At 30.4% G+C, this 57,671-nt stretch carries 51 protein-coding genes (2 of these 51 only partly in view); 20 read left to right on the top strand and 31 right to left on the bottom strand.

What is annotated here, in order from left to right; translation table 11 throughout:
- Both H0I27_RS07060 and H0I27_RS07055 read left to right on the top strand, forming a co-directional pair.
- On the top strand, positions 1-507 hold the end of the coding sequence (locus tag H0I27_RS07060) for a hypothetical protein (RefSeq protein WP_218733129.1). Its footprint begins 882 nt before the window's first position; the window shows 507 of its 1,389 coding nt (coding positions 883-1,389); the start codon falls outside the window, past its left edge; its stop codon occupies positions 505-507.
- A gap of 135 nt (positions 508-642) precedes the next feature.
- Positions 643-2,481, top strand: coding sequence for a DEAD/DEAH box helicase (locus tag H0I27_RS07055; protein WP_218733128.1), 1,839 nt, complete (start codon positions 643-645; stop codon positions 2,479-2,481).
- A 290-nt stretch (positions 2,482-2,771) separates the two neighbouring features.
- Here H0I27_RS07055 and H0I27_RS07050 read toward each other — a convergent pair whose 3' ends face one another.
- From H0I27_RS07050 to H0I27_RS07040, 3 genes are all read right to left on the bottom strand, one after another.
- The gene (locus H0I27_RS07050) at positions 2,772-4,019 is read right to left on the bottom strand and encodes an aminotransferase class I/II-fold pyridoxal phosphate-dependent enzyme (RefSeq protein WP_218733127.1); all 1,248 of its coding nucleotides are present in this window, start codon (positions 4,017-4,019) and stop codon (positions 2,772-2,774) included.
- An 84-nt stretch (positions 4,020-4,103) separates the two neighbouring features.
- Complete coding sequence (locus tag H0I27_RS07045; protein ID WP_218733126.1) at positions 4,104-5,099, bottom strand: PLP-dependent cysteine synthase family protein; 996 nt, start codon at positions 5,097-5,099, stop codon at positions 4,104-4,106.
- 168 nt (positions 5,100-5,267) lie between these two features.
- Entirely contained in the window at positions 5,268-7,370 is a 2,103-nt protein-coding gene (locus H0I27_RS07040) for a S9 family peptidase (protein ID WP_254713163.1), read from the bottom strand.
- 136 nt (positions 7,371-7,506) lie between these two features.
- Here H0I27_RS07040 and H0I27_RS07035 point away from each other — a divergent pair, with 136 nt between their 5' ends.
- The 4 genes from H0I27_RS07035 to H0I27_RS07020 all read left to right on the top strand — a co-directional run bounded on the left by H0I27_RS07035 (position 7,507) and on the right by H0I27_RS07020 (position 11,263).
- The gene (locus tag H0I27_RS07035; RefSeq protein ID WP_218733124.1) at positions 7,507-7,830 is read left to right on the top strand and encodes a YbaB/EbfC family nucleoid-associated protein; all 324 of its coding nucleotides are present in this window, start codon (positions 7,507-7,509) and stop codon (positions 7,828-7,830) included.
- Between the two features lie 6 nt (positions 7,831-7,836).
- The gene (locus H0I27_RS07030) at positions 7,837-8,136 is read left to right on the top strand and encodes a DUF2752 domain-containing protein (protein WP_218733123.1); all 300 of its coding nucleotides are present in this window, start codon (positions 7,837-7,839) and stop codon (positions 8,134-8,136) included.
- A 9-nt stretch (positions 8,137-8,145) separates the two neighbouring features.
- Complete coding sequence (locus H0I27_RS07025) at positions 8,146-8,478, top strand: CCC motif membrane protein (protein WP_218733122.1); 333 nt, start codon at positions 8,146-8,148, stop codon at positions 8,476-8,478.
- Positions 8,479-8,626: 148 nt separating this feature from the next.
- Positions 8,627-11,263: an AsmA-like C-terminal region-containing protein gene (locus H0I27_RS07020; RefSeq protein WP_218733121.1), complete on the top strand. Its 2,637-nt coding sequence runs from the start codon at positions 8,627-8,629 to the stop codon at positions 11,261-11,263.
- A gap of 623 nt (positions 11,264-11,886) precedes the next feature.
- Here H0I27_RS07020 and H0I27_RS07015 read toward each other — a convergent pair.
- The 10 genes from H0I27_RS07015 to hemA all read right to left on the bottom strand — a co-directional run bounded on the left by H0I27_RS07015 (position 11,887) and on the right by hemA (position 22,884).
- Entirely contained in the window at positions 11,887-13,521 is a 1,635-nt protein-coding gene (locus H0I27_RS07015; RefSeq protein WP_218733120.1) for a tetratricopeptide repeat protein, read from the bottom strand.
- Between the two features lie 136 nt (positions 13,522-13,657).
- Positions 13,658-14,563: an oxygen-dependent coproporphyrinogen oxidase gene (gene hemF, locus H0I27_RS07010; protein ID WP_218733119.1), complete on the bottom strand. Its 906-nt coding sequence runs from the start codon at positions 14,561-14,563 to the stop codon at positions 13,658-13,660.
- Complete coding sequence (locus H0I27_RS07005; protein ID WP_218733118.1) at positions 14,560-15,189, bottom strand: hypothetical protein; 630 nt, start codon at positions 15,187-15,189, stop codon at positions 14,560-14,562. Before H0I27_RS07005 ends, hemF begins: the two co-directional genes overlap by 4 nt.
- Positions 15,186-15,932 carry an EI24 domain-containing protein gene (locus H0I27_RS07000; protein ID WP_218733117.1) on the bottom strand — a complete coding sequence of 249 codons (747 nt, stop codon included), beginning with the start codon at positions 15,930-15,932 and terminating at the stop codon, positions 15,186-15,188. The genes H0I27_RS07005 and H0I27_RS07000 overlap by 4 nt, the downstream gene beginning before the upstream one ends.
- Before the next feature lie 123 nt (positions 15,933-16,055).
- Positions 16,056-16,400 (bottom strand): 5-carboxymethyl-2-hydroxymuconate Delta-isomerase, encoded by a 345-nt coding sequence (locus tag H0I27_RS06995; protein WP_218733116.1) that lies wholly within the window; start codon positions 16,398-16,400, stop codon positions 16,056-16,058.
- A gap of 3 nt (positions 16,401-16,403) precedes the next feature.
- Positions 16,404-17,432, bottom strand: coding sequence for a uroporphyrinogen decarboxylase (gene hemE, locus H0I27_RS06990; RefSeq protein WP_218733115.1), 1,029 nt, complete (start codon positions 17,430-17,432; stop codon positions 16,404-16,406).
- A 137-nt stretch (positions 17,433-17,569) separates the two neighbouring features.
- Complete coding sequence (hemL, locus tag H0I27_RS06985) at positions 17,570-18,859, bottom strand: glutamate-1-semialdehyde 2,1-aminomutase (protein WP_218733114.1); 1,290 nt, start codon at positions 18,857-18,859, stop codon at positions 17,570-17,572.
- A 91-nt stretch (positions 18,860-18,950) separates the two neighbouring features.
- Positions 18,951-19,916 carry a porphobilinogen synthase gene (hemB, locus tag H0I27_RS06980; RefSeq protein ID WP_218733113.1) on the bottom strand — a complete coding sequence of 322 codons (966 nt, stop codon included), beginning with the start codon at positions 19,914-19,916 and terminating at the stop codon, positions 18,951-18,953.
- Positions 19,917-20,045: 129 nt separating this feature from the next.
- Entirely contained in the window at positions 20,046-21,638 is a 1,593-nt protein-coding gene (gene hemC / locus H0I27_RS06975; RefSeq protein WP_218733112.1) for a hydroxymethylbilane synthase, read from the bottom strand.
- A 10-nt stretch (positions 21,639-21,648) separates the two neighbouring features.
- On the bottom strand, positions 21,649-22,884 hold the full coding sequence (gene hemA / locus H0I27_RS06970; RefSeq protein WP_218733111.1) for a glutamyl-tRNA reductase: 1,236 nt from the start codon (positions 22,882-22,884) through the stop codon (positions 21,649-21,651).
- Between the two features lie 204 nt (positions 22,885-23,088).
- Between hemA and H0I27_RS06965 the strand changes: the two genes are divergently transcribed.
- The 5 genes from H0I27_RS06965 (at position 23,089) to H0I27_RS06945 (ending at position 27,197) form a co-directional block, all read left to right on the top strand.
- The gene (locus H0I27_RS06965) at positions 23,089-23,973 is read left to right on the top strand and encodes an AraC family transcriptional regulator (RefSeq protein ID WP_218733110.1); all 885 of its coding nucleotides are present in this window, start codon (positions 23,089-23,091) and stop codon (positions 23,971-23,973) included.
- A gap of 48 nt (positions 23,974-24,021) precedes the next feature.
- The gene (locus H0I27_RS06960) at positions 24,022-24,537 is read left to right on the top strand and encodes a TrmH family RNA methyltransferase (protein WP_218733109.1); all 516 of its coding nucleotides are present in this window, start codon (positions 24,022-24,024) and stop codon (positions 24,535-24,537) included.
- A 203-nt stretch (positions 24,538-24,740) separates the two neighbouring features.
- Positions 24,741-25,757: a ferrochelatase gene (hemH, locus tag H0I27_RS06955; RefSeq protein ID WP_218733108.1), complete on the top strand. Its 1,017-nt coding sequence runs from the start codon at positions 24,741-24,743 to the stop codon at positions 25,755-25,757.
- A 339-nt stretch (positions 25,758-26,096) separates the two neighbouring features.
- Positions 26,097-26,684 (top strand): CopD family protein, encoded by a 588-nt coding sequence (locus H0I27_RS06950; protein ID WP_218733107.1) that lies wholly within the window; start codon positions 26,097-26,099, stop codon positions 26,682-26,684.
- 60 nt (positions 26,685-26,744) lie between these two features.
- Positions 26,745-27,197 carry a hypothetical protein gene (locus H0I27_RS06945; protein ID WP_218733106.1) on the top strand — a complete coding sequence of 151 codons (453 nt, stop codon included), beginning with the start codon at positions 26,745-26,747 and terminating at the stop codon, positions 27,195-27,197.
- A 1-nt stretch (position 27,198) separates the two neighbouring features.
- Here H0I27_RS06945 and recR read toward each other — a convergent pair whose 3' ends face one another.
- On the bottom strand, positions 27,199-27,816 hold the full coding sequence (gene recR / locus H0I27_RS06940; protein ID WP_218733105.1) for a recombination mediator RecR: 618 nt from the start codon (positions 27,814-27,816) through the stop codon (positions 27,199-27,201).
- A 152-nt stretch (positions 27,817-27,968) separates the two neighbouring features.
- Here recR and H0I27_RS06935 point away from each other — a divergent pair, with 152 nt between their 5' ends.
- From H0I27_RS06935 to H0I27_RS06905, 7 genes are all read left to right on the top strand, one after another.
- Entirely contained in the window at positions 27,969-29,399 is a 1,431-nt protein-coding gene (locus H0I27_RS06935; RefSeq protein WP_218733104.1) for a sodium:solute symporter, read from the top strand.
- A 456-nt stretch (positions 29,400-29,855) separates the two neighbouring features.
- Positions 29,856-31,049, top strand: coding sequence for a retropepsin-like aspartic protease (locus H0I27_RS06930; RefSeq protein WP_218733103.1), 1,194 nt, complete (start codon positions 29,856-29,858; stop codon positions 31,047-31,049).
- Positions 31,050-31,184: 135 nt separating this feature from the next.
- A complete protein-coding gene (locus H0I27_RS06925; RefSeq protein ID WP_218733102.1) occupies positions 31,185-32,372 on the top strand; it encodes an NAD(P)-dependent oxidoreductase in 1,188 nt (395 codons plus the stop codon).
- A 68-nt stretch (positions 32,373-32,440) separates the two neighbouring features.
- Positions 32,441-33,088 carry a pyridoxamine 5'-phosphate oxidase gene (pdxH, locus tag H0I27_RS06920; RefSeq protein ID WP_218733101.1) on the top strand — a complete coding sequence of 216 codons (648 nt, stop codon included), beginning with the start codon at positions 32,441-32,443 and terminating at the stop codon, positions 33,086-33,088.
- Between the two features lie 34 nt (positions 33,089-33,122).
- Positions 33,123-33,611 carry a histidine phosphatase family protein gene (locus tag H0I27_RS06915; protein ID WP_218733100.1) on the top strand — a complete coding sequence of 163 codons (489 nt, stop codon included), beginning with the start codon at positions 33,123-33,125 and terminating at the stop codon, positions 33,609-33,611.
- A 6-nt stretch (positions 33,612-33,617) separates the two neighbouring features.
- Positions 33,618-34,514, top strand: a complete 897-nt coding sequence (locus H0I27_RS06910) for a Ppx/GppA phosphatase family protein (RefSeq protein WP_218733099.1) — start codon at positions 33,618-33,620, stop codon at positions 34,512-34,514.
- 110 nt (positions 34,515-34,624) lie between these two features.
- The gene (locus tag H0I27_RS06905; RefSeq protein ID WP_218733098.1) at positions 34,625-35,725 is read left to right on the top strand and encodes an OmpA family protein; all 1,101 of its coding nucleotides are present in this window, start codon (positions 34,625-34,627) and stop codon (positions 35,723-35,725) included.
- Between the two features lie 124 nt (positions 35,726-35,849).
- Here H0I27_RS06905 and H0I27_RS06900 read toward each other — a convergent pair whose 3' ends face one another.
- From H0I27_RS06900 to H0I27_RS06840, 13 genes are all read right to left on the bottom strand, one after another.
- Positions 35,850-36,338, bottom strand: a complete 489-nt coding sequence (locus H0I27_RS06900) for a thioredoxin family protein (RefSeq protein ID WP_218733097.1) — start codon at positions 36,336-36,338, stop codon at positions 35,850-35,852.
- A 486-nt stretch (positions 36,339-36,824) separates the two neighbouring features.
- Positions 36,825-37,916 carry an AMP-binding protein gene (locus H0I27_RS06895; protein WP_218733096.1) on the bottom strand — a complete coding sequence of 364 codons (1,092 nt, stop codon included), beginning with the start codon at positions 37,914-37,916 and terminating at the stop codon, positions 36,825-36,827.
- Positions 37,913-38,878, bottom strand: a complete 966-nt coding sequence (locus tag H0I27_RS06890; RefSeq protein ID WP_218733095.1) for a CPBP family intramembrane glutamic endopeptidase — start codon at positions 38,876-38,878, stop codon at positions 37,913-37,915. The genes H0I27_RS06895 and H0I27_RS06890 overlap by 4 nt, the downstream gene beginning before the upstream one ends.
- A gap of 2 nt (positions 38,879-38,880) precedes the next feature.
- Positions 38,881-39,918 (bottom strand): o-succinylbenzoate synthase, encoded by a 1,038-nt coding sequence (locus H0I27_RS06885; protein WP_218733094.1) that lies wholly within the window; start codon positions 39,916-39,918, stop codon positions 38,881-38,883.
- A 104-nt stretch (positions 39,919-40,022) separates the two neighbouring features.
- Entirely contained in the window at positions 40,023-40,547 is a 525-nt protein-coding gene (locus H0I27_RS06880; protein WP_218733093.1) for an SRPBCC family protein, read from the bottom strand.
- Position 40,548: 1 nt separating this feature from the next.
- Positions 40,549-41,226 (bottom strand): metal-dependent hydrolase, encoded by a 678-nt coding sequence (locus H0I27_RS06875; protein WP_218733092.1) that lies wholly within the window; start codon positions 41,224-41,226, stop codon positions 40,549-40,551.
- Between the two features lie 27 nt (positions 41,227-41,253).
- Positions 41,254-42,165, bottom strand: a complete 912-nt coding sequence (gene menA, locus H0I27_RS06870) for a 1,4-dihydroxy-2-naphthoate octaprenyltransferase (RefSeq protein WP_218733091.1) — start codon at positions 42,163-42,165, stop codon at positions 41,254-41,256.
- Positions 42,156-43,655, bottom strand: coding sequence for a PH domain-containing protein (locus H0I27_RS06865; RefSeq protein ID WP_218733090.1), 1,500 nt, complete (start codon positions 43,653-43,655; stop codon positions 42,156-42,158). Before H0I27_RS06865 ends, menA begins: the two co-directional genes overlap by 10 nt.
- On the bottom strand, positions 43,648-44,151 hold the full coding sequence (locus H0I27_RS06860) for a PH domain-containing protein (RefSeq protein ID WP_254712823.1): 504 nt from the start codon (positions 44,149-44,151) through the stop codon (positions 43,648-43,650). Before H0I27_RS06860 ends, H0I27_RS06865 begins: the two co-directional genes overlap by 8 nt.
- 23 nt (positions 44,152-44,174) lie before the next feature.
- Positions 44,175-44,954, bottom strand: coding sequence for a (Fe-S)-binding protein (locus tag H0I27_RS06855; RefSeq protein WP_218733089.1), 780 nt, complete (start codon positions 44,952-44,954; stop codon positions 44,175-44,177).
- Between the two features lie 177 nt (positions 44,955-45,131).
- Positions 45,132-46,448 (bottom strand): (Fe-S)-binding protein, encoded by a 1,317-nt coding sequence (locus H0I27_RS06850; protein WP_218733088.1) that lies wholly within the window; start codon positions 46,446-46,448, stop codon positions 45,132-45,134.
- Between the two features lie 23 nt (positions 46,449-46,471).
- Positions 46,472-47,443, bottom strand: coding sequence for an MlaD family protein (locus H0I27_RS06845; protein WP_218733087.1), 972 nt, complete (start codon positions 47,441-47,443; stop codon positions 46,472-46,474).
- A 54-nt stretch (positions 47,444-47,497) separates the two neighbouring features.
- Entirely contained in the window at positions 47,498-48,589 is a 1,092-nt protein-coding gene (locus H0I27_RS06840; protein WP_218733086.1) for an N-acetylmuramoyl-L-alanine amidase, read from the bottom strand.
- Positions 48,590-48,682: 93 nt separating this feature from the next.
- Here H0I27_RS06840 and H0I27_RS06835 point away from each other — a divergent pair, with 93 nt between their 5' ends.
- Both H0I27_RS06835 and H0I27_RS06830 read left to right on the top strand, forming a co-directional pair.
- Positions 48,683-51,343, top strand: coding sequence for a putative LPS assembly protein LptD (locus H0I27_RS06835; RefSeq protein ID WP_218733085.1), 2,661 nt, complete (start codon positions 48,683-48,685; stop codon positions 51,341-51,343).
- A gap of 191 nt (positions 51,344-51,534) precedes the next feature.
- Positions 51,535-51,915, top strand: coding sequence for a RidA family protein (locus tag H0I27_RS06830; RefSeq protein WP_218733084.1), 381 nt, complete (start codon positions 51,535-51,537; stop codon positions 51,913-51,915).
- Here H0I27_RS06830 and H0I27_RS06825 read toward each other — a convergent pair.
- The 4 genes from H0I27_RS06825 to H0I27_RS06810 form a co-directional block, all read right to left on the bottom strand.
- Entirely contained in the window at positions 51,908-52,276 is a 369-nt protein-coding gene (locus H0I27_RS06825) for a methylglyoxal synthase (RefSeq protein WP_068449962.1), read from the bottom strand. The genes H0I27_RS06830 and H0I27_RS06825 overlap by 8 nt on opposite strands.
- A 96-nt stretch (positions 52,277-52,372) precedes the next feature.
- Entirely contained in the window at positions 52,373-53,374 is a 1,002-nt protein-coding gene (gene gap / locus H0I27_RS06820) for a type I glyceraldehyde-3-phosphate dehydrogenase (RefSeq protein WP_218733083.1), read from the bottom strand.
- 25 nt (positions 53,375-53,399) lie between these two features.
- The gene (gene pfkA, locus H0I27_RS06815) at positions 53,400-54,383 is read right to left on the bottom strand and encodes a 6-phosphofructokinase (RefSeq protein ID WP_165730296.1); all 984 of its coding nucleotides are present in this window, start codon (positions 54,381-54,383) and stop codon (positions 53,400-53,402) included.
- 225 nt (positions 54,384-54,608) lie between these two features.
- Positions 54,609-57,671, bottom strand: partial view of a translocation/assembly module TamB domain-containing protein gene (locus H0I27_RS06810; protein ID WP_254713153.1) — the 3' portion only. Its footprint extends 1,323 nt past the window's final position; 3,063 of the gene's 4,386 nt are visible here — the last part of the coding sequence; its start codon lies beyond the right edge, outside the window — the gene reads right to left on this strand; it ends in the stop codon at positions 54,609-54,611.

Genomic DNA, 57,671 nt, shown 5'->3' with positions numbered 1-57,671 from the left:
TCTAGTTGCAATGTAAATAAAGAAGCTTTTGGAACTTATTTTAAACTAAGTACAAATACTAAAGACAAAGAACATGTAAAACTATTGCTATTAGACAGTGAAGAATTACGTAAAGGACAAGAATTGGTAAATTTTACCATTACAGATTTAACGAACGGAATTTATTCTATAAAAGACATTACAAAAAACAAAAATACGTTTCTATTATTCTGGAATCCAGAGAATACAACACCAATGTATATCTCTTCTAGAATTAATTATTTAAGCAAACAATTTCCGGATGTACAATTTATTCAAATAAAAATTGACGGAAGTGCACAAGATCGAATTGAGCAATTAGATATAAAGAATCAATTTTTTATTACAGAAGAAAGTGAAGCCAATAAGTTCTTAACCAGTAAAATGACAAGATCTATTATCATTAATAAAGAAGGAATTATTACAAATGGTTTTGCTTCTATTTCTTCTAAAAAATTATATTCTGATTTAAAAAAACTAAGAGATTAGTAATTTATTTCGATAATCTAAAAATTAGTTGTACATTTGCACGATTTTTATTCTGAGTCTAACTCATTAATAATCAGGTCGAATTTATAATCGGGTTTGCAGGTGGGCGTTCTGTGAATCCAAAAAAACACAGTAATGTCAACATTTTTAGAATTAGGTTTAAAAGAACCGATTAACAGAGCATTGACGGATTTAGGTTACGAAAAACCTACCGTAATTCAGGAAAAAGCAATTCCACAAATTATTTCATCTACAGACGATTTAAAAGCATTTGCACAAACAGGTACAGGTAAAACTGCTGCTTTTAGTTTGCCAATATTAGAGCTTTTAGATACAAGCAGTAAAAACGTACAAGCAATTATTTTATCACCAACAAGAGAACTTGCAGTTCAGATTGGTAATAATATTAAAGACTTTTGTAAGTATTTACCGGATGTTAAAGTAGCTACCGTATATGGTGGTTCTAGTATGGAAGATCAAATTAGATCTTTAAAAAGAGGTGCACAAATAGTAGTTGGAACTCCAGGTAGAACTGTAGATTTAATTAACAGAAGAGCTTTAAAATTAGGAAACGTTCAATGGTTAGTCTTAGACGAAGCTGATGAAATGTTAAACATGGGTTTTAAAGACGAGTTAGATAAAGTCTTAGAAGCTACTCCAGAAACAAAACAAACCTTATTGTTTTCTGCAACTTTCCCTAGAGAGGTAGAGTCTATTGCAAAAAACTATATGACAAAACCAGTAGAAATTACTTCTGGTGAAAAAAATACAGGTTCAGATAATGTAACTCATGAGTTTTATGGAGTTACAGAAAGAACACGTTACCCAGCATTAAAAAGAATAGCAGATTTAAACCCTGATATTTATGCAATTATTTTTTGTAGAACTCGTAGAGAAACACAAGAGGTTGCAGACAATTTAATAAAAGACGGTTATAGTGCAGATGCTTTACACGGAGATTTATCTCAAGCACAAAGAGATTCTGTAATGGGTAAATTCCGTAAGAAAACAATTCAGATTTTAGTAGCTACAGATGTTGCTGCTCGTGGATTGGATGTTACTGAATTAACACACGTAATAAACCATAAATTACCAGACCAGATAGAAAACTACACACACAGAAGTGGTAGAACCGGTAGAGCTGGTAACAAAGGTATTTCTATTGTTTTAGTTAACGGTAAAGAAAAAGGGAAATTACGTCAGATTGAAAGAATCATTAAGAAGAAATTCTTAGAAGGTAAAGTTCCTTCTGGAAAAGAAATTGTTCAAAATCAATTAATGAATTTAATTGATAAGGTTCAAAATACGGAAGTAAACGAATCTGAAATGGAGGAGTTTTTACCAAATATTTATGAGAAACTAGAATCTTTAGATAGAGAAGAGTTAATCAAAAAATTTGTTTCTTTAGAATTTAATACCATGTTAAAGTATTATGAGAACTCTAAAGATTTAAACGATCTATCTTCTAGAGACAACTCTAGAGCTAGAATGGAGAATGAAAACATGACCCGTTTCTTTATCAATATTGGTAGAAAAGACAACTTAAACCCAGGTAAATTAATTGGTTTAATTAACGACCAAAATATTGGAGATAAGATTGAAATTGGTTCTATAGATATTTTAGATACTTTCTCTTTCTTTGAACTTGATAAAAATTTCGAAGACCAAACATTAGAAGCTTTTGCTAGCAACCAACCAGATTTTGACGGACGCTCTGTAAACATAGAGATTACTAAGAAAGAACGTTCTGGTGGTGGACGAAGAGGAGGTAAAAAACCTTTCGGTAAAAAAGATGGTGGTTTTGGAAGACGTAGAGGTTCTGAAGGTTCTTCTAGAGGTGGAGATTCTTCTAGTAGAGGAAGATCTGACAGACGTTCTTCTGATAGACCAGACAGAGCTAACAGAAGTTCAGGTAGTGCTTCTGGAGAGAGAAGATCTTCTGGCGGTTTTGGAAGAAAACGTAGAGAAAGCTAAATAGTACTAAACTATATATACAAACCTCATCATTTTAAAATGATGAGGTTTTTTTATGCCTATAAATTAAACATAATTTAAAAATCTCTTCATTCATAAATACTTCTCTAAATGATCGCTTAAATACAATTAATTAGTTTAACATTTTATTTATGTACCAACAAAGCATTTTCCTTAATTTCGAAGTGTATTTAAACTTTAAGAAATATAGAAGTTAAAAAGTGAAAATTATAAACACAAAAACCGAGCTATATAGCTCGGTTTTTTATAATATCTAAAGAGAAAAAAAATTACACCATAGAAGCTGCAATCTTTTTATAAGTACCGTTTTCTAACAATTCTCTAATTGCGGAAAATGCAGTAATTGTTTCGTCTATATCTTCTTGTGTATGTGTTGTAGTTGGAATTAATCTTAAAATAATTAATCCTTTTGGTATTACAGGATATACAACAATAGAACAGAAAATCCCGTGGTTTTCACGTAAATCATTTACCATAGCCATTGCTTCTGGTATATCTCCCTTTAAGAATACTGGTGTAATACATGTTTGTGTAGTTCCTAAATCGAAACCAGCATCACGTAAACCAGATTGTAAAGCATTTGTGTTTCTCCACAAAGTTTCTTTTAACTCAGGCATTGTACGCAACATATCTAAACGTTTTAATGCTCCTTTCACCATTGCCATTGGCAATGATTTAGCAAACATCTGAGAACGCATATTGTATTGTAAATACTGTATTACTTCTTTATTACCTGCAAAGAAAGCTCCTATACCTGCCATAGACTTTGCAAACGTTGCAAAATATACATCTATTTCATCTTGTACTCCTTGCTCTACTCCTGTTCCTTTACCGTCTTTACCTAAGGTACCAAAACCATGAGCATCATCTACTAAAAGTCTAAAATTATATTCTTTTTTAAAAGCAACAATTTCTTTTAAACGCCCCTGCTCTCCACGCATTCCAAAAACACCTTCAGAAATCACTAAGATTCCACCGCCTGTTTTCTCTGCCATTCTTTGAGCACGCTTAATGTTTTTCTCAAAACTTTCCATGTCGTTGTGCTTGTAAACAAAACGTTTACCAGCATGCAAACGAACACCATCTATAATACACGCATGTGTATCCATGTCATAGACAATAATATCGTTTTTAGTTACTAAAGCATCAATAGCAGACACCATACCTTGGTATCCAAAGTTTACCAAATATGCAGCATCTTTTTCAACAAATTCTGCACATTCTTTTTCTAATTGTTCATGAAATTCTGTATGTCCAGACATCATTCTAGCACCCATTGGGTAAGCCATACCATGTTCTGCAGCTGCAGCACCATCTACCTTTAAAACTTCAGGATGATTAGCCAAACCTAAATAATCGTTGATACTCCAAGTAACAACTTTCTTACCATTAAAAGACATCCTGTTAGAGATTGGTCCTTCTAACTTTGGAAAAACATAATAGCCTTCTGCTTGTTTTGCCCATTTACCTAAGGGACCTTTATCTGCTTCTATTCTTTCAAATAAATCTTTCGCCATGTGCTCTATTTTATTATTGTTATTCGAAACGCAAAGAAACTGCTTTTTTTGCAGTTAATCAAATTGCGTTTGTTTCTATTCTTTTTACAAAAAATTATTTTCTTTCATCCAATCATCGCTATAAATTTTATTCATATAACGAGATCCATGATCTGCAAAAATTAACACTACAAAACTATCTTCATTAAACATATCTTTTGCAGCATATTGTTTGGTAGCTTGCATAACAGCTCCACTTGTATATCCTGGAAAAATACCTTCTTTTCGAACAATGTTTCTAGCCTCTAAAGCAGCTTCTTTATCCGATACTTTTTCATAGATATCTATCACATCAAAATCGGTAGCCGTAGGAATTAAGTTTTTACCCAATCCTTCAATCTTATACGGACTTACTTCATTTAAATCTAGCTCTCTAGTTTCATGATATTTCTTTAATACAGAACCTATTGCATCCACTCCGAGTACTTTAATATTCGGATTTTGTTCTTTTAAATATTTACCAGAACCAGATATAGTACCTCCTGTACCACTTGCAACCACTAAATGTGTGATCTTACCTCCCGTTTGTTCCCAAATTTCTGGTCCAGTTGTTCTATAATGTGCCTCTGTATTTAGCTCATTAAAGTATTGATTTATATAAACTGAATTCTTTGTTTGTTTATGTATTGCTTTGGCAACTTCATAATAAGATCTTGGGTCTTCTGGTGCTACATTTGCAGGACAAACATGTACCTCTGCTCCCATCGATTTTAGTAAATCTATTTTATCTTTAGAAGATTTATCACTTACTGCTAATATACATTTATACCCTTTAACAATACTTATCATTGCCAAACTAAAACCAGTATTACCTGAAGTAGTTTCTACAATGGTAGCTCCCTTTTTAAGGATGCCTTTTTTCTCTGCGTTTTGTACAATGTGTAAAGCAATTCTATCTTTTGCTGAATGACCTGGATTAAAAGCTTCGAACTTTGCGTAATAGCCGCCAGGTAGATTTTTTGTAATCTTATGAAGTTTAATTAGCGGGGTTTCACCTACTAAATCTAATATTGAATTGGTAATTCCTTTGTTTCTCGTCATTCTCTCACTATTCTCAAAGTAAATGTCATTACGATTTTGCGCTACGTATTTATCTTTTATTGCTAAAAATAGCTTCGTTACGCTCGCAATGACACTTATTTGATCTTTGATTCTTGCAGCAAAAGTACGGTTAATCCTTAAATACTGAAACTGTTTTTAATACTTAATTTATTTGGTATCTAATTTACCCTCTAATGCTAAAAAGAAAGAATACATTTTAGCAGTTTCTTTTAAAGCATCAAAACGCCCTGAAGCACCTCCGTGTCCTGCTTCCATATTTGTTTCTAATAACAGTAAATTGTTGTCTGTTTTTAACTCACGTAATTTTGCAACCCACTTTGCTGGCTCCCAATATTGTACTTGAGAATCATGAAAACCTGTAGTAACTAAAATATTCGGGTAGTCTTTTGCTTTTACTTGGTCATAAGGTGAATACGATTTTATATAATCGTAATACTCCTTGTCATTTGGGTTACCCCATTCGTCATATTCTCCCGTTGTAAGCGGAATACTATCATCTAACATCGTAGAAATTACATCTACAAAAGGTACAGAAGCAATAATTCCGTTATACAGTTCTGGATTCATATTTACAATAGCTCCCATTAATAAACCTCCTGCAGAACCACCCATAGCGTATAAATGCTCTGGTGATGTGTAGTTGTTATCAATTAAATACTGAGAACAATCGATAAAATCATTAAAGGTATTTTTCTTATTCAACATTTTACCATCTTCATACCATTCTCTTCCTAAATATTCGCTACCTCGGATATGTGCCAACGCATAAACAAAACCTCTATCTAATAAACTTAAACGAGTGGTAGAAAAACTATCTGGAATGGTATATCCGTAAGAACCATAAGCATATTGCAATACCGGTGTGTTATTATTTAGCTCTGTATCTTTATGATAAACCAAAGAAATAGCTACCTTTTTACCATCTCTAGCACTTACCCAAACACGTCTGCTTATGTAATTTTCTTTCTTAAATTTACCTCCTAAAACTTCTTGTTCCTTTTTAACCTCTTTAGATTGATCCTTCATATTGAAATCAATCACAGAACTTGGTGTTGTAAAAGAATTGTATGAATAACGAATAATATCTGTATCGAAATCTGGATTTGCATACACGCCCACAGAATAGGTTTCTTCATTAAAAGGTAAGTAGTAATCCTTGGTTTCATCCCAACGCTTAATACGTATTTTATTTAAGCCATTAGTACGCTCTTCTAAAACTAAATAGTCTTTAAATATTGAAAAATCTTCTAATAAAGTATCATCTCTATGCGGAATTACATCTACCCAATTCTCTTTTGTAGTATTTGTAATTGGAGTTTTCATCAACTTAAAGTTAATGGCATTATCTTTATTCGTTAACAAGTAAAAATAATCTCCAAAATGCGCAACACTATATTCTAAATCTCTTTCTCTAGGTTGTAGCATTGTAAATGCTCCTGTTGGATTATCTGCATCTAAATACTGTGCTTCTGTAGAGATTGTATTATAAGACCCAATAATAATATATTTATCAGATTTAGATTTGGTTACATACGTACCAAATGTATCGTCGTTTTCATGAAAAACTTCTACATCTTCAGAGGTTGGTGTACCTAGAACATGTCTAAAAACCTTTTCACTTCTTAACGTTTCTGGGTTCTTTTTGGTGTAAAAAATAGTTTTATTATCGTTTGCCCAAACAGATCCTCCTGTTGTGTTTTCTATAATATCTTTATAAATTTCACCAGTTTCTAAGTTTTTAATTCTTAAAAAATACTGTCTTCTACTTACAGTATCTGTTGCAAAAACAGCTAATTTATTATCCGAAGAAATATTTAAACCTCCTAATTGATAATAATCGAAATCTTTAGCCATTTCGTTTACATTAAAAAGAACTTCTTCGTCTGCCTCTAAATTTTCTTTTTTACGGCTATATATTGGGTATTGATTCCCTATTTCATAACGCGTAATATAAAAGTAACCGTTGTCTTTATAAGGTACAGAAGAATCGTCTTCTTTTATTCTACCTTTCATTTCTTCGAATAATTCTCCTTGAAACGGTTTTGTATATGCAGTTACCTCATTATAATAGGTGTTTTCCTCTTCTAAATAGTTTACTACTTTTTCAGTTTGAGTGTCTTTATCTATGGCATTTTTTTGCTCATCAGACAAACGCATCCAAAAATAATTATCTATTCTAACATCTCCGTGTTTTTCTAACTTTGTAGGCTGTTTTTCTGCTACTGGAGTTTTTGCATCTGTACTTTTCATGGTCTCATTTTTACAAGCGGTTGCAAATGTAAGACTTAATACAACGAAAGGAATAACTATTTTTCTCATTTTTGGTTGATTTAAATTCTTATAAAAATACTAAATTTGTAACAAACTTAAATTTTAATAAAAAAATATGTTAGGAGACTTATCAGGAATGATGAATAAGCTTAAAGAAGCTCAGCAAAAAGTAGAAGAAACAAAAACAAGATTAAACACTGTTTTAGTAGATGAAGTAGCCGCAGATGGTAAACTAAAAATAATATTAACAGCAAACAGAGAAATTAAATCTATTTCTATAGATAATTCTTTGCTTGAAGATGCCGAAGAATTAGAAGACTATTTAATTCTTTCTTTAAATAAAGCTATCGAAAAAGCAACTAAAATTAATGATGCAGAAATGGCTGTTGCCGCTAAAAGCGGAATGCCAAACATACCAGGAATGGACATGTTTAAATAATTAAATATGTTTTTAATTACAAATGATTATTTGCTGCCTTGTTTAAATAAATCTCTTTTCGGGATAGATTGTCCAGGTTGCGGAATTCAAAGAGCATTTATGCTGCTTATAAAAGGAGACTTTGTAGCTGCTTTTAAAATGTATCCTGCAATTTACACATTACTATTATTTGGTCTATTTATATTGATAACCTTTAAATCGAGATTTAAGAACAAGCAGAAAATAATTATATCATTTGCAACGATAAACGTGCTAGTTATCGTAATTAGTTACTGTATTAAAATGAAACCTTTATTTACACTTTAAAAAAAATTAATGGAAAAACAAAATTTACCCAATGCAACCACTTCTTTAGTACTTGGTATTTTATCTTTAGTAACTTGTATTTGTTATGGAATTATAGGGCTGCCTTTAGGTATTATCGCTTTAGTTTTAGGTAACAAAGCTATAAAAGAATACAATTTAAACCCAGAAAACTACAATAGCGTTGGTAACGCTACTGCTGGGAAAATAACAGGAATTATTGGTATACTCTTAAACGCAATTTTTTTATTGGTAATTGTATGGTTCTTTTACCAAATAGGTCTAGCAACTTTAGAAGACCCAGCCTTATTAGAACAAAGAATAAATGAAATATTTGGGCAATAACACCAATATATACTAAACTACCAATACTGTAATTCTTACCAAGAGTTACAGTATTTTTTTTCAATTCATTTATATTTAACGTTATATAAACACATTAAAGAGTGTCTAAATTGTATTTTTGCTGTTGATATTTAATCAACTTAAAAAAATGACAAATACCGAAAAGAAGAAAAAATCTTTAGTCTCAAAAATTCTTAAATGGGGTTCTATAACTGCTCTTGTATTGATAATAGCAGTAATTTCAATTCCCTTTTTGTTTAAAGATAAAATTGTAGTGATGGTAACCAATACCATTAACAACAATATAAACGCAACGGTAACTTTTAAAGAAGCAGACCTTAGTTTACTTAAACACTTTCCATTAATTAGTTTAACGGTAAACGATGTGGTTGTAGCTAATAAAGCACCGTTTGTTGGTGATACTTTATTCAATACAAAAGAATTAAGCTTATCTTTAAAACTAACAGAGCTTTTTAAAAACTCTAAAGAAACGCTTTCTATAAAAAGTATTGCGACCAAAGAAGGAGATGTCAATATTATATTTGATAAAGAAGGAAATGGAAATTTTGATATCGCAAAAGCACCCGAAGAAACGCCAACAACAAGTAGCGAAAGTACTTTTTCATTAAACATCGAAGACTATGAGTTGGAAGACATTAATTTTAATTACATAGACAGAGGTAACAACACCAAAATGAGTTTAGATAGTATTTACCATTCTGGTGAAGGAAATTTTGCTGAAGATGTTTTTAACTTAGATACCCAAACAACAGGTTATTTATCTTTAGACCTAGACAAAACCAACTATTTAAGTAACGTAAAAATTTCTTTAGATGCCGTACTTGGTATCGATTTAAAAAACAGCAAATATACCTTTAAAGAAAATACAGGCTATATAAATCAATTGCCTTTAGAGTTTGATGGTTTTGTTCAATTAGTTGATGAAAACCAATTATATGACCTTAATTTTAAAAACCCTACCTCATCATTTAAAAATGCATTGGCTTTATTTCCGAAACAATATGCAGGTAATTTAGAATCTATTAAAACGGAAGGTAATTTTGAAGTAAATGGTGTGGTAAAAGGAACGTTGTCCGAAAAAACAATACCTACATTTAATATCGAAATTATTTCAAAAAATGCTTTGTTTAAGTATGCCGATTTACCAAAATCTGTAACCAACATAAACATAGATACTAAAATTGTAAACAAAACAGGTTTTGTTAAAGACACATATGTAAATATTGATCAATTCAACTTTAAAATTGATGATGACACTTTTGCTGCAAACGGAAATTTCAAAAACATTACCACCAATCCGTATATTAATTTAACAGCAAAAGGAACTATTAATTTAGCTAATATTGGTAAAGTATATCCTGCTCCTATAGAGCAAGAGTTAGAAGGTCTTTTAAATGCAAATATTTCTACTAATTTTGATATGAACTCTGTTGAAAAAGGAACCTATCAGAACATTAAAAACTCTGGGAACATAACACTTAGTAACTTTAAATATGATGGTAAAGATGTTGCTAATACTTTTTATATTGATAAAACATCTATCGTTTTTAATACAAACACCATTAAATTAAACGAATTTAAAGCTAAAACAGGTAGTTCTGATTTAGCTATCAATGGAAATTTAGATAATTTTTACGGTTTCATTTTTAAAGATGATGTTTTAAAAGGAAACTTTATTTTAAATTCTAACAATTTAAAAGTTGGCGATTTTATTGCAGAAAGTACACCTGTTGTAACAGAAGAAAAAACAAATACAGAGACAGCAGCAAACTCAACCTTAAAAATACCTGCTTTTTTAGATGTAACTCTAACTGCAAATGCTAAAAAAGTAATGTATGACAATATAAACTTAACCAATGTTTCAGGACAATTGATAATTCATGATGAAACAGTAGATTTAAAAAATTTAAAATCTGATATTTTTGGTGGTAATATTGGTTTTGACGGTAATGTTTCTACCCAAGGAACTACACCTAAATTTAAAATGGATTTAAACCTATCTAAATTAAATATTGGAGAATCTTTTGGTGCTTTAGAAATGTTAAAATCTATTGCTCCAATAGCAAAAGCCATAGAAGGAAAAATGAATTCTACAATTACTGTCTCTGGTGATTTAAATAAAGATATGACACCTAATCTAAAAACCATTACTGGAAATTTATTAGGACAGTTGTTAGACACTAAACTAAAAGCTAGTAATTCTAAAATGTTAACCACACTAACAGAAAAAGTAAGTTTTTTAGACATAAATAAACTAAACTTAAACGAAGCAACTGGGGCATTTTCTTTTAAAGATGGTAAAGTTACTGTAAAACCAATTCCTTTAAACTATCAAGATATTGGCTTAATAATTTCAGGGACACACGGTTTTGATCAATCTATGAATTATAACTTAGTTTTTGATGTTCCTGTAAAATATTTAGGTACAGATGTAACCAATATAATAGCTAAACTAACAGCTAAAGATGCTGCAAGTATTAAAAGTATTCCTGTAAACGGAACCTTAACGGGTAGTTTTAATAGCCCTAAATTTACTTCTAATATTAAAGACGCTACAACAAATTTGGTAAAGGATTTAGTTGAAAAACAAAAAAATCAATTGATAAATCAAGGAAAAGATAAGTTGAAAGATTTAATTGGTGGTGACACTAAAAAGGATTCTACCAGTACAGAAACGGCAAAAGATAAGGTTACCGATAAAGTAAAAGATGTTTTAGGTGGTCTTTTTGGAAATAAAAAGAAAGATACTGTAAAGAAAAATTAATATCGGTTCTTTTAATTAATACAACGATTCTCATAAGCCATATCAAAAGGACACTTCACGTTATTTAATAAACTGAAATATCCTTTTGTATGGATTTATTATTTACTGCAGAGTTACAGTCTAAAGAACATACTAATTAACTTATTTAAAAAAAATAGAAATCATGGCAATGGTATCCATATAAAAAAAGCTATTTACAATGATATTGAGTTGATTTATTCTCTAAGAGTTCGTTTCGTTTAAGAGATGCAAAATTTATATTTTTATCATTTATAAAAATATAATAATTAGTAAAAAGCAAAGAAGATTAAAAACTGTAAGTAATAGAAATTATGTTACGATTTAAACTTATTGTGTGATTAAAAATATTTGTAAAGCTTTGTAAATAAAAAAGCAACTTATTTCTAAGTTGCTTTAAAAGTTTAAAATGGTGATAAAATATTTTGGGGGAAAATTAAATATTTTAGGGGAATCACTTATTATATAATCAAATGTAAATAATAAGTCTAAATTTTACACTAAAAAAAAGGTAACAAAAAGTAACAAAGTATTTTTAAATCGTAACAAAAAGTAACAAAAAGACAATACCTAAACATCAAACAACTGAAATACAGTAAATTAAACTACACTTCTAACTTTTGAATAAACATCTCTAATTTTTCACCTTTAGGTACATTCATTTTCTTTCTTATTCTGTAGCGTGTAACTTTTATTGCATCCGAACTTGAATTTCTAATTGATGCTATTTCCTTAATCGATAAATTTAACCTTAATAATGAACATACTTCTCTTTCTGTTTTAGTAAGCTCTTTATAAGTGATAACTAACATATTATTAAAACCATCATTAATAATATCAATCTTATTTTTAACCAAAGTTAATTTACTATCTGTTGTAATTTGTTGCTGAATTTTAAAAGATAAATCTTTAATATAATTTTTCACTTCAACTGAATCACTCGATTCTCTTTGATTTTTAAGTTTTAATAAAAGTTGTTTTAAAAACTCTAACCTCATAGAATTATCTGCAACCAAACTTCTTATATCTGATTCAGATCTTTTGAACTTTTCCTGTAAAACCTCTTTTTTAATTTTTTCTTTTTCTAAATTTCCTTGTATTATTTTATTTTTATTAACTGAATTTCTATAAAATAAAAAAACAAGAGGGATACCCAATAATAAAAAAACAAAAATTATAATTAAATACAACCTCTTCTCAAAAACTTCTTCTTGATTTAATATTTGCAAATTTTTGGTTTCCACTTTGTGTTTATTTACTAACTCGGTCTCTTCAAGTGTGTTTGTTAATTGAGATTTAAAGATAGAGTCTGAATAAGTTTTATACTTCTGTTGATATAGATAAGCAGATTTGTAATTTTTCAATGAATAGTTAACCTTTGAAATTGAATTATAAGATTTTGCTAACCGTAGTTTAAAACTTTCTTCTTCAGCTACCACAATAGCAGAATCTAAATATTTTTCAGCTTTATCATATTCGTTCAATTCACTATATGCGGCCGCAATGTTATGGTAATTTACAGTTATAAGTAGTTTCTTATTTTCCTTTTTAGCATATTTTAAAACTAAACTTCTAATATTTATTACTTCAGCATATCTTCCCTGTTTATAATACGTATTCGCTATGTTATTATAAACATTATAAACTCTATTTTCTTTCTTTATTTTTTTAAAAAGGTAAAGTGCTTTATTATAAAAATAAATTGAGGAATCTAATTTTTTTAATCTAGTGTAGTAATTCCCTAAATGTAGATAACCTTTTCCTATTAATGTTTCACTTCCTCCTTCACTTAATTTCAATCCTTTTTGGTAGAATTCAAATTCTTTATCCATTTGATTTTTATATCGATATACATATCCAATATCAAAATAAACAGAGGCTAAACGTTCTAAATCATTATTATCTTTAAAGATATCTTTTGCTTTATTAAAATACCTGAGACTTGTACTTAAATTTCCTTCATTTTTCTCTACAAATCCTAATTTAAATAAAGCTCTACCTTCCATCAAATTATTCTTATCCTTATTTAAAGCCAAAGCTTCTCGATAAAAATATTCCGCTTTATTACTATTTTTAGAATAAAAATATTCACCACATTCATATAAAAACAGTGCTTTTTTTTCGTCTGTTTTTATAGATTTTACAATTTCTTTTTTTGAAATAAAAATGGAATCTAAATTCTGAGAGTTGGTTTTTAAAATAAAAAGAAATAAAAAAGGGAGTATTATTTTGAAGTACATTTTTTTGTCAGTCTATTTTTACTTTTACAAAACAGTAGATATCACAAAAGTTAAAGCAAAATACAACTAAAATTAATATCAATAAAAAAAACGATGTAAAAAAAGGCAAAACGAATCGTTTTGCCTTTTTTATCTTTTAAGAAATCCATTCTTTAGGATTTTCTAAAACCTTAATCAACCTTTCTTCTTCAGAATTTTCTTCTGGTTGATGGTTGTATTTCCATTGTACAATTGGCGGCAAACTCATTAGAATACTTTCTATTCTACCGTTTGTTTTTAAGCCGAACAAAGTACCTCTATCATGCACTAAATTGAACTCTACATAACGTCCTCGTCTTACTTCTTGCCAATCTTTATGTTCTTTTGTAAATGCTATTTCTTTTCGCCTTTCTACAATTGGCACATAACTTTCTAAAAAACTGTCCCCTACTTCCGTAACAAAATTGAATCTGTCTTCTATAGAAAACTGCTCTGTTTCCTTTTGATAATCGAAAAATAAACCTCCAATTCCTCTTGCTTCTTTTCTGTGAGCATTCCAGAAATACTCATCACATACCTTTTTAAACTTCGGATAAAATGCTGGATCATGTTGGTCGCAAGCAGATTTACATACTGTATGAAAATGAGTAGCATCTTCGTCAAATAAATAATAGGGCGTTAAATCTTGTCCTCCACCAAACCATTGAGTAACGATGTTTCCTGCTTCGTCATACATTTCAAAATAGCGCCAATTTGCATGCACTGTTGGCACAAAAGGACTTATTGGATGTAAAACGAGACTCAATCCACAAGCAAAAAAGTTACCTTCTTTTACTTTAAATTGTTTTCTTAATGCTTCTGGTAACTCACCATGAACAGCAGAAATGTTTACACCACCTTTTTCAAAAACTTTTCCATTTTCAATCACACGAGTTCTTCCACCTCCACCTTCTTCTCTTTCCCAAAGGTCTTCTTGAAATTTAGCACCACCGTCTACCTCTTCTAGCTTACAAGTAATTGTGTCTTGTAAGTTTTCTATGTATTTATAAAATTGATCTTTCATTTAATTGCAATTTTAGTCATATTTATTTTTTTAGTGGTTAGCAATAGCGTTTCTACTACAGCCAAAAAGCAATAATAAAAAAAAACAAAGCTAATAGCCGTATGTGGTCTCTCCATAAACTCTCCACTTGCTGTTAAAGTTTCAAAATACCCCGACGAATTTAAAAATTCTTGTGTTAGTCCTAATTCTCCAAAAACACCATTTGAAAAAAGAGTGATAAAGATAAGTATTAAGTATAAAATTGCTGCCGAAATAGAAAACAGTATCGCTCTACTTCGTATTTGAATATCGACTTCTGAAAAGGCAAAGCGCATTCTATTTAATACAACTAATAAGTATATAATTAATATATCATTGCCTTCCATTGCAGACGAAAATCCCCAGGCAAATAAACCATAAAAAGGCACCAACAGAAACAAAGATAATCTTTTAGGCATAACAGCCATAAATACTCCTGAATGTACCATTATAAACTCAAAAACCATTAAAATAGCCATTGAAGATATTTTAGAAACATCAGAAGCTTCTGGTTGAAACCAAATAACAGAAAATTGATAAGCAATAATAAGTTTCATTATTATGCCTGCATACTCAAAAGGTTTATCGTATTTTTTTAAAAAATTCACTTATTATTTTCAGTATTTAATAAGGCAACCGTTTTTACAGATGCAGCTGTTACAGAAAGTGGTAAAACGATAATGATTCCTATTACAGGAATTAGCATGCACATCATAAAAACAATTCCATTACCAATAGCAAAACCTCTCTTTTTTCCAACAAAGTTGATGCTATCTTTATAGTTAAAATGTCTTTCTAAGGTATAATCCATATTTCCGAAACCGACATAATAAGCTTGTAATAAAAATAATAAAGCGGTAAAAAAAATTCCTATTATGGGAATAAAACTTAATAATAACAACGGAATCGTTAATAATAACTCTTTACCTATGTTTCTTAAACTAATTCTAATTCCTCTAATTAATTGTTCTTGAAAGCTTGTTCTTCTGTGGTTGTGTTTTAAATTTCCATTGATATGAATTTCTATCTTTTCTGATACAGGACTCATAAATGGTGCTGATAAAGCCATTACAATATGTTTGTACAATAAAAACCCAATAACCAAAACAAAGAGACCTCCAATTACGGATGTAATGGTTGTAAATGTTTCTTTTCCCCAGTCCCAAACCCATATTTTAGCTAAAAAAGCACCAATATTATCGGATAATCCGTACGCTGTAAAACCAATAATTGTTGCCGTTACCACACTAATTACTATTGGAATTATAAAATATTTCCATAGTTTTAATTGAGATATTAAACCAAAAGAACCTGCGTAGGCACTTATGCCTGAAAATATATTTTTAATCATTAGCGTTGGCTTGCGTTAGCGATTGAAATGGCATCCTTTTTACTTTTTCTGTAAAAAGATATACTGGAAAGCGCGACTTTATGCTGATTTTTTTCAGCATAAAGTAACGCCCATATAATGTATCTAAATCATAGATTTATTACAGTAAGTATTAGCTTCAAAGTCTCTTATATTCATAGAAATAACGGGTACTTTAGGAAACAATGTAGTTAAGGTAGCTACAATTGCGTAAGAAAGATCTGATTTTTGATCACTAGTTCTTCCTTCCATTATATTACCAAAAACATGAATAAAATCTGCTGATTCACTTTGTACTAAAGAGTGTTTATAAGGATTTAAACGTACTTTAATATCATCTCTATCAAATAACCCCGTAGAAAAAGCCGTTTCAAAAACGGCTTCTAATACTTTTCTTGGTTCTCGTAATTCTAAAATGTTTTCTGAACAATCTAAAATAAAATGTGGCATTTTTTAGTCTGCTTTATATTCTTTTACAGCATCGATAAATGCTTTTGCGTTTTCTAAGGGAATGTTTGGTAAAATACCATGCCCAAGGTTTACAACTAATCTGTCTTTACCAAATTCATTAATCATTTGATGTACCATTTTTTTGATCACCGCTGGTGGAGAAAACAATCTTGTTGGATCGAAATTACCTTGTAGCGTAATTTTTCCGCCAGATAAATAACGTGCATTTCTTGGAGAACAAGTCCAATCTACACCTAAAGCCGAAGCGCCAGATTTAGACATTTCGTCTAAAGCAAACCAACATCCTTTACCAAAAGCAATAACAGGAATTTCATCTTTTAAAGCATCGATAATTTGCTGAATATATTGCCAAGAAAATTCTTGATAGTCTACTGGAGATAACATACCTCCCCAAGAATCAAAAACCTGAACAGCATCTACACCTGCAGCTACTTTTGCTTTTAAATAAGCAATGGTTGTATCTGTAATTTTCTGTAATAAAGAATGAGCTAACACAGGGTTTGTAAAGCATAATTCTTTTGCTTTATCAAAGTTTTTAGACCCTTGCCCTTGTACACAATAGCAAAGAATCGTCCATGGAGAACCTGCAAAACCGATTAATGGTACTTCATCATTCAGTTTTTCTTTGGTTGCTTTAATAGCCTCCATTACATAGCCTAAAGTATCTTGAATATCTGGAACAATTACTGAATCTAAATCTTTTTGAGTACGAATTGGATTCGGTAAATAAGGTCCGAAGTTTGGTTTCATTTCCACATGAATATTCATTGCTTGTGGAATTACCAAAATGTCTGAAAATAGAATTGCAGCATCCATTCCGTATCTACGAATTGGTTGCACTGTAATTTCTGATGCTAACTCAGGAGTTTGACAACGTGTAAAAAAATCATATTTCTTTTTGATTTCTTGAAATTCAGGTAAATATCTTCCTGCCTGACGCATCATCCAAACAGGTGGACGGTCTACAGTTTCTCCTTTTAAGGCTCTTAAAAATAAATCGTTTTTTATCATTTTTTAGCTTTTGGCTATTAGCTTTTGGCTATTAGCTATTTATGATTATTGAACGTCATTGCGAACGTAGTGAAGCAATCTGCTAATTCATACGGAGATTACTTCGTCATTCTTCCTCGTAATGACGATTTATATATTTACATTTTTGAAACAGCTAACATTCCCTTATCAATCGCTTCTGCTATTTTCTTTATATCCTTATCTGATAATGCTGATGATAAAAACCATGCTTCAAACTGACTTGGAGGTAAGAAAACTCCGTTTCTAATCATTTCCCAGAAAAACACAGCAAACTTTTTAGTATCTGACAACTGTGCTTCTACAAAATTAGTAACTTCACTATTTACAAAGAAAGGATTTAACATAGAACCAAACCTATTTACAGTTAAAGCAACATTGTATTTCTTAGCAGTTTCTAATAAAATCACCTCTAAAATACTACCAGTTTCCTCGAATTTTTTATACGGATTTTGCTTTTTCAGTTCCGTTAAAGTAGCGATTCCTCCTGCCATTGCAATTGGGTTTCCACTTAACGTTCCTGCTTGATACATTCCACCTAAAGGCGCAACTTCTTGCATAATTTCTTCTCTTGCTCCGTAAGCTCCAACGGGGAAACCTCCACCAATAACCTTACCTAAACAGGTAATATCTGCTTCTACACCTAGTAATTCTTGCGCTCCACCAAACTTAGAACGGAAACCTGTCATTACTTCATCAACAATTAATAACGCTCCTTTTGTTTCTAAATACGCTTTTAATTCTACTAAGAAATTATTTTCAGGAATTACAACCCCCATATTACCAGCAATTGGTTCTATAATTACACCAGCAATATTGTCATCATTTTCAAAGTGTTTTTTTACACTATCTAAATCGTTATAATTAGAAATTAATGTGTTTTTTACAGCGCCTTCAGGAACACCTTTAGAACCTGGTAAACTTAATGTTGCCAAACCAGAACCTGCCGCTACTAATAATGCATCTTGATGCCCATGGTAACAACCTGCAAATTTTATAATTTTATCTTTTCCGGTAAATGCTCTTGCCAAACGGATTCCGCTTAAAACAGCTTCTGTACCAGAGTTTACAAAACGAACTTTGTCCATTCCTGGGAAAGCGTCGCAAACAATTTTTGCTAATTTTATTTCATTTTCTGTTGATGCACCAAAAGAATATCCCTTTTGTAATGCTTTTTCAACAGCTTTTTGCACTTTTTTATGTCTATGACCTAAAATCATTGGTCCGTAAGAAAGCACTAAATCTATATATTTATTACCATCTACATCGGTAATTTTAGTCCCTTTTGCTTTTTTGATAAACAACGGATTCCCTCCAACTGATGAAAAGGCTCTTACAGGAGAGTTTACAGCTCCTACTAGATTTTTTAATCCTTTTTTATATAATTTTTCTGATTTCTTGAAATTCATTTCTTTTGTTTTTCTGTCATTGCGAACGTAGTGAAGTAATCTACACTTATTAATTTAAGAGATTACTTCGTCATTCTTCCTCGTAATGACGTTATTTCTTCAACAATACCTTAGCTGCTTCTTTTGCAAAATACGTAATAATAATATCTGCTCCAGCTCTCTTCATAGACAGTAAGCTTTCCATCATTACTTTTTCGCCATCAATCCAACCTTTTTCTGCAGCAGCTTTTACCATTGCATACTCTCCGCTTACATTGTAACATGCAATCGGACGATCGAAATTATTTTTTAAATCTCTAATAATATCTAAATAAGACAATGCTGGTTTTACCATTAAAATATCAGCTCCTTCTTGATCATCAAAAGTTGCTTCTCGCATTCCTTCGTCTCTATTTGCAGGATCCATTTGATAAGTTCTTCGGTCTCCAAAAGTAGGAGCAGAATCTGCAGCATCTCTAAAAGGACCGTAAAAAGCGGATGAATATTTTACAGCATACGCCATAATTGGTAAATCTACAAAACCTGTATTGTCTAAAGACTGACGAATCATATCAATCGTTCCGTCCATCATTCCCGATGGCGCAACCATATCTACACCTGCTTTTGCATGCGAAATAACTTGTTTTGCAATATTTACTAACGTAGCATCATTATCTACATCATTGTCGTGTATAATTCCGCAATGACCGTGAGAAGTATATTCACAAAAACAAACGTCTGTAATTACATATAAACTTGGGTAGTTTTTCTTGATAAAACGAATTGCTTGTTGCATAATTCCGTTATCATTCCAAGTTTCTGTTCCTTCATCATCTTTTGTTGATGGAATTCCGAATAATAAAACGGCAGGAATATTTAATTCGACCACCTCATCTAATTCTTTAGAAATTCTATCTAAAGAAAAACGTTTGATCCCTGGCATAGAAACAATTTCAGTTTCTATATTTTCTCCTTCTTCAATAAAAAGTGGATAAATAAAATCGTCTACAGATACTTTAGTTTCTCTAACTAATCTTCTAATTCCTTCTGTTTTTCTTAATCTACGAGTTCTAAACATAACTTTTACTTATGTCAGGTCGAGCGCAGTCGAGACCTAATTTATAAAAACCTCTCGACTGCGCTCGAGGAGACATTCTTTATTATTTTTAATACCTGTAAAATTAGATCCTTTATAGGAAATACGTCTCTATCTTGAATAATACAAGTTCACCAATTCTAAAAGGCTGTCTACACTTGGCATGTTTGCTACTTCTACTTTTTCAAAATATTTTCTTGCTTCTACCGCTGTCGTTTCTCCAATACAAAAAGCAACTCTATCTGGGTTGTTTTCTTCTAAATAACTTTCAATTCCTGATGGACTGTAAAACAAAACTCCAGAAACTTCATCATCAATTTTTTCTGAACTTAACATAGTCTTGTAAGCCTCTACTTCCGTTACTTGTATTCCTTCAGCTTTTAAAGAAGCTGGTAAAATATCTAACCTTAGATTACTACAAAAATAGGTTACTTTTTTAGTATCCAATTCTTCTGCTAAATATTCCGCTAATTTCTTAGCATTTTTTGCAGCGTGCGCAACTTTACCTATTCTGTTTTCAATTAGTTTTTTAGTTCTTCTACCTACACAGTAAATGTTCTTAAAATTCATTTCTTCTCTTGTGAAAGAATTTAAAAGTGCTTCTACTCCATTCTGACTTGTGATAATAACGTTTTCTATTTCGTTTTTCATCACCTTAGCAGGAATTCGATTAAAACGGATTTTAATAAAATCGCTATCTTTTACGCCAATGGTTTCAGATACTATTTCTTTTTGAAGCTCAGAAAGTTTCTTTGTAGAAAATATATTTTGTAATGTTTCAACAGCATCTTCTGCGTCTTCTGCCATTAACTCTTTTCCTCCTTTATTAATTACATAATCTGCGCAATCTTTAGCCAAATAACGATGGCTTCCCATTTTTGCATTTTTAGTAACTGTAATTTTTTTAGTACCGTCTTTTTTTAATAAAACTCCTTTAAAAACTACTTCTTCGGTTCTTGCATCAATATAAGCCAAAGCTCCAATTGGTGCAGTACAACCACCTTCTAAAAGGTTTAAAAATTCTCTTTCTATACCAACACAAACCTTTGTTTCGTAATGATTTATTTGCTCACAAGCATCTCTTACAAAATCATCTTTTTCTAAACAAGCAACCATAATTGCTCCTTGCGCTGGCGCAGGAACCATCCATGTTAACGGAATTGCTTCTGCATCTCTTAAGCCTAATCTTTCTAAACCTGCAGCAGCAAATATTGCTCCGTTCCAAGTTTCACTATTCTCTAATTTTTCTAAACGTGTGTTTACATTACCACGTATTCCTTCTACTTTATGAGTTGGGTAACGATCTAACCACATTGCTTTTCTACGGATACTACCCGTTGCAATAACACCATCTGGTTGTCCAAAAAACTCTTCGTTATCTTTTAAAACCAATACATCTATATAATCTGCACGCTTTAAAACAGCAGCTTGTATAATACCCTGAGGTAAAACAGTAGGCACATCTTTTAAAGAGTGTACAGCAATATCAATATCGCCATTTAACATAGCAACATCTAAATTCTTAGTAAAGACACCTGTTATTCCTAATTCATATAAAGGTTTATCTAAAACAATATCGCCAAAAGATTTTATAGGTACTATCTCAGACTCATAGCCCAACTCCTTTAATTCTTTGCGCACTTTATTAGCTTGCCAAAGCGCTAATTGGCTATCGCGAGTTCCTATTTTTATTATTTTCTGCATGGTATTGTGGTTAAGATTTAAAAACCTTATTAATTACTTGTAGGCTTTGTGTAACAGATGTTTCTTCATCTTTTAAATGTTTCACAAATTGGGTGGTTATTTTCTGTATAAAACGTGAAGTTAAGATTTCTGCCTGACTTTCATCAAAACCAGCAATTTTTTTCTTCTGAAAATTAATTTCGTCGTTTGTAATATTTTCTAATGATTTCTTTAAAGCTGCAATTGCAGGCGTAAATCTTCTATGGTTTAGCCATTCATTAAATTCTGCTTTGTGAGTCTCTATAATAGCTTCTGCATACGGTACTTCTTGTTGACGAACCGCTAGAGTTTCATCAGTAATTTTAGAAAGCTCATCTATATTTACTAAAGTAACTCCATTAAAGTCAGTTACATCTTTTGCCACATTTTCTGGCATTGATAAATCTAAAATTAATAAATCTTTATTCTTAGCAATAAGTTCTTTTGTAATGGTAGGTTTATCTGCTCCTGTAGAAACAATTAAAACATCTGCTTTTTCTATTTCATCAGATAAGTTTTCTATTACTGATTTTCTAATAGTAGCATGTTCTTTTACAAATTCTGTTGTTTTCTCTTCCGTTCTATTAATTAGACAAACAGATTTATTTTGCGTGTATTCTGCTAGGTTTTTACAAGTGTATTTCCCCATTTTACCTAAACCAAAAACTAAAATATTTTTAGAATTATAATCTGGTAAATGTTTAATAAGATATTGAATAGCAGCATAAGAAACAGATGTTGTTCCAGAGCTTAACCTTGTTTCATTTTTAACTCTTTTACTTGCTTGCAATACAGAGTTAATTAACCTTTCTGAATACGCATTGGTCGTTTTTAAAGATTTTGCTACTTTATAAGACTGTCTTAATTGCCCTACAATTTCGTAATCTCCTAAAATCTGACTCTCTAAACCGGTACCAATTCTAAATAACTGATGTATTGCTTCTTGGTTTTTATAAACATTAGAAACTTTAGAGAACTCCTGGATGGTTCCTTCAGAAAACTCACACAACAATTCTATTAATTGACATGGTCTTTCTGCAAAACCGCTTATTTCTGTTCTGTTGCAGGTAGAGATAATAAAGACCCCTTTATACCCTCTCTCTTTTGAAAGTTTTAACAACGAAACTTGATTTTCTTTTGATAAAGAAAATTTTCCACGTGTGTTAGCATCCGCTTTTTTGTAACTAACGCCAATATTATAAAAGTGCTCTTGCCTGTGCTCTTGCATATTATTCTAAAAGTTGGACAAAAGTATAAACTTCAATTAGAAAAAAATGTCGCTTAAAGGACTATTTATATCGTTATATGTTTTTTAATTAATTTTTATCCATAAAACACCCTAAAAGCATTACTTTTGCTATGTAATTGAGTTTTTATTTCTTTTTATATAGAATGATTCTAAATAAAAAAAATGAAACTAAAAAGATAAGATATGTTCAAAAATGTCGGAGAAAGTACATTTGAAGAAATTACTTTAGAAAAAGGGTTTTATGTGCTTCATTTTCAGAACGAAAGTAAAGAAGTAGAAAACTTTGAAAGGAAAATAAATAATGCCTTTATACAAATTCACTTTTGTTTAAGAGGGAAATCTAAATTTTTATTTAATAATGGCACCTACTCTTTTGATGTTCTAGACAATAGAGCAATTTTATTATACAATCCGCAAGGAGTTTTACCCATCAATTTAGAGATTCAACCAAAAACAACATTGGTTTCATTGTTAATTTCTATCGAAAAATTTCACTCCTTATTTTCTAAAGAATCTGGTTACATTCCTTTTTTAAGTAATGAGAACAGTAACAAGAAATATTACGATGACACAGAAATAAAACCAACTGTTTCTATTATTTTACAACAAATTATCAATTCTAAAACAAATAACTCTATTAGAGATTTATATGTTAGAGGTAAAGTATACGAATTGTTAAGCATCCATTTTCAGAAAGAAGAAAATCCAGAAGGCGAGTTTTGTCCGTTTTTAGTAGATGAACAGAATGTTTTAAAAATTAGAAAAGCCAAAGAAATTATTATTGCAAGAATGGCAGAACCACCAAGTTTGCAAGAACTAGCAAATGAAATTGGTTTAAACATAAAAAAATTAAAAGAAGGTTTTAAACAAATTTACGGAGATACTGTTTATAGTTTTCTGTTTGATTATAAAATGGAATACGCTAGAAAATTGTTAGAGAGCAATCAATTTAATGTAAATGAAGTTGGTGTAAAAGTTGGTTATAGTACATCTAGCCATTTTATAGCAGCATTTAAAAAGAAATTTGGCACAACGCCTAAGAAGTATGTAATGAGCTTAAAAGAGTAAGCAAAAATAAAAGTACATCTTTTTAAAAAACTTTGAAACAAAATTAATTTGGAACAATTAACACATTACGATATAGAAAACAATCAAAAACAATTTCCGATAACAATTGTTTGCGATGCCATTAGAACACCTGAAAACATAGGAATGTGTTTTAGAATTTCGGAAAGTTTTGGAGTGCAAAAAATTTATTTTCACGAGAATTCACCTTCTACAGAAAATAGAATTGTAAAAAAAACGGCAAGAAATACGGTAAATCAAATTGAACATGACGTTTACAACAATTTTGATGCGCTAATACAGCAATTAAAGCAAGAAGGAAACACCATTATTGGTATAGAAATTACTGATAAAAGCATCGATATTCAAGATTTTAATTTTAAAAATTATGAAAAAATCGTATTACTTTTGGGGAGCGAAAGAAATGGAATTGAAAACATAAATTTACTGGACGAAACAATTGCAATACCAATGTACGGTAGAAACTCTAGTATGAATGTAATACATAGTTTAGCGATTACATTATATGAAGTTACAAATCAGTTGGCAATAAGCAGTAAGCAGTAAGCAGTAAGCAGTAAGCAGTAAGCAGTAAGCAGTAAGCAGTAAGCAGTAAGCAGTAAGCAGTAAGCAGTAAGCAGTAAGCAGTAAGCAGTAAGCAGTAAGCAAAAATAAAATTCTGAAACAAGTTCAGAATAAAAAATAAAATAACAAAAGTCTATTTTTTCAATCTAAAAACTTGAAATTTTAAAACTTTGAAACTTTTTTAAATGAAGGGAATATTACTTAACAATTTAGGATCACCAGACTCTACAGAAACACAAGACGTTAAAAATTATTTAGGAGAATTTTTAATGGATGAACGCGTAATTGACATTCCGTATTGGAAACGTTGGTTACTAATTAACGGAATTATACTACAAACAAGACCAAAAAAAGCAGGTGCCGCTTATAAGAAAATCTGGTGGAAAGAAGGTTCTCCGTTAGTGGTAATATCTCAAAGATTTACAGATAAAGTGATTAAAAAAGTAGACCTACCAGTTGCCTTGGCAATGCGCTATGGTTCTATGACCATGGAAAAAGGGATTAAAGAATTGGTTGATAAAGGGGTTACAGAAATTTTTTTAGCGCCATTATATCCTCATTACGCAATGTCTTCCTACGAGACAGTTGTTGTAAAAGCTGAAGAAATTTTAGCTGAGAAATACCCACAAGTAAAATTAGACGTTTTACCTGCCTTTTATAACGAGCCTGATTATATAAAAGCAATGAGTAATAACATTGCCAATCATTTAGAAGGGTTTGATTACGATCATATTTTATTTTCTTACCATGGAATTCCAGAGCGTCATATCATGAAATCAGACGTTACCAAAAACCACTGTAAAATAGATGGTTCTTGTTGCGAGCGTAACTCTGTTGCACATCACACATGTTACAGACATCAATGTTTTGAAACAACCAAAGAAATTGCGAAAACCTTAAATTTAAAAGAAGGCACGTATAGCAATTCTTTTCAATCTCGTTTATTAAAAGACCCTTGGTTAAAACCTTATACCGATTTCGAAATTGAGAAATTTCCAGGTGAAGGTAAAAAGAAATTAGCCGTTGTTACACCAGCTTTTGTTGCAGATTGTTTAGAAACTTTAGAAGAAATTGCCATGGAAGGTAAAGACGAATTCATGAAGTTTGGTGGTAAAGATTACAAACACATACCATGTATGAATGACAATGACGATTGGGTAGATGTAATGGTGAAATGGATTAACGATTGGAAGAACAAGTAAAATTATAAGAAGCTATTTCCTGCTTTACATTATATCTTTTTTCTTCTGTTCTCGATACAAATTTGCAAAAAAGCAAATTCACTCAAACTGACAGAAAAAAGGATGCCATTTCAAATGCAAAGCATTCAACGACTCAATAAAAATTTTAAAGTGGAGTTAATCAGGGCTAAACTTGTTTGCAAACAAATAGTGAAACATAAAGCACATTTAAGTTTTCATATTTCATTTCGAAAATAACTTTCTTAATCGATTGAGAAATCTAAAGATAAATAAATTTTAGACACTCTTAATACTTCTTTCGAGATGACATCGATAAGAATAAATAAAAATTAAAAGATTATGGATTTCCTATACGTAAAAGCACTTCACATTATTTTTGTTGTTACTTGGTTTGCAGGGTTATTTTACATTGTTCGTCTATTTATGTATCACGTAGAAGCAGAAAAAAAACCAGAACCTGCTAAAGAAATTTTACAAACTCAATACAAATTAATGAGCAAAAGATTGTGGTATATAATTACCTGGCCCTCTGCTATTTTAGCAAGTTTTTTTGCTTTCTGGATGTTGTATAAAAATCCTGTTTATTTAGAAATGCCTTGGATGCACATAAAACTTACTTTTGTTTTAGCATTATATGTTTATCACGGCTTATGTCATAAAATATACAAACAGCTACAGAATGATGTTATAAAATACACAGCATTCAAATTAAGAATTATAAACGAAGCACCAACAATTATTTTATTTGCAGTAGTCTTTTTAGTAACACTAAAATCTGCCATAAATTGGATTTGGGGCGTTGTAGGTATTATCCTTTTTGGAGTAATATTGATGTTAGGGATTAGACTCTACAAAAAAATAAGAGAAAAAAGATCTTGGGAAAAAGCTGAGAGAGAAGTTTTGGAAAGTGATGATAAAAAAGAATAAGTAAATAAAACTCATTTCAACATAAACTATTTTAAAAATTGATCTCTTTGATTAAAAAATATGAAAAATAAAATTTTAGCATTCTCTATCCTTATCATCTTATTTTCTTGCACTTCTAATGATGACCAACCAGAATTTTATGGATTGGGAGATTTTAGCGGTAATTTTAGAGTTAGACAATTTACCCCTTCAATACAAACATATTGTACAGGTAGTTCTGTTGACGACTCTATTGATTTAATCATTAATTCTGATGACAGCTTTATTCATAGAAAATACAAAAGAGATGCTAATAATAATTGTGTATACTCAGAAACCTTAACTGGTAAATTTACAATAACCCATAGCCGTTATAATAAAATTTGGGGATCTTTTAAATACGACAACTCTGATGTTGAAAACTACTTTAGTCTCAATCCAATTATTGACGGAAAACATCACGAAATTATTTTTGACTTTGAAAATCCTAACACGGAAAATCCTAACCAAATATTTTTTTACAGAATCGATTAAATTACCCTCTTATACTTTGTTCAAACGGAATTCTATTTACAATAGACCTACCTAGAGTAACTTCATCTGCATATTCTAATTCATCACCCACAGAAATTCCTCGTGCAATTGTAGATGTTGTAATCTCAAATTTTTCTATTTGTTTAAAAATATAAAAGTTAGTCGTATCACCTTCCATCGTAGAACTTAAAGCAAAAATCAACTCTTTTACTTCTCCGCTTTCTACTTTTTTAACTAAACTTTCTATTTTTAAATTCTGAGGACCAATTCCTTCAATCGGAGAAATTTTTCCTCCCAAAACATGGTACAATCCATTAAATTGAGATGTACTTTCTATCGCCATAACATCCCTAATATCTTCTACCACACAGACAATCTCCGGCTTTCTTTTTACATTATTGCAAATATCACACAAAGCTGTATCAGAAATATTATGACACTTTTCACAATTCTTTACATCATTTCTTAAATGCAATAAAGCTTCCGATAGAAACTTTGTATTGTCCGAAGGTTGTTTTAATAAATGTAATACCAAACGCAATGCAGTTCTCTTACCAATTCCGGGTAAACGAGACACCTCATTTACGGCGTTTTCTAAAAGTTTTGATGAAAAATCCATAACTGCAAATTTAACTCAATAAAAAGAAAAGATTCAAGAAAAACATTCTTTTATAATTGAAATACTTATCTATTTTCTTTCCCCTAATATCTATTCTCTATTCACTAAAAATCCTATATTGTGCATCATAATTCAACATTCGTAATTACTACATGCAACCACTTTACATACTACTATTAATAGTCGCTTATTTTACCGTATTAATCGGTATTTCTTACCTCACCGGAAAATCTGCAGACAACAAAACCTTTTTTAAAGCAGACAACGCTTCACCTTGGTATTTAGTTGCCTTTGGTATGATTGGTGCTTCACTTTCTGGAGTTACCTTTATTTCGGTTCCTGGTTGGGTAGAAACAGATTCTATGAGCTATTTTCAAATGGTTTTGGGTTATGTTGTTGGATATGCCATTATTGGTTTGGTTTTACTTCCGTTGTATTACAAACTAAATTTAACGTCTATATACACCTATTTACAAGATCGTTTTGGTAATTATTCTTACAAAACTGGTGCTAGTTTCTTTTTACTTTCTAGAATAGTTGGCGCTGCATTCAGACTCTTTTTAGTAGCAAATGTGTTACAAGCAATTTTATTTGACGCTTACGGAGTTCCGTTTTGGGTAACCGTTTCTATCACAATTCTCTTAATTTGGTTATATACTTTTAAAGGAGGTATCAAAACCATTGTTTGGACGGACACTTTACAAACCTTATTTATGCTAATTGCAGTAGGCGTTTGTATTTACACCATTTCAAGCGAAATGAAAATTGACAATCTATTTACCTATGTTGCCGATAGTAAAATGTCTAAAACCTTCTTTTTTGATGATATAAAGGCTGGAAATTATTTCTGGAAACAATTTTTATCTGGTGCATTTATTGCCGTTGTAATGACCGGTTTAGACCAAGATATGATGCAAAAAAACTTAACCTGTAGAAATTTAAAAGATGCTCAGAAAAATATGTTTTGGTTTACCATTGTGTTGGTAATTGTCAACTTTTTCTTTTTAGCTTTAGGTGTTTTATTAACAGATTACGCACAACAAGCAGGAATTGAAGCACACAAAGACGAGCTTTTTCCTATTATTGCAACACAAGGAAACTTAGGTTTGGCTACTGCTCTATTCTTTTTATTGGGTTTAATTGCAGCAGCTTATTCTAGTGCAGACTCTGCGCTAACATCTTTAACTACTTCTTTTAGTATTGATATTTTAGAGATTGATAAAAAGAAGGATAAAGATGAACAAGAAAAAATAAGAAAGAAGATTCATATTATTTTCTCTTTTGTCTTGATTGCAACCATTTTAATCTTTAAATATTTTATTGCAGATGCAAGTGTTATTGCTAAAATATTCACATTTGCAGGCTATACATACGGACCTTTATTAGGTTTATATGCTTTTGGAATGTTTACCAAAATAAAAGTAAAAGATAAATTAATACCTGCCATTTGTATAATTGCTCCGATTCTTACGTATGTAATTAGTTATTATTCTAAACAAAAATTAGGTTTTGACTTTGGCTTTTTTGTGTTGGTTTTAAATGGCCTTTTAACTTTTATTGGACTGTATTTAGCGAAGAAGTAATTTAGTTTGTTTCTAACTTTGTTTTTAGATAAATTCGCTAACTTCTGATATAATTATTAAAACGAGGATATATCATCAAATAAATGAACCATTTGGTTATAATTTGATACTTAATGAATTTGAAAAGTATAATTTTGAGATAGTATTTCACCAAAATCACAAGACTGGATAAAAAATGATATCAAAAAAATTCTTAAAACAACAAATGTTAGTATAAAATCGAGTGATTCGTTATTAGAACTATAATAACCAATTGCAACACCGTATAAATTTTATTGCGGTTTTAGCTCACTTGGAAAATTCATCCTTATATCATCAAAAAAATAGTTTGCATTATTAACACCGACACTTTTACGTTACTTTTAGCTGCTAAAAAGTTTAATGTTACTATTATTTATGAAAAACAACACTACTTTAAGTATATAAATTGTTAAAAACACTAGAATAACAAATCCTATGAACAACAGAATAATAGCCTTTTTTATAATTATCTTATTAAGTAGTTGCGTAACATACAATTATAAAAAACAGGGGTTTGTAACCAAGAAAGAATACTTAAAAGAAATTCCTTTTACCTACGAAAACGGATTTATATTTATACCAGTAACAATTCAAGAAAAAGAGTATAATTTCCTTCTTGATACAGGAGCTGAATTAAACCTAATTGCCCCAACAATATCAAGTGAATTAAATGTAAAACAGCTAAAAAAAGGAACTGTTTCAAATGGTAGTGATTCAGTAAAAAAAGTAGAGAGAGTTCAAATAAATTCTATAAAAATAGCAGGTATTGAATTCCGGGAGACTGTTAGTTTAATTTGGGACGTATCTAAATTTGGAAAATATATTAGATGTAAAAAAATAGACGGTATCATTGGAAATAATTTGATGAGAAAAGCCAATTGGCAAATAGATTATCAAAAGCAAACTATTAGAATTACAGATAACAGTGAAAGATTTGAAATATCAAGTAATTCTAAAAAAGTAAAAATGAATTCTGAAGAGGTTGGTAATATTCATTTTAACCTAAAAATAGGTCAAAAATCAAATTATTTTACTTTTGACACTGGGTTTAATGGCTTTATTCAAACAGGAGATACAACTTTATTAAAAAACAATCCGTCGATTACAAAGGTTGGAATAAAAGGTTTTAATTTTACAGGAGCAAAACAAGGAGAGACACACTTTAAAAAGCTAGATAGTTTTCAAATAAACGAACAACTATTTAAGCAACCTTCTTACCTCTTAATTAAACCAGGAAACTCTTCCCTTTTAGGTAATGACTTTTATGAAAACTACACCATTACAATAGACTGGAAAAATGATTATTTAATTTTAGATAAGACAGAAAAATTAGATTCTATTCTGCCAAATATTTACGAAGTTGGTTTTTTTACAGATTATGAAAATAATACAGTTACAGTAGCTAACATATATGATAAAAGCAAACTGGTTGGAAAAATAAAGCCGAATTCAAAAGTGCTAAAAATCAACAATATAGATTTAATTGAGTTAAAAATAACAGGTAAATTCTGTGACTTGTGGAAAAAAGAATGGAAAAAGTTAATTACCAACGACATTTTAAAAATTGTTATAGAATCTGATGGAATACAACAAACAGTAGAGATAAACAAAATTAAAACACCTTGGTAATATCCTATAAAATTAACTACAGGTTTTAACCTATTTTATAAAGTAGTAAGTTGCCGATTTACTTTCGCCTTTTAGTACTTAAAACAAGTAAAAAATCTTAAAAAACAATAATTCCTGTTTGTATAAATTAATATCATGAAAAAATCAATTTCAATTATTGGCTCCGGACCTTCTACCCTACTTTTAGCCGCTTTTTTAGATACCAAAAAATTTGATATTACTATTTATGAAAAAAATAAAACAGCAGGAAGAAAACTATTAGTCGCAGGAAAAGGTGGCTTTAATTTGACACATTCAGAACCTATTCTAGATTTTATTGAACGCTATACTCCTAATGATGTTTTAAAAGATGCTTTACTAAGTTTCACCAATGATGATTTTAGAAATTGGTTACAATCCATAGGAATTCCTACGTATATTGGTAGTAGCAAAAGAATTTATCCAGAAGAAGGTATAAAACCAATTATTGTTTTAAATACTATTTTAAATCATTTAAAAGGAAAAGGAATTGTTTTTAAATACGAACATACTTTTTCTGGTTGGGATGCAGAAAATAATTTAATAGTTAATGATGCAATTATTCATTCTGATTATACCATTTTCTCTTTAGGCGGTGCAAGTTGGAAAATTACTGGTTCTGACGGAAGTTGGTTAGAAACGTTTCAAGAAAAAGGTGTAAACACGACTCCGTTTGAAGCTTCTAATTGTGCTTTTAAAATTGATTGGAATCTAGATTTCATCAAAGAAAACGAAGGAAACCCTTTAAAAAACATTGCTATTTCTTGTGCTGACAAAACACAAAAAGGAGAAGCTGTAATTACCAAATTTGGAATAGAAGGAAATGCTATTTACGCATTGAGTCCGCAGATTAGAACACAACTAAAATCCGAAGAAAAAGCAATGGTTTACATCGATTTTAAACCTACTTTTTCACTAGAAGAAGTGAGCAATAAAATTATAAATCCCTCTTTTAAAAACACCACACAAATTTTAAAAAAAGGATTAAAATTAAGCACTTCTCAAATAGAGTTACTTAAAATGCATCTTTCTAAAGAAGCATATCTAGATGCAACAATTTTATCAAAATATATTAAAAAATTTCCTATAGAAATTACAGGCTTAGGAAAGTTAAATGCTGCCATCTCTACGGTTGGTGGAATTGAATTAAATGCAGTAGACACTCATTTTCAGCTACATAAAATTCCAAATCAATTTTGTATTGGAGAAATGTTAAATTGGGATGCTCCAACTGGAGGATATTTAATTCAAGGTTGTGCAAGTTCTGGAGTTTATCTTGCAAAACATATCAATAAAAATCTTTAAAAAGGGGGATTTAGAGTGTTAATACTCTTAAAATATTCTGTATTTTTACTCTATAGAATTTATATATAATGTCTAAAGATTTAAGTAATTACAGAAAATCCTACGAAAAACAAGAACTTTTAGAAAGTACTTGTCCAGAAAATCCTATGGAATTTTTCCAAACTTGGTTTCTAAAAGCCGATACATCAAACATGGTAGATGAAAGTAATGCCATGACTGTATCTTCCATTGGTTTAGATGGTTTTCCTAAAAGCAGAGTTGTTTTATTAAAAAAGTTCACTTGGGAAGGTTTTATTTTTTACACCAATTACAATTCAGAAAAAGGAAAAGCAATTGCAGCCAATAACAATATCTGTTTATCTTTCTTCTGGCCTGCGCTAGAACAACAAATTATTATAAAAGGAAACGCAGAAATATTAGCCGAAAACTTATCTGACGGTTATTTTGAATCTAGACCAGACGGTAGCAAATTAGGTGCTTGGGCATCTAACCAAAGTGATATAGTTACTTCTAGAGAAGAATTAGATGGTAACCTAAAAACTTTTGAAAACAAATTTGAAGGAAAAGAAATACTAAGACCTAAGCATTGGGGAGGTTATTTGGTAAAACCAATTTCTATAGAATTTTGGCAAGGGAGACCAAATAGAATGCATGACAGAATAAGATATACCTTAGAAGAAGATTTTTCTTGGAAAAAAGAAAGATTAGCACCATAAATTTTTATATTTACAACTCAACAATTAGAATTGAATGAAAACTTTATACATTGTTAGACATGCAAAATCTTCTTGGGAATACTCAGGAATAGAAGATATTGACAGACCTCTAAAAAAACGCGGCATAAAAGACGCACATTTAATGTCTAAATTCTTATCAACAGAAATAGACAGACCAGATGTTTTTGTATCAAGTAGTGCCAATAGAGCATTACATACATCAATTATTTTTTGTGAAAACTTCGAGTTTCCTTTATCAAACCTTCAAGTAAAAAGACAATTATATAGCTTTAGTGATGGTTATTTGGTAAAAACAGTAAATGCTTTAGATGACGGCTTTAATTCTGCCATCATTTTTAGTCATGATCACGGTATCAATACCTTTGTAAATAAGTTTGGTAACAAACCTATTTCGCATGTATCAACTTGCGGAGTTGTAGGTATTCAGTTCGAAGATAAACATTGGAAAAACATAAAAAAAGGGAAAACGTTTATGATAGAATTCCCTAAGAACCATAAATAAAATAGTTTGTTAGAAATTAAAAAATATGGAGCTATAGACATTGGATCAAATGCAATTAGATTACTAATATCCAACGTTATAGTATCTGACGACAAAGAGCCTCAGTTTAAAAAATCTTCTTTAGTACGTGTTCCTATTCGTTTAGGAGCAGATGCTTTTGTTGGCGGAATTATCTGCGAGAAAAACATTACCAGAATGATTAATGCTATGGAAGCATTTAAATTATTAATGGATGTAAATGGTGTAGAAAGGTATAAAGCCTGTGCAACCTCTGCAATGAGAGAAGCAGAAAACGGTAAGGAAGTTGTTGAAAAAATTTTTAAAGAAACTGGTGTAAAAATTGATATTATTGGTGGTAAAGAAGAAGCCGCTATAATTTCATCTACAGATCTAAATCAATTAATACAAGGTGATAATTCTTACCTTTATGTTGATGTTGGTGGTGGTAGTACAGAGTTTACCATATTTTCTGAAGGTAAAATTCTTACTTCAAAATCTTTTAAAATGGGAACAGTACGTTTGTTAAGTAACAAAAAAGCTGTGAACAAAGAAATGTTTGCCAACGTAGAAAAATGGATAAAGAAAAATACTAAAGATTTAAAGAAAGTATCTTTAATTGGTTCTGGCGGTAACATTAATAAGTTATTTAAAATGTCTGGACGAGCAGAAGGAAAACCTATTTCTTATATTTATCTAAATGCTCAATATCAATTCTTAAAACAAATGACTTATGATGAACGCATTTCTGAGTTAAGTTTAAACCCAGATAGAGCAGATGTTATTATACCAGCAACCAAAATTTACTTGTCTGCTATGAAATGGAGTGGCGCTAGAAAAATTTATGTTCCTAAAATTGGACTTTCTGACGGAATAATTAAAAGCTTATTTTACAATAAGTTGTAATTTTTTTATGATTTCTTTAACATAATTTGTATTTTTGAGTAACGTGATGTGACTTACTAAAAAAGTTTGTGTCATAAAATTGAACTATTAACACAAAATACAAGTTTATTATGAAAAAAATTTTACTAAGTGCTACATTATTAATGTTTGGAGCAGCAGCGTTTGCTCAAGACTTACCACAGAATCCAGAACCAGGAAAGTGTTATGTTCGATGTAAAACTCCAGAAGTTTGGAAAAACGAAGATGTAACGATAGAAGTAGCTCCGGCTTACAAAAAAATTGTTACACATCCTGCAGAATACAACACAATAACAGAAAGAGTTCTAATTAAAGAAGCTGGACAACGTTTAGTTGTTGTACCTGCTGTATGGGAAAACAAAACAGTTAGCTATACTGCCAAAGTAGATGCAAATAAGTTAAGTGTAGTTAATGCTACTTTTAATTCAGATTCTCAAACAATAGAAACAAAAGCTGCTTCTGCTAATTGGGAAATGAGTGAAAAAGCACCTGATTGTGAATCTAGCGACCCTAACGACTGTAGATACTGGTGTTTTGTACCTGTTGCTGCTCAATATGTAACAGTACCTTTAACTAAATTAGATAAAGACGCAACTACTGTATCTAACAAAGTTCCTGGATATGATAAAACATATACTACTAAAGTAATGGTAACGCCACCAACTACTAAATCTATTGAAATTCCTGCAGAATACGGAAGCATCAATAAAACAGTTTTAGTAAAAGATGCATGGCAAGAAGAAGTTACTGTTGATGCTAAATACAAAACAGTTACTAAAGAAATTTTAGTTAATAAAGGAGGCTTAACAACTTGGAAAGAGGTTGAATGTGAATTAGTAAACAATACAATTTTACCAATTAACTGGAATTTAGGAAGCGCTACTTTAACTTCTACAGCTAAAGGAATTATCGATACAAGATTATTACCTGTTTTAAAAACTGGTGTATCTGTAGCTTTAGAATCTCATACAGACTCTAGAGGTACTAAATCATCTAACCAAGACTTGTCTGAAAGAAGAGCTCAAGCAGTAACTAACTATTTAATTTCTAAAGGTATTAACCCAAGTAAATTAACTGGTAATGGTTACGGTGAAGCTAAATTAACTAACAGATGTGCTGATGGTGTTTCTTGTACAGAAGCGCAACACAGAGCTAATAGAAGAACTACATTTAGAGTAGTGAATGAAAAATAATTTTATTTTTCTAATATAATTTAGAACAACAAAAACCGAAGCATATTGCTTCGGTTTTTGTTGTTCTAAAACTATATATAATGAACCTATAACGGAAAGTGTTGTTAAGTTATAAGTATATTTTTTAATAATTTTCGATAACAGATTGAATAAAAGGATAATAATAATCGGTAAGAATTAATCCTTTTTTATAGCCGATCATTTTACCTTTATGATTTACAAACACTAACGTAGGAAAAGATCTTATTTTAAATTTTCTCTTTAATTCATTATTTACTTCTAAAGTCTCCGCAGAAATTAAATCTACATTTCTAGGACTATCTGCCTCATACAATACTAAATCTTTATCTGCTATAGCCTTAAATTTTTCTGTATGAAAAAGTTTCTTATCTAAAATAATACAGGGACCACACCAATCTGATCCTGTAAAATAAATAAGTACTGGTTTATTTTCTTTTTTAGACTTCTTTAAAGCATCGTTAAAAGAAGGTTCCCAGTTTATATGAACTGAATCTTCTATATTAACTTCTTGCTTTTCTATTGGGTGTTCTTGTGCTACAATATATGTAATGGAAAAAAAACAAATAGTAAATCCTAAAATAACTTTTTTCATGAATGGTAATTTCATCAAAAATATCAAAAATAATACCATAAAAAAAACTCCATAGAAAATTCCCCTTAATTAGGCGTTAAAAGAAGATAGTATCTCTCAATTAAAAAAGTAAATCCGGTAAAAACATTAGGAATAAAAAAAGAAAAAGCCGTAATTAGAAAATTACGACCTTAGGTTATTCTTAGAATATAATAAATTCAATCCCCCAATTTAATTATTATGTATTATCGTCAGAATAAATACAAATATATAAAAAATATAAATATTTTTCAAGATAACTGTAACATTTAGTTATTAATTATGGTAAATTCAAAATAATGATAAGAATAATATAATATTATTAAATAGCTAAGAAATTTTGAGCACTATTATATGAATCTTAAATGTATCGAATTATCCTTTTATTATTTCAGAGAGAAAGTTTCTCTTTCGGATATAATATTAGAAAGAATGAAATATTAAAAATAAATGTATAAACCTAGCTTCTTATTTTAATAAACCTAAGGTCTTGGTACGTTGAATTTTATTTGTTTCGGTATCTATAAAACTAGCAACAAAATAAATTTCTTTTGGAATCTCGAATTTAGTAAGTGTTTTTAATTGCTTTATTTTTAATTTTAAGGCTACTTCTTCATCTAATGATGCAAATGGTTGTTCTATCATTAAAACAAGCTTCTGCCCTAGCTTATCATCTGATATACCTGCAACAAAAAAACGTTTGCTTATTATTTTCGATAACTTTTCTTCTATTTTTTCTGGATGCAATTTTACTCCTCCTGAGTTTATTACATTATCTAAACGACCTAACCATTCAAATTGATCATCAGAAACTAAATGAATGATATCATTTGTAAAAATCACTTCATTGGAAACCTTTGGCGCTTTAATTACCAGACAGTTTCTAACATCTTTATAGATTTCTACATTTGGTAGTGTTTTATAAAAGTCCTTTTGAAAAGATTCATTACTATTATTGTTTTGTAATGATGAAAAACTATTCAACCTTTTAACGGCAATATGAGTAATGGTTTCCGTCATCCCGTAAGTTGCAAAAACACTACAATTAGAAGCCTGAATTTTATCTTGTAATTGACTAGAAACTACGCCTCCACCAACAATTAATTTTTTAATTAAATTTAAAGACTTGATAGAATTCTCCAACTGTAACGGAACCATTGCAGAAAAATCATACTGTTTTTTTATCCCACGTAGTGGATAAGAAGATGGTGCTACCATATCTAAATGCCAGCCTAAGATTAAAGCACGAATCAACATCATTTTACCCGCAATGTATTCTGTAGGCAAACATAACAATGCTGTTGTATTTTCTTTTAAATCAAAAAAACTACCAGTAGCCAAAGCAGAATTGATCATCTGCTTTTTATGCAATTTTATGTTTTTTGGAACACCTGTAGAACCAGAAGTTTTCACTGTAATAAAAGCATCGGCTGAAAACCAACTTTCTAAAAATGGATATATTTCATCAGAAAAACGAGATGTATACGATAGAATTTCATCTACAGAAGCAAATGAAACCTCATTTAATTGAAAGTTGCTATGAAACTTATCTATTTTCAATCTTCTAAAATTCTATAATTTTCTTTTAAATTAACAGGTTCAGTAATCTTACCTGTTAGTTTTTCTTTCCAATTTTTCCATCCATATTTTTTAGAAAAAATAAATAATAGAATTGGATATAAAACCAACACAGGAAAAAACATTTCCCACCCTACAGAAGGTTCTGAGGTATCTACATACAATGCATCCGTTTGAAAAACAGTCCAATTTGTAGTTACAAAAAATGCAGCTACAATATTATTTATAGCATGTAAACCAATTGCCAATTCAGTTCCTTCGTCCATTAAGGTGGTAATTCCGTAAAAGAATCCTGTTCCAATATAAAAAACCATAGAAATGTAACCTAGTTTCTCTACCTCTGGATTTGCGCCATGTAATAACCCAAAACAAACTGAAGTGATAATTAAAGGCACCCATCTATTTTTAGCTAAAATACCCAAACCTTGCATAAAGTATCCTCTAAACAACAACTCTTCAAAACTAGTTTGAAAAGGTAAAAACAAAAAAGAAACTGCTATTAAAGTAAAGAAAGGTATCGGTTTAAAATTCCACTCATAACTTTCTGGAGACAGAAAAATACCACTCATAATTACAACGGCAGAAACGATTCCCCAAGTAATAAAGCCAAACCAAAAACGTTTCCAATCTATCGACTTTCTACTGGTAACCAAAGATGTTAAAGTTCTTTTATGAATGTACTTAATTGCTATTAAAAGACTGACTAAGCCAAAAAAGAACATTAAGATCATAAAAAAAAGGAAGAGATTTTTATCGATATCTAACGTCATAAAATTATTTTGAGCCGCCGCAGTAAACCCTGCTATATCTACAGAATGCATATAAGCTAAAACTGTTAAAGGCAATACACCTACAATTTGCCAGCCAACAAAAACCACCATGATGGTTAATACCCAATGAAACCATTCATTTTTTCCTTTATATGCTTGTTGTATAAAATTCATATTTATAAATTAAAATCCCAATTTTGAGTTTGATTATAATGCAAAGCTCCATTTTTAACTTCTAACGGACTCGTAAAATTATTTGTAAACAAGCCACCTGTTCCTAAGCCTTGTGGTAAATTACTTTTTAATGTATGTGTAAATTGCACAATAGCATTCAAGCCAATATTACTTTCTAATGCAGAAGTTATCCACCAATCAGCATTTATTGCTTCTGCACATTTAATCCATTCTAAACTCCCGGCAAAACCACCAATTAAACTCGGTTTTAAAATGATAAACTGAGGTTGAATTGTTTGTAACATTTGTTTTTTGGCTTCGGATGAAAATATACCTATCAACTCTTCATCCAATGCAATTGGCAAAGGTGTCTTGGCACATAAAACAGCCATTTCTTGAACTTGCCCTTGTTTGATGGGTTGTTCTATAGAATGAATTTCTAATTCTGATAAACGCTTTAATTTTTCTAACGCATTTTTAGGATTAAAAGCACCATTTGCATCTACCCTTAATTCTATTTCTTTGGATGAAAATTCTTTTCGGATGGATTTTAACAATGCTATTTCTGCTTCAAAATCAATAGCACCAATTTTCATTTTGATGCAAGAAAAACCAGATTCTAATTTTTCTTTGATTTGCTTTTTCATAAACGCTTTTTCTCCCATCCAGATAAGTCCATTTATGGCAATAGCTTCATTTCCATTTGTAAATTCTGATGGAAACAATGTAAACTTATCTTCGCTTTTAAGGGATAAAAAAGCCTGTTCTAGTCCAAATTGTATGGATGGAAATTCACAAAGCTCTTTAAGCAAAAACACCAAACCTTTGTTAATATTTGTACAAGCCCAAATTAGTTTTTCTTCATAATTAACAACATCATCTATACTTAAACCTCTAAACAAACCAGTTTCACCAATACCTGTTTTACCATTTTGCTCTAAAATAATAAACCACGTTTCTTTGGTTCTTAAAATTCCACGTGAAGTTCCACTTGGATTTTTAAAATTGAGGATATATTTTTTATGAGTAGCGTGTATCAAAAGAATTTATTTTTTATAAAATATTTATATGAATACCGTCTTTTTAGTGCTTTACCACAGCTAATAAAATATTTTTAACGGTCTTTTCAACAAAAAAAGAAGAATTAATCTTCTGTTTTATCTTCTACAAAAGCTTTAAAATTATCTAAATAAGATTGATCTTGCTCCATGAATGTTCCTTTAAAATAGGGAAAAACACAAGCCATTAGAAAGGTGTCACTTTGGCAACTTGCATTTAAAGTAACGGTGGTAACTCCGTCTTTTTCTGTAAAAATATAATCGTCTTTTTTAAGCATACCCTGTGCATTAAAAAACAAGGTTACTTTTTCATTAGGTACATATGCCAACACCTTTTCGGTCATTGTAATTTCTTGCCCTTGGTTTAAAACCACTATTTTATAGATGCTTCCTATTTTTCCTGGATTTTCATTAACTACCTCAAAAGACTGTACTTCTGGAATCCAGTTATTTACATCCTCCGAATTATTAAAAGCTGTAAAAACCTCGTCTACAGACTTATCTATAGACACTTCTGCCGTATACGTTGTTTCTTTTACAATTAAACCTGTTAGTAAAAAAATCACTATAAAGGTAGATATGATTATTAATATTACTTTTATTGTTTTCATTTTATAATTTTATATTTCCTCCTATTTCTAATATAACTAATTCTTTATTTTTTGATGAGAATTTAATTTTGGCATCATTTACATCTATTTCAATTGGAAGAAAAGTATCAAAATGACAGCCTATTATTTTGGTACACTCCACTAAATCACTTGCAATAATTGCGTCTTCAACTCCCATTGTAAACGTATCTCCAATAGGAAAAATAGCCGCATCAAGTTTTGTTGTTAAAGGAATTAGTTTCATATCCATGGTAACAGCAGTATCTCCTGCAACATATAAGTTTTTATCTTTAGATGAAATAACAAAACCACCTGGCTCACCGCCATACGTGCCATCTGCAAAAGATGAAGTATGAATTGCATTTACATATTTGGCAGAAAAGTGCTCCGTTTTAAAAGTCCCTCCATGATTTAATGCAGTTACTTCTAAATCTTTTGCACCATAGTACATGGCTATTTCATAGTTAGAAACAATGACTGCCTTTGTTCTTTCTGCAATTATTTCTACATCTAAAACATGGTCTTGATGCGCGTGAGTTAATAAAATAAAATCTGCTTTAAGAGTAGAAATATCTATATGAGAAGCCAATGCATTCCCCGAAATAAACGGATCTACTAAAATAGTTACTTTATTAATTTCTATAGAAAAACAAGAATGCCCTAAATATTTAATCTTCATATTTTACAATTATAATTGAATTCTAATTTACAATATTTGTCCAATTCCAAAAAGGATTGCAAACAAAAAAGTACTCAATGCTACTTTCTTTAATTCACTATCTAATTCCGAAGGTATCGTGTTGTTTGCAACAGTTTTTACGTTTTTAATTAATGGCACAAAAGCCATCAAGAAAATAAGTTGATAAACAAATTTAAAATCTAAAAAAGTATATATACAAGCAGTAATTAAAGCACCAAAAATCAATCCATAATGGTATTTTTTTGCCTTTAATATTCCTAACTTTACCACTAGGGTATTTTTATTATTTTTTTGATCCTCTTCCCTATCTCGTAAATTGTTAAGGTTTAAAACTGCTGTACTAAGCAAGCCAACAGATATTGCGGGTAGAAAAATAGTATAATCCACCTGTTTTGTGTACAAGAAATAACTACCTACTACACTTAACAAACCAAAGAATAGAAAAACAAAAATATCTCCAAAACCACTATAACCATAGGCTGAATTACCAACTGTATATTTTATAGCTGCTGCAATAGAAGCAATTCCTAAGCCTAAAAATAATATTGAATACCCAAAATTTTCTTTTCCGAATGAAACATAAATTAGCAATAACGCAATTATCAACGTAATAATTGTTGTAATTATCATGGCAGATTTCATTTGTTTCGGAGTAATTGCTCCTGATGAAACCATACGTGCTTCTCCTGTTCTATTTTTATCGGAGCCTTTAATTCCGTCTCCATAATCGTTTGCAAAATTAGACAATACTTGAAAACCAATAGTGGTTAAAATTGCTAACCAAAAAATAGGCGATTCTAAAATTGAAATCTGATTATTTAACTGATCACTTCCTAAAAAACTTCCAACAATAATCCCTGAAACCGATAAAGGTAAGGTTCTTAATCGTGCTGCTTTTACGTAACTTTTTACATCCATAAATCTGTACTACTTTCCACTTTAAATAAAGTATAATTGTAAATTTTTATCGCCTCGCTTTTTTCTATACAAGGAAGTTTAATTTCTCCAGAAGCGGTTTGAAAAACCAAATCTACAACCTTATTTCTTTCTTGAAAAAAAGTTTGCATCATTTTAATATTTTGAACCTTAAAAAACGGTAAATATGTTAAATGAGTGTCAAAAACTCCAGAACCAACTAGTAAAACATCATCGCTTATTTTATAAAATCTTTTATTGAATATTAGATGGACAAAAAGGATAAACAAAGGAACCAATAAAACATTCCCGAAGAAAACCAATCCATCTAAAAAAGTAAGATAAAAAACTCCGTTTAATATCAACAAAAGTATAAAAGACAAAAAATACATTCTCTTTTTTAAATAAACATGCACCTGTTTTTTTTCTAAATCGTCTACTTCAGAAAAACTAAAAAGTATTTCTTTAATCTTACTAACCTGAGCTTTCTTACAACCAACAATTCGTATTAACTTATCCTTTCTTTTTCCACTTACCTTGCCACTAACAGCTTGTTTAAATGTAATAAAGAAAATACCTAGAATCTTTTTTATTGGATTTGTAGAAATAGTAATACTTTGAATTTTATCCTTCTTTAAAATAATAGATTTCTTGGTAAGCAATCCTTGATAAATTTCAAAATTCTGGTCTTTTATAAAAACAGTTAAATTAAAATGAAATAAAAACACTCTCATAAAAGAACTTAAAATGGCTATAAAAACCAGTAAAATAAAGAGCACAATAAATACAAATACGCCTTGATGAAACGAATTACTACTCTTTTCTATGTATTCATTTAGCAAGTAATCTTTTCCAATACCACTAAATAATTGCTCTAATTGCTGATAAAGACCTAATAATAATGCCAGAAAAATAAGCAAACTTTGTAGGTGATTTTCTGTTAAACTAACCTTTAACAATTCTAATAAACTTATTTTTAAAAAAGGTTTTTCAGCAACACTTTCCTGTTTAAGTAAATTAGAATTATAAGATGAAAGTTGACTTTTAAGTGCTTTTGCTTTTTGAAAAGACAATGCTTTTATAGAAATTTCTGTTTTATTAGACCCAGCAGTTTCTATATTAACTTCATGAACATTAATAAGTTGCTGAATAATATTTTGCTTAAAATTAATATTCTGAATTCGATCAAAAGAAATGGAAGTATTTGTTTTTTTTAAAATTCCTTGTTTTAAGATAAAATGATTATTTTGAACCTTAAACTGAAAGTTTTCATAAATCAAAAAAGCTCTAATCAGAAAAAATAGGAACAAAAACCCGAGTCCCATGTAGATGTAGAAAAATGTACTCTCATTAAATTCAGAGAACTTTTGAATAAATAGGAATAGCAAAACCCAAAAAGCTTTTAAGACTTTATATAGTAACTTAAGATAAATTACAAGAATTCCTTTTTTAGACTGTTTAGAAAATTGGCTAAAATCAAACGTATTATTCATTGATTTTTTGACTGATAAATTCTTTTATTTGTATAGCTTCTTTTTTGGTAATACCTTTTATTTCTAAATCATCACTACTATCCCCTGCCGTAAAAACACTTAAGGAAGCCAATTTAAAAAACCTAGAAAAAGGACTTTCATCTACTTCTATATGCTGAACTCTAGAAAATGGTACTGTAGTTATTTTTTTGAAAAACAAGCCACTTTTATAAGAAATATCTTTTTGTCTAACCGCATATTTTCTTTTTTTAAATCCGAAGTAAAGTAAAAGTACTGTAAAAATAAAAACGATTATAAAAGCGATATAAATAAGGTAAACATAAGGACTAATTCCTTGAAGAAAATTATAATAACTTGCAAAGTAAAGCCCTAATAAGACAGCAGTAAAAAGTAATAATACATTAAATAAAATGACTTTTAAATAATTCTTATGAATCCGTTTAAAAGCTATCTCAGTAATATTTGGTAAATTAGAAACAAATTCGTTTTCAAACATTTAAATTATTTTAATGTTTTTATCTACAAATTATTAGCCTCTGCAATTAACTCTGCAATATCTTTAACAACAACCTCTGCTTCTTTTTCTTTAAATTTAATTCCGTCTGTCATCATGGTATTACAATAAGGGCAACCCGTAGCAATAATATTGGGTTTGGTTTCTAAAGCATCTTCTGTTCTTAAAACATTTATCTCCTTATCCCCTTTTTCTGCATCTTTAAACATTTGTGCTCCTCCCGCTCCGCAACATAAAGCGGTAGATTTATTGCGTTTCATTTCGGTTAAATTAACACCTAATCTTTTTATTAATTCTCTAGGAGACTCATACACTTCGTTGGCTCTACCTAAATAACAAGGATCGTGAAACGTAACTCTTTTACCTTTTAAAGTAGTATCATCTATTTTTAAACGACCTGCTGCAATTAAGTCTTGTATAAATTGTGTGTGATGGAAAACTTCATATTTCCCTCCTAAAGAAGGATATTCATTTTTTAAAGTATTAAATGAATGCGGATCGCAAGTAACAATCTTTTTTACTTCGTAACCATTTAACACTTCAATATTCATCATTGCTTGCATTTGAAACAAAAACTCATTTCCTGCTCTTTTTGCCGCATCTCCAGTAGAGGATTCTTCCGTTCCTAAAACAGCAAAATCTACCTTAGCTTGATGTAATATTTTTACAAATGCTCTCGATATTTTTTTTGCTCTATCATCATAACTTCCTGCTGCGCCAACCCAAAACAACACTTCTGGTTGCTTACCTTGAGCCATCATATCTGCCATTGTTGGTACGTTCATAACTTTGATGTTTATTCGTTTAAATGATTAATCGTGTGTTCTCGATACAAATTTATTCGTTCCTATTAAATTCACTCGAACTGACAGGAACTGAAAATAGTAATTGTTTACTGAATACTAATTTTGAAAACTACAGCTTTTTACTACCAGCTGTAACCGTAAACTGTAAACTACTTTTTACTCTTCGTTAGCCCAGTTTAATCTGTCTTGTTGATTGTATTGCCATGGAGCTCCATTATTTTCGATGTTTGTCATCATCATATTTAACTCTTGTGGTGCTGCACTTTCTTCCATTACTAAATATCTTCTCATATCCATAATAATAGAAAGCGGGTCTATATTTACAGGACATTCTTCTACACAAGCATTACAGCTTGTACATGCCCAAAGTTCTTCTGGAGAAATATAATCGTTTAATAATTGCTTACCATCATCAACAAAAACGCCTTTATTAGCATCAATATTTCTACCAACCTCTTCTAAACGATCACGAGTATCCATCATGATTTTTCTTGGAGACAATTCTTTTCCTGTAAGATTTGCAGGACAAGATGATGTACATCTACCACACTCTGTACAGGTATAAGCATTTAATAACTGCACCCAATTTAAATCTGCAACGTCAGAGGCTCCAAATTTTTCTGGAACTGCTTCTTCCGCTCCTTCAGCTGGGGCTGCATAAGGATCTGCATCCGGATCCATCATTAATTTTACTTCCGTAGTAACAGAGTCTAAATTGGTAAACTGCCCTTTTGGATTTAGATTTGCAAAATAGGTATTTGGAAACGCTAATAAGATGTGTAAATGCTTTGAGTAGTATAAGTAGTTTAAGAAAACTAAAATACCTAAAATATGAATCCACCATGCAGTTCTTTCTATTGTATGTAAACCTTCTGGAGAAAAACCGTCAAATAAAGGTGCAATAAACTGACTGATTGTATTCCCTACTCCTGCTTGTTGAAAACTAACGTCTGTTGCGTTCATTACTAAAAACAATGTCATTAACACCATTTCAAAATAAAGGATATAATTTCCATCATTTTTAGGCCAACCTTTCATTTCCTTACTTAAGAAACGTTTAATGTTAGATATATTTCTACGCAACCAAAAAACAATAACAGCAACAAAAACGAGTACTGCTAATACTTCGAAAACACCAATTAAAAATCCGTATATACCATCTCCTAAAAGCCCTTGAAAAACTCTGTGAGTTCCAAATAACCCATCAATAATAATTTCTAAAACTTCTATATTTATAATAATAAAACCAACATACACAATAATGTGAAGAGCTCCTGAAAAAGGTCTTTTTACCATTTTATATTGCCCAAGAGCAATCATCAACATATTTTTTAAACGCTCAGGTTTTTTATCCGTACGATTAACCTCTTTCCCTAATTTTATGTTTCTAAATAATTTGCGAATATTCATCACAAAAAAACTAAGTCCTAAAGCTAATGCTAAAGCAAAGATTATGTTTGGTAAGTATTGCATATTCGTAAAGGGTTTATGTAAAATTAGTTGTTTTCTTCTTTTTCTAATTCGTCGTCTTCATTAGGTGTATAAGGCTTTGCTTTTTTACCAAATAATGAAAAGTGTACAAATCGCTTAGGGTTCAACTTCATTTCTCTAAGCAACTCTTCTAGTTCTTTAGAAGCGTTTTCTAAATTTGTGTACATCGCTTCATCAGTAATTAATTTACCTATAGTACCTTTACCAGAGTTGATACCTTCTAATATTGTATTAACAGAAGTAAGCGTATATTCTGCTTTTTTTACAACCCTACCAATATCTGCATTTGCTAACGTATCTGAAACTTTTGCAAAATTTTCTGTAATTGTTTTTGTATTTTTTACACTTGCTTTTAAATCTGAAGAAGTAGCATCTATCATCCCGTTTACAGATGACATCATTTTATTTACTTCATTTAAAGTTGCCTCTAAGCTAGAAACCGAATTTTTTAGACTATTTTGTGTGTTGGTATCTAAAATATTGTTTACATTTTTAAACAATGAATCTGCTCTTACCATTACTGTCTCTAACTTTGCTTGTATTGGATCTAAACGCTCACCAATAGAAGTAAATAAACTAGATTCAATCTCTCCTTCAAGATAATCTCCAGAAACAGCCACTTCGCCTTCATAATTAGGTATTATTGCTAAGTTAGAACCACCTAAAGGGCTTGGAGAATATATTTTTACAATACTCTTTTTAGAGAAATCAAAATCTTTTTCAATAGCGAAATTAACTACTAATTGCCCTTTTTTATCATTTGACTTATTAAAAGCAATATCTATAACTTTACCTACTTTTAACCCATTAATAGTTACTGAGCTAGACTCCGTTAAACCACCAATATTGGTGTATTCTACTTTAAAATAACGGGTACTTCCATCAAACAAGTTTTGACCTTTTAAAAAATTATATCCCCATATAAATATGAATATAATAACAATAGCTACAATTCCTGTTTTTAATTCTTTAGACATCCATAAAAGTTTAATAACAAAACTACTAATAATTTTTGGTTGAAACCATCAAATCTATTGTATTTTAAGCGCTTCTTGTACAGAGATCTTTTCCCCATTCTTAAAAGCGACAATAAAAGCAGATGTATATCCTTTAGATTTTGCTGCCCTTAAAGATTGTTTTACACTACTATAGTTAGAAGTATTTCCGTAATAATATTTATAAAAGCTCCCCACAGGAACTCTTTCTATATCTCTTAAACCCTTAAAATTATATGCTTTTGTTTCTATTTTATTTTTTCCTGAGGCAACTTGCACTTTGTATTCAATATTACCTATTACTTTGCTTTCTGAGATATTATTGTTTACAGTATTTAGTTTTAAATTACCTATATAATTTAAAACAGCCGCTGTAATGGCAGTTCCCATTTGTTCTTGACCTTTTTTAGAATTTAAGTATCTCCCTTCTGTTTTATTAGTTAAAAAACCTAACTCTACCAGAACACTTGGCATAATTGTTTCTCTTAAAACCTGAAAGTTATCTTGCTTTACCTTTCTATCGTGTCTTTTTAATTTAGATGTAAAACTATGTTGAATTAAACTAGCAATCGCTAAACTTCTATCTAAGTTTTCTTCCTGTAAAAGTGATAATCCGATTACAGATTCTGCTGAGTTAGAATCAAAACCTTTATACTTCTCTTCATAATTATCTTCATAAAAAATAGCAGCATTTTCTCTTTTGGCGATTTCTAGGTTCTTTTTATTACCTCTTAACCCTAAAACAAAAGTACCTGCTCCGTAAGCATTAGAGGTATGAGAGTCGCAATGAATAGACAGAAATAAGTCTGCTTTTGCATGATTTGCAATTTCTCCTCTTTTCCATAAATCAATAAAAACATCATCATCTCTAGTATAAACAACTTTTATATCATTCGCTTTAGATAATTTTTTACCGACAATTAACGCCACTTTTAACGCTATATTCTTTTCTTTATAACCATTACCCATGTTACCAGGGTCTTTACCACCATGGCCTGCATCAATAACAACTACATATTCTTTTTGCCCAAATACTAATGATGAGTTCATTAAAAATGAGAACACAAAGAGAAAAAATAAAAGATTTTTAACTTTGATATTAATTTTGTGATTTTCTTTAATTTGCATCAATAAAATTTAACTAATTTTGGCTTCGTAAATTTGGTGTTTCAAATATTGAGCCATACTTTTAACCTTTATACAAAAATAGCATTAAAAGCCTTGCAAACAAACCTATCATACATTCTTTTATTTTGCAGCATATTTTTTATAGAAATAGGCTTTTCACAAGAACTAAAATCTGAAGATAAAACAGCAATTACTAATGTTGAGAAAGATTCTCTATTTAAAAGTAAGAGAGATTCTTTGGCATTAAAAAACACAGATTCTATTTCTTTAGATTCGATAAAACCTAAAGAGACTATAGAAGACATTATTGTGCATGTTGCTACAGATTACACCATACAAAACGCAAAAGACCAAACGGTTACTCTTTATAACGAAGCAAACATCACCTATACAGACATCGATTTAAAAGCTGGTTTAATTGTTGTTGATTATAAGAAAAACACCCTTTTTGCAAAAGGAATTATAGATAGTACAGGCTATGTGCAACGTCCAATATTTAAACAAGGAAGTCAAGAATCTGAACAAGATTCTATTATCTATAATTTTAAAACTGAAAGAGCTTTAATCTACGGATTAAAAACAAAACAAGGAGAAATGTTTACGTATGGAGAAAAAACCAAACGTATAAATGATTCTACTATATATGTAAGAAACATTCGTTTTACAACCTCAGAAAAGAAAAATCCGGATTATTACATAGCAACTGACAAAGCAAAATTAGTGCCTGGAAAAAAGATTATTGTAGGTACTAGTAATTTAGTTTTAGCAGACATACCTACACCTATATTTTTACCTTTTGCTTATTTTCCTATAACTGAAACAAGTGTATCTGGTTTTTTAATTCCTTCTTTTGATACTGGTAGTAGTGATAGAGGTATTGGTTTTCAGAATGGTGGTTATTATTTTGCCATAAGTGATTATATGGATTTAACTGTTTTAAGTGATGTATACTCTAACGGAAGTTGGGGAGCTAGAATATCATCTAACTATAGACAAAGATATCGCTTTAATGGTTCTTTTAGTTTAAACTTCGAAAACAATATAAGCGGAATTAGAGGTTTTGATGATTATAGTAAATCTAACAATTTTAACATCAGGTGGTCTCATAGTCAAGATACTAAGGCGAGTCCTAACTCTAGGTTTTCTGCTTCTGTAAACCTTGGTAGTAGTAAATTTTTTAGAGAATCTCAAAATCAATATAATATAGCAGAAACATTAACTAATACATTTAACTCTTCTATAAATTATAGTAAAACTTTTGTGGGTACGCCGTTTAACATGAACCTTACCGCTAGTCATCAACAAAACACAAATACTGAAGCTATTACAATGACTTTACCGTCATTGACTGTAAATATGAGTAGAATATACCCATTTGCAGGAAAAAATGGTATCCAAAAAACTCCTATTCAAAAAATGGGGTTTAATTACACCATGCAAGGTCAGTATTTAATTAACACTACAGATGATGAATTTTTTACACCTAAAATGTTTGAAACAGCAAGATCTGGAATGCAACATAAAACAGGAACCAGCACAAACATAAAAGCCTTTAAATACTTTACATTGTCTCCAAGTGCTAATTATGAAGAAACTTGGCAGTTTGATTATATTCAAAAAGATTATGATGTTACCGATAATGTTGTGGTAACTGATACTCTTAGAGGTTTTAAAAGCTATAGAGAGTACAATGCAGGAGTTAGTTTATCTACAAATATTTATGGTACTTTTAATTTTAAGAAAGGAAGATTAAAAACCATTCGTCATACTTTTAGACCTTCTGTTTCCTATTCTTACAGACCAGATTTTAAAGATAAATACATAAAACAAGTACAACAAAGTGCAGATGCTACCGACTTATTAGACTACACTGTCTATGACCAAGGTATATATGGAGCACCTTCTTCTGGATTAAGTAACTCAATCGGTATTTCTTTAAACAACGTTTTAGAAGCAAAAGTGGCTCCGAAAGATCCAGATAGTGATGAAGAAGATGAGAAAATAACCCTTTTAAATAATTTAAACTTTAGTAGTTCTTATAATATTGCAGCCGATAGTTTGCGATGGTCTCCGGTTAGTTTTTCTGCAGGTACACGTTTATTTAAAGACAAGTTATCTGTTAATTTAAGTGGTTCTATGGATCCTTATAAAGTAAATAGCGACGGTGCAAGAATTAACGAGTTTAATGCAAATATTTTAAGGTTAACAAATGCTAATTTAACCGCAAATTACTCTATATCTAGCACTGATTTTGGTAAAGATAAAAAGGACAAATCTAAACAAAGCGCTAACGGAGGAGACAACAATGTAGATGTTATTGGTGCAGATATTAATCCTACCGGTAGAGATAATAGAAACAACGCTAATAATACAGAAGAAACAGATAAAAAGAAAGAAACCCAGCTGTATAAAGCAGACATCCCATGGTCTATCAATTTAGCATACTCTACCAATTATACAAATAATGGTATAGACGGTGGTAGCATTGGTGTGCACAGTATTATGTTTAGTGGTAATTTAGAACTCTCTCCAAAATGGAAAATGGGTTATTCTTCTGGTTACGATGTTAAAGGAGGTGCTTTTACGTTTTCTAGATTTAATTTCACGAGAGACTTAGATAGCTGGCAATTTAATTTCAATTGGGTTCCTTTTGGTACAAATTCATCTTACACCTTTTTTATAGGTGTAAAATCTTCTGTCTTATCAGATCTTAAATGGGATAAAAGCAAACCTGCGGATAGAACGTTGTTTTAAAAAAAAGTATTCAGTATTCAGTATTCAGTATTCAGTATTCAGTATTCAGTATTCAGTATTCAGTATTCAGTATTCAGTATTCAGTATTCAGTATTCAAAACTAAAATACTTAGATTCCCTCGTACGAACAATCGTAAAAACTTATTAACTTTGTTACTTTAGAATTCTCTAATTTAGAAACATAAAATCTAATGAAAAAAATAATAACAACTACAAAAGCACCAGCTCCAATAGGACCTTATAATCAAGCTGTATTAAGCGGAAATACATTATATACTTCTGGCCAAATTGCCATCAATCCAGAAAATGGAGAATTGGTTTTATCTTCCATAAAAGAAGAAACAACTCAGGTAATGGAAAACCTAAAAGAAGTATTAGCTGCCGCTGATATGACTTTCGAAAACGTCATTAAAACTTCTATTTTTATTTCTGACATGAATAATTTCGGAGAAATAAATGCTATTTACGGAAACTATTTTAACGAAGAAACAGCTCCTGCAAGAGAAACTGTAGAAGTAGCTAACTTACCGAAGTTTGTAAATGTAGAAATAAGTGCAATTGCTATTAAATAGCAATTGCCTTCATTAACAAATCTGCAGAAGCAGGGTTTGTTGCTAACGGAACGTTGTGTACGTCACAAATTCTTAACAGCATTATAATATCTGGTTCGTGAGGGTGTTTTGCATGAGGATCTCTAAAAAATAAGACCATATTGCATTTGCCTTCTGCAACTCTTGCTGCAATTTGCGCATCTCCTCCAATAGGACCAGATAAGAATTTTGTAACTACAAAACCCGCTTTTTCTGCTTTAGAACCTGTAGTTCCTGTAGAAACTAACTTTATATTTTTTGTAAGCAAAACCTCTTTGTGTTCATTTAAAAACTGAACCATTTCTGCTTTTTTGCCATCATGTGCAATAATTGCTATTTCCATAAAATAGTATTAAATTTATTTAATCTAAAGATAAAAAAAAAGCCTGATAGAAAATTAATTCTATCAGGCTTTTTATTATGTATAAGCTACTTTATATTATAAAGAAGCAGCATATTCGATTAAATCAACAATCTTAGTTGAATAACCCATTTCGTTATCATACCAAGAAACAACTTTTACAAAGTTATCGTTTAATGCGATACCAGCTTTAGCATCAAAGATAGAAGTACGAGTATCTCCAACAAAGTCTTGAGAAACTACCATATCTTCTGTGTATCCTAAAACACCTTTCATTGCATCACTTTCTGAAGCAGCTTTCATTGCAGCACAAATTTCTGCATAGGTTGCTGGTTTCTCTAACTTCACAGTTAAATCTACAACAGAAACATCCATAGTAGGAACTCTAAAAGCCATACCAGTTAATTTTCCGTTTAATGCAGGAATTACTTTTCCAACAGCTTTTGCAGCTCCAGTTGAAGAAGGAATTACGTTACCAATTGCAGAACGTCCACCTCTCCAGTCTTTCATAGAAGGACCATCAACAGTTTTTTGAGTTGCAGTTGCAGCATGTACAGTTGTCATTAAACCTTCTGAGATACCCCAGTTATCGTTTAATACTTTTGCAATAGGAGACAAACAGTTTGTAGTACAAGATGCATTAGAAAAAATCTTTTGATCTGCTTTTAATTCTGTATTGTTAACACCCATTACAAACATTGGTGTATCATCTTTAGAAGGTGCAGATAATACTACTTTTTTAGCTCCTGCTTCTAAGTGCTTCCCTGCAGTTTCTTCTGTTAAGAAAAATCCTGTAGATTCGATTACATATTCAGCTCCAATTTCATCCCATTTTAAATCTGCTGGGTTTCTTTCTGCTGTAATTCTAATTTCGTTTCCGTTTACAACTAACTTACCGTCTTTTACATCAACAGTTCCATCAAATGCTCCGTGAACTGAATCGTATTTTAACATGTAAGCTAAATAATCTACGTCTAATAAATCATTAATTCCTACTACTTGTACGTCTTTTCTATTTACTGTAGATCTGAATGCTAATCTTCCAATTCTACCAAATCCGTTAATTCCTATTTTAATCATTTTACTAGTTTTTAATTAATTATTTTTATGTTGTTATGATATCAGAAATTCTAAGTAACTCGTGGTTTATAGAATGTCCACCAGCAATTGCTACTTTAATATCTGTACTAATTACTAAATTATCTTTTAAACCTACCATTAGATTTGTTTTACCATCTAATAATAACTCTACCGCTTTTACACCTAGTCTACTTGCTAAAACTCTATCGAAACAAGAAGGAGAACCTCCTCTTTGCATATGACCAAGAATACTAACACGAACATCATATTCTGGTAAGTTTTGCTCTACATAACTAGCTAGTTCGTATACATTTTTACCAGATTTATCACCTTCTGCAACTACTACAATACTAGATGATTTACCTGCTCTTCTACTTCTTTCTAAAGATTCTAGCATTCTATCTAACCCTAAATCTTCTTCAGGAATTAAGATCTCTTCTGCTCCTGCTCCTACACCTGCATTTAAAGCGATAAAACCTGCGTCACGCCCCATCACCTCAACAAAGAAAAGTCTGTTGTGTGAAGATGCTGTATCTCTAATTTTATCTATTGCTTCTACGGCGGTATTTAAAGCTGTGTCATACCCTAACGTATGTGAAGTTCCAAAAATATCATTATCAATAGTACCTGGAATACCTACTACAGGGAAACCAAATTCTTCGTTAAACAATACTGCTCCTGTAAAAGATCCATCTCCACCAATTACAACTAGTGCATCTACCTCACGTTCAATTAAGTTTTCGTAAGCTTTCTGTCTACCTTCTTTGGTTCTAAACCCTTTAGATCTAGCAGATTTTAAGATTGTACCTCCTTTGTTAATAATATTATGAACGCTCCTTGCATTTAAATCAACAAGATCATCTTCAATTAAACCTTCATATCCTCTATATATACCTACACAACCTAAACTATAATAGGCACAAGACCTAACTACGGCTCTAATTGCGGCGTTCATTCCTGGAGCATCTCCTCCAGAAGTCATAACTGCTATTTTTTTAATTTTCTTCATATCCTGATGTAAATTTACTGCTTTATAACCATTTAAAATAATAAAATTACGAAATCGTTTTAGGCTAATTTTCGTTATTATAAGTGAAAAGTAGCTATTTTTTTTTAATTATTTTAATGGTGTACATTAATGTTTTGTTATTATTTTTTCAGACGCAAAAATAACCATGAACTCGAAAAAATTAAATGATAAAAATCACTTTTATTTTAATAAATAGTAAGTTTATTAGTTTCCTTCAAAATTTATTAACTTATCCTTTAATCTTAGGGTAGAATCTCTTTTTATGAAAGTTTCATTTTCTCTAACCCCCCTTTTCTTTCCTTTAATTTTTCTTAACAAACCAGAAAGTGTATTAAAATTAACCTGATAAGAAAGTCCTACACCTTGCGTATAGCCTTCTTCTTCTGTAGAATATTGTATTTCGTTTTGTCTATTAAAAATAACTCCTCTAAAATTACCTTCTTTATTTAATAGTATTTCAACTTTTACTTCACCAACTACACTAGATTGCGTTTGTGTACCAACAGGCACTCCCACTTTTCCGTTAATAACAACTTTATCACCCAATTGTGTACTTACAGAAACATCAACCTGATTATCTGTATATAAACTACCTATATCTGTACCACTATTTCCTTGTTGATAATCTACTCCTAATTGAAATTTACCATCAGGGTTATTTAATAAACTAGAAAAAGCTGCAGACACTGCACTAGAAGCTGTATTAGAAAAAGTTTCACCTGCATTAAAATCTGCTCTATCTGGGTTGGCAAAACTACCAAAAGCAAGTAATGATATAAATTGTGTTGTTTTTTCGTTTACATTATTATCATTTAAAATAAACTCCAACTCACTCGCAATCGATGGGTCTACATTTGTTAATTGAATGTCTAAATCTTGTTTAGAACTAAATAAACCTCCTGTAATTTTGGTTACTAGATCTACCTCTATCTTTCTATTAGAATTAAAATTTTGCAATAAAACTCCTGGGTTGGCTTTTGCTTTATAGATTGCTGTTACATCTAAATTGGCTTCATACGGATTTCCGCTCCAAGAAACGGTACCTCCTTTTTGTATTAAGAATGGTTTACTTACAATACCTCCATATTTAAAATCGTAAACACCACTATCTATCATATAATCGCCAAACATGTTAAATTTACCACGTGTATTTATCTCTATCCTTAAATTTCCTTTACCGCTACCAGTTAACTGACTCCCATTTACCTCATCTATAACTACCTGAGCCGTTGCGTCTCTTGTTACATCTAAATCCATGTTTAAAGACAATCCTTTAATAGCTTCTAAGGCAACCTCTTTTTGTTTTTCTTGAATTCCAGTTTCCTTCGTTTTAAAATGGATTAAATTATAACTATCTACGGTTTCTATATCTTTTAAAGGAACAACAAATGCAGTACCAGGCATGGTTTTAGCGTTAATATCTATTGTTAATTGATCTGTTAACCCCGTAATATTAGCTGTACCATCTATAAAAGCAGATCCGTAATAAAGTGATTCATCAGTATTTTTAGTATCTAAAACTAATAAATTATTACTTTCTATTTCTATATTTAAAAACCACTTTTTAAAATTCAAATGGGTTATATCACCAATAAGCCTCCCACGGCTTTTATGCTTGGTATCTACCAATTTTACTTCTTCAAAAATAAACGACTGTTCTTGTAAACTGATTATAGATTCTCCTTCAAAATCATAATCTACATTAAGATACGGAAACTTTAAACCTGCATTTTTAAGCGTTAAAGTTCCTTCCATTTCGGGGTTCCCCAAGAAACCTCTTAAAGAAAAATCTCCATTTGCAGTACCTCTTATAGAGGATAAAACGTCTTGACCAAGCGGACTAAAAGCATCTAAACCAAACTCTTCTAAGTAAACATCTAGATCTATTAAAGGCCGTTTTTCTGAAAAATCCAAAGAACCAGTTGCTGCAATACTTTTTACCTTTTCATTATTTATAGATAAATCTACTTGATACTTTTTATAAGAATTATTTCCTTTTACATTTAAAGATAAATCTCCTTGCTTAAAATTATTGACTTGAAAATCTGCAATAGAAAGCAATGCTTCCGGATTGTAAACACCTTTACTTTGAACAAAGTCTACATGACCAGACAAAACTCCCTTTAACGCAAGGCTATCAATCTTAGGTAAAAAACTCTCTAATTTCACTTTTGTAAAATCTGCTAAAAGTACTTTCTCAGAATCTCCTTTTACACTACCAGAAAACTCTATTTTTTGCTCGCCAGAAGTAAATTTAAACTGACTAAAGTTAAAATCATTTTCTTTGATATTGAAAGTAACTTTATTTTTATTTAATACGTCTGGGTTAATCTCCCATGTATTTTCTTTAAATATTAAGGATGATTTTTCGAGACCAACAACAGATTTCCCTTCCGGATTAAATGTGTAGAAAAAATCGAGATTAAAATTTTCGTTCTTTTTATTACCTCCTTTAAATTCTGATTTAAAGTACAAGGTATCATTCTGATTTAAACTTAATAAGTTTAATTTAGAAACATTATAATATTTTGTATTTACTTCGGATGCTGTTAAATGGGAATTATAAAGAGGATTTTGATTATCTGTTCTTAACAAAATATCTTTTAGCTCATTGCCATAAGCTTCTATTTTGGGCGAAGAAAACGTTAACCTTAATTGGTTTTTATCTGCTTTAATTTTACCTTTTATCTTTGTATTATTATCAATAGAAATCTCAGGAAAAAACACCGTAACAATTTGATTATAGATCGTGAAATTAAAATCTAGAAACTGATTTGGTGCTACAGAAAAAGGTGTATAGTTTGTATAAACACTACCCAACGCATTTTGTGCAACGGGTAACAGTTCAGAAAAAGAAAATTTACCCGTAAGATATCCTTCTGCAATATCTTTAGAAACTACTTCTATTGTTTTAATACTATCTTTTAAAGAAGATAATACATTAAATTCTTTAAAATTAAATTCTTCTTTTTGGTTTGTGTATAAAATATTCGTAAAAGTTGCTTTTCCAGTAATATCATCAAAGGTGTTTCCTTCTACATCTAATTCTATATCACCCTTTAAAACAGCAATACTATCTCTTGTAAAAAGGTTTGTTTCTTTTAAATTAAGGTATTCTATATTCGATTTAAAATCGAACTTATTGATGTCTGTAGACAAATCTGCTAATCCGTTAAACTTCATTTTAAAGTTAACGTCATCTATCTTTAAATCTCCATCAAATTTATTATTTTGATACTGACCATTTGCTTCAATATTTTTATAGGT

It is taken from the genome of Polaribacter sp. HaHaR_3_91, assembly GCF_019278525.1.
Lineage (GTDB): Bacteria > Bacteroidota > Bacteroidia > Flavobacteriales > Flavobacteriaceae > Polaribacter.
This window is presented reverse-complemented; position numbering and strand designations above follow the sequence as displayed.

What these genes read in the sequence shown, in the direction of transcription:
- H0I27_RS07055 (WP_218733128.1), top strand. Translation starts at nt 643, where the DNA reads ATGTCAACATTTTTAGAATTAGGTTTAAAAGAACCGATTAACAGAGCA.
- H0I27_RS07050 (WP_218733127.1), bottom strand. Translation starts at nt 4,019, where the DNA reads ATGGCGAAAGATTTATTTGAAAGAATAGAAGCAGATAAAGGTCCCTTA.
- H0I27_RS07045 (WP_218733126.1), bottom strand. Translation starts at nt 5,099, where the DNA reads ATGACGAGAAACAAAGGAATTACCAATTCAATATTAGATTTAGTAGGT.
- H0I27_RS07040 (WP_254713163.1), bottom strand. Translation starts at nt 7,370, where the DNA reads ATGAAAAGTACAGATGCAAAAACTCCAGTAGCAGAAAAACAGCCTACA.
- H0I27_RS07035 (WP_218733124.1), top strand. Translation starts at nt 7,507, where the DNA reads ATGTTAGGAGACTTATCAGGAATGATGAATAAGCTTAAAGAAGCTCAG.
- H0I27_RS07030 (WP_218733123.1), top strand. Translation starts at nt 7,837, where the DNA reads ATGTTTTTAATTACAAATGATTATTTGCTGCCTTGTTTAAATAAATCT.
- H0I27_RS07025 (WP_218733122.1), top strand. Translation starts at nt 8,146, where the DNA reads ATGGAAAAACAAAATTTACCCAATGCAACCACTTCTTTAGTACTTGGT.
- H0I27_RS07020 (WP_218733121.1), top strand. Translation starts at nt 8,627, where the DNA reads ATGACAAATACCGAAAAGAAGAAAAAATCTTTAGTCTCAAAAATTCTT.
- H0I27_RS07015 (WP_218733120.1), bottom strand. Translation starts at nt 13,521, where the DNA reads ATGTACTTCAAAATAATACTCCCTTTTTTATTTCTTTTTATTTTAAAA.
- hemF (WP_218733119.1), bottom strand. Translation starts at nt 14,563, where the DNA reads ATGAAAGATCAATTTTATAAATACATAGAAAACTTACAAGACACAATT.
- H0I27_RS07000 (WP_218733117.1), bottom strand. Translation starts at nt 15,932, where the DNA reads ATGATTAAAAATATATTTTCAGGCATAAGTGCCTACGCAGGTTCTTTT.
- H0I27_RS06995 (WP_218733116.1), bottom strand. Translation starts at nt 16,400, where the DNA reads ATGCCACATTTTATTTTAGATTGTTCAGAAAACATTTTAGAATTACGA.
- hemE (WP_218733115.1), bottom strand. Translation starts at nt 17,432, where the DNA reads ATGATAAAAAACGATTTATTTTTAAGAGCCTTAAAAGGAGAAACTGTA.
- hemL (WP_218733114.1), bottom strand. Translation starts at nt 18,859, where the DNA reads ATGAATTTCAAGAAATCAGAAAAATTATATAAAAAAGGATTAAAAAAT.
- hemB (WP_218733113.1), bottom strand. Translation starts at nt 19,916, where the DNA reads ATGTTTAGAACTCGTAGATTAAGAAAAACAGAAGGAATTAGAAGATTA.
- hemC (WP_218733112.1), bottom strand. Translation starts at nt 21,638, where the DNA reads ATGCAGAAAATAATAAAAATAGGAACTCGCGATAGCCAATTAGCGCTT.
- hemA (WP_218733111.1), bottom strand. Translation starts at nt 22,884, where the DNA reads ATGCAAGAGCACAGGCAAGAGCACTTTTATAATATTGGCGTTAGTTAC.
- H0I27_RS06965 (WP_218733110.1), top strand. Translation starts at nt 23,089, where the DNA reads ATGTTCAAAAATGTCGGAGAAAGTACATTTGAAGAAATTACTTTAGAA.
- hemH (WP_218733108.1), top strand. Translation starts at nt 24,741, where the DNA reads ATGAAGGGAATATTACTTAACAATTTAGGATCACCAGACTCTACAGAA.
- H0I27_RS06950 (WP_218733107.1), top strand. Translation starts at nt 26,097, where the DNA reads ATGGATTTCCTATACGTAAAAGCACTTCACATTATTTTTGTTGTTACT.
- H0I27_RS06945 (WP_218733106.1), top strand. Translation starts at nt 26,745, where the DNA reads ATGAAAAATAAAATTTTAGCATTCTCTATCCTTATCATCTTATTTTCT.
- recR (WP_218733105.1), bottom strand. Translation starts at nt 27,816, where the DNA reads ATGGATTTTTCATCAAAACTTTTAGAAAACGCCGTAAATGAGGTGTCT.
- H0I27_RS06935 (WP_218733104.1), top strand. Translation starts at nt 27,969, where the DNA reads ATGCAACCACTTTACATACTACTATTAATAGTCGCTTATTTTACCGTA.
- H0I27_RS06930 (WP_218733103.1), top strand. Translation starts at nt 29,856, where the DNA reads ATGAACAACAGAATAATAGCCTTTTTTATAATTATCTTATTAAGTAGT.
- H0I27_RS06925 (WP_218733102.1), top strand. Translation starts at nt 31,185, where the DNA reads ATGAAAAAATCAATTTCAATTATTGGCTCCGGACCTTCTACCCTACTT.
- pdxH (WP_218733101.1), top strand. Translation starts at nt 32,441, where the DNA reads ATGTCTAAAGATTTAAGTAATTACAGAAAATCCTACGAAAAACAAGAA.
- H0I27_RS06915 (WP_218733100.1), top strand. Translation starts at nt 33,123, where the DNA reads ATGAAAACTTTATACATTGTTAGACATGCAAAATCTTCTTGGGAATAC.
- H0I27_RS06905 (WP_218733098.1), top strand. Translation starts at nt 34,625, where the DNA reads ATGAAAAAAATTTTACTAAGTGCTACATTATTAATGTTTGGAGCAGCA.
- H0I27_RS06900 (WP_218733097.1), bottom strand. Translation starts at nt 36,338, where the DNA reads ATGAAAAAAGTTATTTTAGGATTTACTATTTGTTTTTTTTCCATTACA.
- H0I27_RS06890 (WP_218733095.1), bottom strand. Translation starts at nt 38,878, where the DNA reads ATGAATTTTATACAACAAGCATATAAAGGAAAAAATGAATGGTTTCAT.
- H0I27_RS06880 (WP_218733093.1), bottom strand. Translation starts at nt 40,547, where the DNA reads ATGAAAACAATAAAAGTAATATTAATAATCATATCTACCTTTATAGTG.
- H0I27_RS06875 (WP_218733092.1), bottom strand. Translation starts at nt 41,226, where the DNA reads ATGAAGATTAAATATTTAGGGCATTCTTGTTTTTCTATAGAAATTAAT.
- menA (WP_218733091.1), bottom strand. Translation starts at nt 42,165, where the DNA reads ATGGATGTAAAAAGTTACGTAAAAGCAGCACGATTAAGAACCTTACCT.
- H0I27_RS06865 (WP_218733090.1), bottom strand. Translation starts at nt 43,655, where the DNA reads ATGAATAATACGTTTGATTTTAGCCAATTTTCTAAACAGTCTAAAAAA.
- H0I27_RS06860 (WP_254712823.1), bottom strand. Translation starts at nt 44,151, where the DNA reads ATGTTTGAAAACGAATTTGTTTCTAATTTACCAAATATTACTGAGATA.
- H0I27_RS06855 (WP_218733089.1), bottom strand. Translation starts at nt 44,954, where the DNA reads ATGAACGTACCAACAATGGCAGATATGATGGCTCAAGGTAAGCAACCA.
- H0I27_RS06850 (WP_218733088.1), bottom strand. Translation starts at nt 46,448, where the DNA reads ATGCAATACTTACCAAACATAATCTTTGCTTTAGCATTAGCTTTAGGA.
- H0I27_RS06845 (WP_218733087.1), bottom strand. Translation starts at nt 47,443, where the DNA reads ATGTCTAAAGAATTAAAAACAGGAATTGTAGCTATTGTTATTATATTC.
- H0I27_RS06840 (WP_218733086.1), bottom strand. Translation starts at nt 48,589, where the DNA reads ATGCAAATTAAAGAAAATCACAAAATTAATATCAAAGTTAAAAATCTT.
- H0I27_RS06830 (WP_218733084.1), top strand. Translation starts at nt 51,535, where the DNA reads ATGAAAAAAATAATAACAACTACAAAAGCACCAGCTCCAATAGGACCT.
- H0I27_RS06825 (WP_068449962.1), bottom strand. Translation starts at nt 52,276, where the DNA reads ATGGAAATAGCAATTATTGCACATGATGGCAAAAAAGCAGAAATGGTT.
- gap (WP_218733083.1), bottom strand. Translation starts at nt 53,374, where the DNA reads ATGATTAAAATAGGAATTAACGGATTTGGTAGAATTGGAAGATTAGCA.
- pfkA (WP_165730296.1), bottom strand. Translation starts at nt 54,383, where the DNA reads ATGAAGAAAATTAAAAAAATAGCAGTTATGACTTCTGGAGGAGATGCT.